58 protein-coding genes, 1 tRNA gene and 1 pseudogene (1 of these 60 cut by a window edge) are annotated in these 54637 nt (G+C 64.4%); 30 read left to right on the top strand and 30 right to left on the bottom strand.

The genetic code is table 11. From position 1 onward, the window contains the following. Together PMN64_RS05225 and PMN64_RS05220 are read right to left on the bottom strand one after the other, a co-directional pair. Positions 1–476, bottom strand: partial view of a lytic transglycosylase domain-containing protein gene (locus PMN64_RS05225; protein WP_411779939.1) — the 5' portion only. It extends 340 nt beyond the left edge of the window; the window shows 476 of its 816 coding nt (coding positions 1–476); it begins with the start codon at positions 474–476; its stop codon lies beyond the left edge, outside the window. A gap of 231 nt (positions 477–707) precedes the next feature. After that, a complete protein-coding gene (locus tag PMN64_RS05220) occupies positions 708–1619 on the bottom strand; it encodes a DUF2189 domain-containing protein (protein WP_304495306.1) in 912 nt (303 codons plus the stop codon). Between the two features lie 288 nt (positions 1620–1907). On the opposite strand from PMN64_RS05220, the gene PMN64_RS05215 reads away from it, so the two are divergent. Together PMN64_RS05215 and PMN64_RS05210 are read left to right on the top strand one after the other, a co-directional pair. Next, positions 1908–2321, top strand: coding sequence for a DUF3597 domain-containing protein (locus PMN64_RS05215; RefSeq protein WP_411779938.1), 414 nt, complete (start codon positions 1908–1910; stop codon positions 2319–2321). A gap of 104 nt (positions 2322–2425) precedes the next feature. Then, positions 2426–3217, top strand: coding sequence for a fumarylacetoacetate hydrolase family protein (locus PMN64_RS05210; RefSeq protein ID WP_411779937.1), 792 nt, complete (start codon positions 2426–2428; stop codon positions 3215–3217). A gap of 116 nt (positions 3218–3333) precedes the next feature. On the opposite strand, the gene PMN64_RS05205 is transcribed toward PMN64_RS05210, so the two are convergent. Next, positions 3334–3606: a GNAT family N-acetyltransferase gene (locus PMN64_RS05205; RefSeq protein ID WP_411779936.1), complete on the bottom strand. Its 273-nt coding sequence runs from the start codon at positions 3604–3606 to the stop codon at positions 3334–3336. Between the two features lie 100 nt (positions 3607–3706). Here PMN64_RS05205 and PMN64_RS05200 point away from each other — a divergent pair, with 100 nt between their 5' ends. The 4 genes from PMN64_RS05200 (at position 3707) to PMN64_RS05185 (ending at position 7962) form a co-directional block, all read left to right on the top strand. After that, a complete protein-coding gene (locus tag PMN64_RS05200; RefSeq protein ID WP_411779935.1) occupies positions 3707–4753 on the top strand; it encodes a tetratricopeptide repeat protein in 1047 nt (348 codons plus the stop codon). Positions 4754–4829: 76 nt separating this feature from the next. Further along, positions 4830–5231 (top strand): SPW repeat protein, encoded by a 402-nt coding sequence (locus tag PMN64_RS05195; protein ID WP_304495310.1) that lies wholly within the window; start codon positions 4830–4832, stop codon positions 5229–5231. 210 nt (positions 5232–5441) lie between these two features. After that, on the top strand, positions 5442–7082 hold the full coding sequence (locus PMN64_RS05190) for an acyl-CoA synthetase (RefSeq protein ID WP_051447864.1): 1641 nt from the start codon (positions 5442–5444) through the stop codon (positions 7080–7082). A gap of 4 nt (positions 7083–7086) precedes the next feature. Further along, a complete protein-coding gene (locus PMN64_RS05185; RefSeq protein WP_411779934.1) occupies positions 7087–7962 on the top strand; it encodes a DUF296 domain-containing protein in 876 nt (291 codons plus the stop codon). A 282-nt stretch (positions 7963–8244) separates the two neighbouring features. Here PMN64_RS05185 and PMN64_RS05180 read toward each other — a convergent pair whose 3' ends face one another. Then, positions 8245–8568, bottom strand: a complete 324-nt coding sequence (locus tag PMN64_RS05180) for a hypothetical protein (RefSeq protein WP_028340759.1) — start codon at positions 8566–8568, stop codon at positions 8245–8247. Between the two features lie 282 nt (positions 8569–8850). Here PMN64_RS05180 and PMN64_RS05175 point away from each other — a divergent pair. The 5 genes and pseudogenes from PMN64_RS05175 to PMN64_RS05155 form a co-directional block, all read left to right on the top strand. Continuing rightward, positions 8851–8955, top strand: a pseudogene (locus tag PMN64_RS05175) (AAA family ATPase); the annotation flags it as partial. Next, complete coding sequence (locus PMN64_RS05170; protein WP_411779962.1) at positions 8953–9495, top strand: AAA family ATPase; 543 nt, start codon at positions 8953–8955, stop codon at positions 9493–9495. The pseudogene PMN64_RS05175 and the gene PMN64_RS05170, both read left to right, overlap by 3 nt. Positions 9496–9651: 156 nt before the next feature. Then, positions 9652–10191: an SRPBCC family protein gene (locus PMN64_RS05165; protein ID WP_411779933.1), complete on the top strand. Its 540-nt coding sequence runs from the start codon at positions 9652–9654 to the stop codon at positions 10189–10191. A gap of 2 nt (positions 10192–10193) precedes the next feature. Further along, complete coding sequence (locus PMN64_RS05160) at positions 10194–11132, top strand: cytochrome D1 domain-containing protein (protein WP_411779932.1); 939 nt, start codon at positions 10194–10196, stop codon at positions 11130–11132. A 450-nt stretch (positions 11133–11582) separates the two neighbouring features. Continuing rightward, complete coding sequence (locus tag PMN64_RS05155; protein WP_411779931.1) at positions 11583–11915, top strand: PRC-barrel domain-containing protein; 333 nt, start codon at positions 11583–11585, stop codon at positions 11913–11915. A 164-nt stretch (positions 11916–12079) separates the two neighbouring features. On the opposite strand, the gene PMN64_RS05150 is transcribed toward PMN64_RS05155, so the two are convergent. From PMN64_RS05150 to PMN64_RS05135, 4 genes are all read right to left on the bottom strand, one after another. Beyond that, on the bottom strand, positions 12080–13324 hold the full coding sequence (locus PMN64_RS05150) for a TIR domain-containing protein (protein ID WP_411779930.1): 1245 nt from the start codon (positions 13322–13324) through the stop codon (positions 12080–12082). A gap of 26 nt (positions 13325–13350) precedes the next feature. Further along, complete coding sequence (uvrA, locus tag PMN64_RS05145; RefSeq protein WP_411779929.1) at positions 13351–16338, bottom strand: excinuclease ABC subunit UvrA; 2988 nt, start codon at positions 16336–16338, stop codon at positions 13351–13353. 368 nt (positions 16339–16706) lie between these two features. Next, on the bottom strand, positions 16707–17366 hold the full coding sequence (locus PMN64_RS05140; protein ID WP_304500299.1) for an outer membrane protein: 660 nt from the start codon (positions 17364–17366) through the stop codon (positions 16707–16709). Between the two features lie 257 nt (positions 17367–17623). Continuing rightward, the gene (locus tag PMN64_RS05135; RefSeq protein WP_076828596.1) at positions 17624–18370 is read right to left on the bottom strand and encodes an outer membrane protein; all 747 of its coding nucleotides are present in this window, start codon (positions 18368–18370) and stop codon (positions 17624–17626) included. Positions 18371–18819: 449 nt separating this feature from the next. On the opposite strand from PMN64_RS05135, the gene PMN64_RS05130 reads away from it, so the two are divergent. From PMN64_RS05130 to gyrA, 3 genes are all read left to right on the top strand, one after another. Further along, complete coding sequence (locus PMN64_RS05130; protein WP_028340751.1) at positions 18820–19311, top strand: single-stranded DNA-binding protein; 492 nt, start codon at positions 18820–18822, stop codon at positions 19309–19311. A 257-nt stretch (positions 19312–19568) separates the two neighbouring features. Beyond that, the gene (locus tag PMN64_RS05125) at positions 19569–19967 is read left to right on the top strand and encodes a DUF2306 domain-containing protein (RefSeq protein ID WP_028340750.1); all 399 of its coding nucleotides are present in this window, start codon (positions 19569–19571) and stop codon (positions 19965–19967) included. A 224-nt stretch (positions 19968–20191) separates the two neighbouring features. Then, positions 20192–22918, top strand: a complete 2727-nt coding sequence (gyrA, locus tag PMN64_RS05120) for a DNA gyrase subunit A (protein ID WP_411779928.1) — start codon at positions 20192–20194, stop codon at positions 22916–22918. A gap of 105 nt (positions 22919–23023) precedes the next feature. Here gyrA and PMN64_RS05115 read toward each other — a convergent pair whose 3' ends face one another. The 3 genes from PMN64_RS05115 to PMN64_RS05105 all read right to left on the bottom strand — a co-directional run bounded on the left by PMN64_RS05115 (position 23024) and on the right by PMN64_RS05105 (position 26436). Continuing rightward, a complete protein-coding gene (locus tag PMN64_RS05115; RefSeq protein WP_411779927.1) occupies positions 23024–23995 on the bottom strand; it encodes a phosphotransferase family protein in 972 nt (323 codons plus the stop codon). Positions 23996–24113: 118 nt separating this feature from the next. Further along, positions 24114–26012, bottom strand: coding sequence for a potassium transporter Kup (locus PMN64_RS05110; protein ID WP_411779961.1), 1899 nt, complete (start codon positions 26010–26012; stop codon positions 24114–24116). 166 nt (positions 26013–26178) lie between these two features. Next, positions 26179–26436 (bottom strand): hypothetical protein, encoded by a 258-nt coding sequence (locus PMN64_RS05105; protein WP_038387125.1) that lies wholly within the window; start codon positions 26434–26436, stop codon positions 26179–26181. A 265-nt stretch (positions 26437–26701) separates the two neighbouring features. Between PMN64_RS05105 and coaD the strand changes: the two genes are divergently transcribed. The 5 genes from coaD to queA all read left to right on the top strand — a co-directional run bounded on the left by coaD (position 26702) and on the right by queA (position 29908). Next, entirely contained in the window at positions 26702–27199 is a 498-nt protein-coding gene (coaD, locus tag PMN64_RS05100; RefSeq protein ID WP_028340745.1) for a pantetheine-phosphate adenylyltransferase, read from the top strand. A 46-nt stretch (positions 27200–27245) separates the two neighbouring features. Continuing rightward, positions 27246–27809, top strand: a complete 564-nt coding sequence (locus PMN64_RS05095) for a peptidylprolyl isomerase (RefSeq protein ID WP_028340744.1) — start codon at positions 27246–27248, stop codon at positions 27807–27809. 6 nt (positions 27810–27815) lie between these two features. Next, positions 27816–28256 carry a hypothetical protein gene (locus PMN64_RS05090; RefSeq protein WP_411779926.1) on the top strand — a complete coding sequence of 147 codons (441 nt, stop codon included), beginning with the start codon at positions 27816–27818 and terminating at the stop codon, positions 28254–28256. Further along, the gene (locus tag PMN64_RS05085) at positions 28232–28696 is read left to right on the top strand and encodes a peptidylprolyl isomerase (protein ID WP_028340742.1); all 465 of its coding nucleotides are present in this window, start codon (positions 28232–28234) and stop codon (positions 28694–28696) included. Before PMN64_RS05090 ends, PMN64_RS05085 begins: the two co-directional genes overlap by 25 nt. A gap of 135 nt (positions 28697–28831) precedes the next feature. Beyond that, entirely contained in the window at positions 28832–29908 is a 1077-nt protein-coding gene (gene queA / locus PMN64_RS05080; RefSeq protein WP_411779925.1) for a tRNA preQ1(34) S-adenosylmethionine ribosyltransferase-isomerase QueA, read from the top strand. Between the two features lie 193 nt (positions 29909–30101). On the opposite strand, the gene PMN64_RS05075 is transcribed toward queA, so the two are convergent. From PMN64_RS05075 to PMN64_RS05060, 4 genes are all read right to left on the bottom strand, one after another. Next, positions 30102–31139: an aspartate-semialdehyde dehydrogenase gene (locus PMN64_RS05075; protein WP_304495325.1), complete on the bottom strand. Its 1038-nt coding sequence runs from the start codon at positions 31137–31139 to the stop codon at positions 30102–30104. A gap of 316 nt (positions 31140–31455) precedes the next feature. Next, complete coding sequence (locus PMN64_RS05070) at positions 31456–32073, bottom strand: PepSY domain-containing protein (RefSeq protein WP_304495326.1); 618 nt, start codon at positions 32071–32073, stop codon at positions 31456–31458. A 262-nt stretch (positions 32074–32335) separates the two neighbouring features. Beyond that, positions 32336–33085 carry a TetR/AcrR family transcriptional regulator gene (locus tag PMN64_RS05065; protein ID WP_411779924.1) on the bottom strand — a complete coding sequence of 250 codons (750 nt, stop codon included), beginning with the start codon at positions 33083–33085 and terminating at the stop codon, positions 32336–32338. A gap of 96 nt (positions 33086–33181) precedes the next feature. Continuing rightward, a complete protein-coding gene (locus PMN64_RS05060) occupies positions 33182–34315 on the bottom strand; it encodes a patatin-like phospholipase family protein (protein ID WP_411779923.1) in 1134 nt (377 codons plus the stop codon). A 248-nt stretch (positions 34316–34563) separates the two neighbouring features. Here PMN64_RS05060 and tgt point away from each other — a divergent pair, with 248 nt between their 5' ends. Then, positions 34564–35697, top strand: coding sequence for a tRNA guanosine(34) transglycosylase Tgt (gene tgt / locus PMN64_RS05055; protein WP_028340736.1), 1134 nt, complete (start codon positions 34564–34566; stop codon positions 35695–35697). Positions 35698–35706: 9 nt separating this feature from the next. On the opposite strand, the gene PMN64_RS05050 is transcribed toward tgt, so the two are convergent. Further along, the gene (locus tag PMN64_RS05050) at positions 35707–35922 is read right to left on the bottom strand and encodes a hypothetical protein (protein WP_028332087.1); all 216 of its coding nucleotides are present in this window, start codon (positions 35920–35922) and stop codon (positions 35707–35709) included. A 226-nt stretch (positions 35923–36148) separates the two neighbouring features. Between PMN64_RS05050 and cysK the strand changes: the two genes are divergently transcribed. Together cysK and PMN64_RS05040 are read left to right on the top strand one after the other, a co-directional pair. Continuing rightward, a complete protein-coding gene (cysK, locus tag PMN64_RS05045) occupies positions 36149–37123 on the top strand; it encodes a cysteine synthase A (protein ID WP_028340735.1) in 975 nt (324 codons plus the stop codon). Between the two features lie 18 nt (positions 37124–37141). After that, positions 37142–37381 carry a BrnA antitoxin family protein gene (locus PMN64_RS05040; RefSeq protein WP_018271567.1) on the top strand — a complete coding sequence of 80 codons (240 nt, stop codon included), beginning with the start codon at positions 37142–37144 and terminating at the stop codon, positions 37379–37381. Positions 37382–37467: 86 nt separating this feature from the next. Here PMN64_RS05040 and PMN64_RS05035 read toward each other — a convergent pair whose 3' ends face one another. Then, positions 37468–38343 carry a DMT family transporter gene (locus tag PMN64_RS05035; protein ID WP_411779922.1) on the bottom strand — a complete coding sequence of 292 codons (876 nt, stop codon included), beginning with the start codon at positions 38341–38343 and terminating at the stop codon, positions 37468–37470. A 232-nt stretch (positions 38344–38575) separates the two neighbouring features. Here PMN64_RS05035 and PMN64_RS05030 point away from each other — a divergent pair, with 232 nt between their 5' ends. After that, on the top strand, positions 38576–38974 hold the full coding sequence (locus tag PMN64_RS05030; protein ID WP_038387136.1) for a RidA family protein: 399 nt from the start codon (positions 38576–38578) through the stop codon (positions 38972–38974). Between the two features lie 70 nt (positions 38975–39044). On the opposite strand, the gene PMN64_RS05025 is transcribed toward PMN64_RS05030, so the two are convergent. From PMN64_RS05025 to PMN64_RS05000, 6 genes are all read right to left on the bottom strand, one after another. Further along, positions 39045–39422: a hypothetical protein gene (locus tag PMN64_RS05025; protein WP_411779960.1), complete on the bottom strand. Its 378-nt coding sequence runs from the start codon at positions 39420–39422 to the stop codon at positions 39045–39047. Between the two features lie 121 nt (positions 39423–39543). Then, the gene (locus PMN64_RS05020; protein WP_245288714.1) at positions 39544–39903 is read right to left on the bottom strand and encodes a hypothetical protein; all 360 of its coding nucleotides are present in this window, start codon (positions 39901–39903) and stop codon (positions 39544–39546) included. A 194-nt stretch (positions 39904–40097) separates the two neighbouring features. Next, positions 40098–40697: a formyltransferase family protein gene (locus PMN64_RS05015; protein WP_028332082.1), complete on the bottom strand. Its 600-nt coding sequence runs from the start codon at positions 40695–40697 to the stop codon at positions 40098–40100. Between the two features lie 121 nt (positions 40698–40818). Next, positions 40819–42108 (bottom strand): hemolysin family protein, encoded by a 1290-nt coding sequence (locus tag PMN64_RS05010; RefSeq protein WP_028340729.1) that lies wholly within the window; start codon positions 42106–42108, stop codon positions 40819–40821. Positions 42109–42412: 304 nt separating this feature from the next. Continuing rightward, the gene (locus PMN64_RS05005; RefSeq protein ID WP_028340728.1) at positions 42413–42670 is read right to left on the bottom strand and encodes a hypothetical protein; all 258 of its coding nucleotides are present in this window, start codon (positions 42668–42670) and stop codon (positions 42413–42415) included. 128 nt (positions 42671–42798) lie between these two features. Further along, complete coding sequence (locus tag PMN64_RS05000; RefSeq protein ID WP_411779921.1) at positions 42799–43014, bottom strand: hypothetical protein; 216 nt, start codon at positions 43012–43014, stop codon at positions 42799–42801. 931 nt (positions 43015–43945) lie between these two features. Here PMN64_RS05000 and PMN64_RS04995 point away from each other — a divergent pair. Then, positions 43946–44797 (top strand): 3-hydroxybutyryl-CoA dehydrogenase, encoded by an 852-nt coding sequence (locus tag PMN64_RS04995; protein ID WP_018271573.1) that lies wholly within the window; start codon positions 43946–43948, stop codon positions 44795–44797. Between the two features lie 156 nt (positions 44798–44953). Here the strand turns inward: PMN64_RS04995 and PMN64_RS04990 are convergent, their stop codons facing one another. Next, on the bottom strand, positions 44954–45745 hold the full coding sequence (locus PMN64_RS04990; RefSeq protein WP_411779920.1) for an anthrax toxin lethal factor-related metalloendopeptidase: 792 nt from the start codon (positions 45743–45745) through the stop codon (positions 44954–44956). Between the two features lie 340 nt (positions 45746–46085). On the opposite strand from PMN64_RS04990, the gene PMN64_RS04985 reads away from it, so the two are divergent. The 3 genes from PMN64_RS04985 to PMN64_RS04975 all read left to right on the top strand — a co-directional run bounded on the left by PMN64_RS04985 (position 46086) and on the right by PMN64_RS04975 (position 47090). Next, positions 46086–46346 (top strand): DUF3551 domain-containing protein, encoded by a 261-nt coding sequence (locus PMN64_RS04985; protein WP_028340725.1) that lies wholly within the window; start codon positions 46086–46088, stop codon positions 46344–46346. An 88-nt stretch (positions 46347–46434) separates the two neighbouring features. Then, entirely contained in the window at positions 46435–46596 is a 162-nt protein-coding gene (locus PMN64_RS04980) for a hypothetical protein (RefSeq protein ID WP_162832439.1), read from the top strand. 35 nt (positions 46597–46631) lie between these two features. Then, on the top strand, positions 46632–47090 hold the full coding sequence (locus PMN64_RS04975; RefSeq protein WP_411779919.1) for a hypothetical protein: 459 nt from the start codon (positions 46632–46634) through the stop codon (positions 47088–47090). Positions 47091–47129: 39 nt separating this feature from the next. Here PMN64_RS04975 and PMN64_RS04970 read toward each other — a convergent pair whose 3' ends face one another. Continuing rightward, a complete protein-coding gene (locus tag PMN64_RS04970; protein WP_411779918.1) occupies positions 47130–47357 on the bottom strand; it encodes a hypothetical protein in 228 nt (75 codons plus the stop codon). Between the two features lie 261 nt (positions 47358–47618). On the opposite strand from PMN64_RS04970, the gene PMN64_RS04965 reads away from it, so the two are divergent. From PMN64_RS04965 to PMN64_RS04955, 3 genes are all read left to right on the top strand, one after another. Continuing rightward, the gene (locus PMN64_RS04965; RefSeq protein WP_016846119.1) at positions 47619–47813 is read left to right on the top strand and encodes a hypothetical protein; all 195 of its coding nucleotides are present in this window, start codon (positions 47619–47621) and stop codon (positions 47811–47813) included. Positions 47814–48018: 205 nt separating this feature from the next. Beyond that, positions 48019–48897, top strand: a complete 879-nt coding sequence (locus tag PMN64_RS04960) for an MBL fold metallo-hydrolase (protein WP_411779917.1) — start codon at positions 48019–48021, stop codon at positions 48895–48897. Between the two features lie 145 nt (positions 48898–49042). Then, entirely contained in the window at positions 49043–49279 is a 237-nt protein-coding gene (locus tag PMN64_RS04955; protein WP_411779916.1) for a hypothetical protein, read from the top strand. Between the two features lie 366 nt (positions 49280–49645). Here PMN64_RS04955 and PMN64_RS04950 read toward each other — a convergent pair whose 3' ends face one another. From PMN64_RS04950 to PMN64_RS04930, 5 genes are all read right to left on the bottom strand, one after another. Then, on the bottom strand, positions 49646–49777 hold the full coding sequence (locus tag PMN64_RS04950) for a hypothetical protein (protein ID WP_259243485.1): 132 nt from the start codon (positions 49775–49777) through the stop codon (positions 49646–49648). A 424-nt stretch (positions 49778–50201) separates the two neighbouring features. Further along, on the bottom strand, positions 50202–50465 hold the full coding sequence (locus tag PMN64_RS04945; RefSeq protein ID WP_411779915.1) for a hypothetical protein: 264 nt from the start codon (positions 50463–50465) through the stop codon (positions 50202–50204). A gap of 90 nt (positions 50466–50555) precedes the next feature. After that, positions 50556–50631, bottom strand: a tRNA-Lys gene (locus PMN64_RS04940). A 194-nt stretch (positions 50632–50825) separates the two neighbouring features. Then, positions 50826–53675: a glycosyltransferase gene (locus PMN64_RS04935; RefSeq protein WP_411779914.1), complete on the bottom strand. Its 2850-nt coding sequence runs from the start codon at positions 53673–53675 to the stop codon at positions 50826–50828. A gap of 193 nt (positions 53676–53868) precedes the next feature. Beyond that, the gene (locus PMN64_RS04930; protein ID WP_411779913.1) at positions 53869–54486 is read right to left on the bottom strand and encodes a beta-1-3, beta-1-6-glucan biosynthesis protein; all 618 of its coding nucleotides are present in this window, start codon (positions 54484–54486) and stop codon (positions 53869–53871) included. Between the last annotated feature and the right edge of the window lie 151 nt (positions 54487–54637).

The raw sequence follows: 54637 nt of genomic DNA, 5'->3' as shown, positions 1-54637 counted from the left end.
GCCTTGAACATGTCGGAGCGGCGGCAGTCATAGGCGAGCGTCGCCAGCGAACGTATGGTCGGAAACTTGCCGGTGTTGACGCCGAAATCGGTCTCCAGTCCCCAGATCGCAACCAGGATCTCGCCCGGTACGCCGTAGGCCTCCTCGATCCGCGACAGCACGGAGCCGTAGCGCTTCATCATGTCGGAGCCGCGATTGAGCCGCGGCGGCACCATGCGGCCCGAGAACTGCTCGAACGTCTGGCTGAACACCTGCTGCGAATGGTCGCGGGCAAGGATCGCCTTGTCCTGCGTGACGCCGGTCAACCCGGCCTGGATCGCGTTCTGCGAAATGCCCTTCGTCGCAGCCTCTTTCTTGAAATCGTCGAGCCAGGATTCGAACGTGCCCGTGCCGCATTGGGCGGCCAGCGCCGACGCCGTCGAGGTCAAGAGCCACGCGCCGATGGCGAGCGTACGAAAGCAAAAGCGAGAGGTCATAGGCAATTCACTCCGGAGTCTGCGCTGTCATCGATTGGTCGCGAAGGGCGGCGGGTATGTTCGCGGCAACAGCGGCCAAAACAAGGCTCGTGACCGAGCCGCTTTTTCTCAGGCCGCGCTGCAAGTGCCACGCCAATTTCACATCCTCTTGACAGTCCGGGACGACAAACCGCCGGCCGAACATATCGGCCGGCGGTTGCTTTGACGTTTACGGATCCGGGTTAGCGGCGCTTAGCCGCGATCGCTGCGCCGCCACGGAAACAGATTGGCCGGGAAGTCCGCGGCGGGCTTGCGCTCGCGCGGTTCGGGGGTTACCGGCCGCGCATTCGGATCCTTGACGATGACCTCGCGATAGAGATGCCAGGTGGCGTGACCGAGGAGCGGGATCACCACGGCAAGCCCGAGGAAGAACGGGATCGTGCCCAGCACCAGCAGCACCGCAACGATCAGGCCCCAGGCCGCCATCGGCACCGGGTTCTGTGCGACGGCGCGCATCGACGTCACCATGGCTTCGCCGGCGGTTGCCTGGCGGTCGAGCATCATGGGGAAGGCGATCACGCTGATGCAAAGCGCGACGAGCGCGAACAGGAAGCCGACGCTGCAGCCGACCACGATGAGCCACCAGCCTTGCGGAGTGGTCAGCACGCGCGCGGCGAAATCGGGAATGTTGGCTGCGGTCTCATAGCCGAACACCGCCGTGTAGATCGCCTGGGCGGTCGCGATCCAGGTCACGAACAGCGCGAACAGCAGCGTTCCGACCCCAAGCATCGCGCCGAATGACGGCGAGCGGAATACCTCCATGGCATCCCATGCAGATGCTTCCCCGCCATCTTCGCGGCGGCGGCTCATCTCGTAGAGGCCGATGGCGGCAAACGGGCCGAGCAGGGCAAAGCCCGCGGCCAGCGGAAACAGCAGGGGCAGCACGGAATAGCCGTGCACGGTGCGCGCGAGCACGAGGCCGAGCACCGGATAGATCAGGCAGAGGATGATGGCGTGACTTGGCACCGCCTTGAAGTCTTCCCAGCCGAGACGCAGCGCATGATGCAAGTCGGACAGGCCGATGGTGCGGATAACAGGCGCAGACGCGGTGCCTTGTCCGCTCTGCGTCATCGATGTGACATTGCCTTGGTATGACGTGGCCATGGTCGTTGTCTCCCTCTGGGCGGTCGCATTCAGCGCCCGGCACGCGGGCACAAACGTACCGCCTCTCGAAACGATCACGATCAAGCCAGACGCGAAAGACAGAGCAGGGAACTGGCCGTGTCGCGAACTGTGCAATGAGGCTACTCCCAAACTGTGCCAAAAGCACTCACGCTTAAGTGAATGTCGCATTGGCAAGCTATGGAGGGGGCGATAGACTTGAACTGCGACCTCGGTCAGGCGCGCCATGGCCGTCTGGCCTTCACATCTCAACTCTCTTGGGAGCGAACGATGAGCATTTTCGGAAAAATCATGGGCGCGATCTTCGGCAGCAGCGGCAGCGCCGCGCCCGCCGGCGGAACGGCCACAAGTGCAGCTCCCGCCGGTGGATCCGGCAGCGCATCGTCGTCTCCTGCCGCGGTGCCCGCCGGCGCGGCGCCGGCGCAGTCGGTCGACGTCGCCCCGATTCTCGACAAGGCGGTTGCCGCGAAGGGCGAGAAGCTCGAGTGGCGGACCTCGATCGTCGACCTGATGAAGGCGCTCGACATCGACTCCAGCCTGTCGGCCCGCAAGGAGCTCGCCAAGGAGCTGGGCTACACCGGCGACACCAGCGATTCCGCCAGCATGAACATCTGGCTGCACAAGCAGGTGATGACCAAGCTCGCGGCCAATGGCGGCAAGCTGCCCCCCGACATCAAGCACTGACGGGATCATCCTCCCGCGCATAGCAAGGGCCCGCGCCAGCGCGGGCCTTTTTTATCGACCGGCGAACATCTATAGATCGCCCAACAACAACAAGGAGAACGCCCATGACTGATCTCGATCGCCGGACGATGCTTGCGACCGGCGTCCTCGCGCTGGCCGGTGCCGCCGCGCAATCCGCGCCGGCCCATGCCGAGGCCGCGCCGAAGGCGATGTTTCCGGTCCCAGCCGTGACGATCCCGATCGTCGGCGCCAGCGAGGTGTTTCAGGTTCGCCGCATCTACTGCATCGGCCGCAACTACGCAGCGCACGCGATCGAGCGCGGCTCGGACCCGACGCGCGAGCCTCCGTTCTTCTTCCAGAAGCCGACGGATGCGATCCAGAATGTCGCGATCGGCACCGTCGCCGATCATCCCTATCCGTCGCTGACCAAGAACTATCACCACGAGGTCGAGCTGGTTGCCGCGCTGAAGTCCGGCGGCACCAATATTCCGGCCGACAAGGCGCTCGATCACGTCTATGGCTACGCGCTCGGCCTCGACATGACGCGGCGCGATCTGCAGAACGGCATGGCCGCGGAGAAGAAGCCCTGGGAGATCGGCAAGAGCTTTGACCATGCCGCGGTGCTCGGGCCGATCCATCCGGCCGATAAGACCGGCCACTTCACGCAAGGCGCGATCTCGCTCGCGATCAACGGCACGGTGCGACAGAGCTCGGATCTGAAGAACATGATCTGGAGCGTCGCCGAGCAGATCGCAAAGCTGTCCGAGGCATTCGAGCTGAAGGCCGGCGACATCATCTATTCCGGTACGCCGGAGAACGTCGGCCCGGTCGTCAAGGGCGACGTGCTGCTGTGCAAGCTCGAGGGCTTGCCCGACATGTCGATCAAGATCGTCTGACGCCGGGTGAGGCGCAATAGCGTTTTCGAACGAAGTGGGTACCGGTTCGCGTAAGGAAAACGCGTCAAAAGAAGCAGCTGGAGCCCCGTTCCGATTCCATCGGAACGGAAAGGGCTCTAGCCGGCAAGGTCCGCGTATTCCGGATGCTTGTCGAGGTAATCCACCATGAAACCGCAGCCGGCGATCACCTTGCGGCCGTCGGCGCGGATCAGCTCCAGCGCACCCTTGACCAACTGCGATGCGATGCCGCGGCCGCGCAGGGCGCGCGGTGTCTCGGTATGGGTGATGATGACGGCCGCGGGCGTCCGCCGGTAGTTCGCAAAGGCGAGGCCGCCCTCGGTGTCGAGCTCGAAGCGGTTTTGGTCCCTGTTGTCGCGCACGGCGGCCATCGCAAAATCCCGGTTGATTCACAGGCCCTGATGTAAGCGTGTGAACCGGCCGGTGCAAAGCGGCGACCAACCCGCAAATTGGCATTTGTGGATTGACGATATGCGCATTTTGACCTGCCTGACCGCCGTATTGCTCGGCGCCGCCTTGACGCTTCCAGACCCGCCGAAAGCCGCCGCCGGCGACGATCCGAGCTGGCAGAGCTGCGTCGGCCCGACGACAGCGCCCGGCGACCGCGTGGCCGCCTGCACCACGGTGATCGACGGCAGGACCGAGAGCGGCAAGCGGCTGGCCGGGGCCTATTGCAAGCGCGGCCATGGGCTGACCGAGAAGCGCGAGCTCGACGCTGCGCTCGCCGACCTCAGCGAGGCCATCAAGCTCGATCCCGCCTATGCCTGCGCCTACACCAATCGCGGCCGCGTCTACGCCTTCAAGCGCGATCTCGATCATGCGATCGCCGATTACGATGAGGCGATCCGCATCGATCCGGCGTTCGCGCTGGCCTACAACAACCGCGGCGATGCCTGGCTCAACAAGGGCGATCTCGACCGTGCGCTGGCCGATCTCAGCCTCGCCATCAAATTCAATCCGCAGCTCGCCACCGCCTACGGCAATCGCGGCTTCCTCTACTACCGCAAGCGCGACGCGGCACATGCGATCGCCGACTTCACCACCGAGATCAGGCTCGAGCCCAACGTGCTCGCCTATATCAACCGCGGCAATGTCTATCGCGATACCGAACAGCTCGATCGCGCGGCCGCCGACTACGGCGAGGCGGCGAGGATCGCGCCGACCGATGCGCGCGGCTGGCGCAACCGCGGCATGATCCGTCTCTATCAGGGTGACAACAAGGGCGGGCTCGCCGATTACGACAAGGCGCTGCAATACGATCCGAACGATGTCTATTCCTGGAATAATCGCGGCCAGGCCAAGCTGCGGCTCGGCGACAAGAAGGGCGCGGCGGCCGACTTCCGCAAGGCGCTTGAGCTGCAGCCCGATCTGCAGAGCGCCAGGGGGCACTGGCGCGGCTCGGCGGGGCGCGGTGACACCCTGCCGGCCACGGTCGCCGCTGCCGCGTCGCACACCCGCGGACGGGCCTTGCGGATGGATGCAGTTCGATTACGTTTGATGTCAGACATACGCCCCTGATGCGGCCGGATGGTCGTCTGGTACGGAGTGGCGGAGCCGGCCGCCGACGTATGCCTCTTGTCGGAGGAGGTTCGTCATGTCTGACAATCGTTTCTTCAACACACACCGTCCCTGGGAGGACTGGTTCGGCATGCTGCTCGGCGTGCTGATCATGGTCTCGCCCTGGTTTCCGATGCAGGTGAGCGGCGCCGTCGATATCGAGCGCAGCCACCTCGTCCTCAACAGCTTCATGGTCGGCATGCTGGTGCTCGGCATCGCCCAGCTCGAATATGTCGCGCTGCACCGCTGGGAGGAGGTGGCCAGCATCCTGCTCGGCCTCTGGCTGATGGCATCGCCCCTGGTCTTTGGTTACGCCGAAGACCACTGGCTGCAGTTCTGGCACATCCTGCTCGGCGCGGTGGTCGCCTTTATAGGCGCGTTGCAGCTGTGGCAGGACTGGAACCTGAGCGAGCAGGAACTCGCCAAGCACCCGCAGTAGCGGCCTGGGCAGAAAACAACGGGCTGGCCGCCGCCGGCGCGCGGTATCATCGCGCTGCGTCCGGCGGGCCTTGCCGAAGGCGGCGGCTTGGCGATAAACCGGGTGGTACCGACCCCTTGCGGCGCTTGAAGACGCCCGGTTCTGACCGAGGAAATACCCGATGACCGTCCTGACCTTGCCCTGTCTGTTGTGCGTATCGGCGGGGCGGCAATGAGCGGGACGGCTGCTGCCGCGCCGCGCGGCGGGATCGCGCGGGTGTCGCGCCGGGTGATGAACCTCGCCTACATCCTGACCCAGAACGCCCGCCGCCATGGCGATCGCCCCGGCTTCATCTGGAACGAGAAGGCCTGGTCCTGGCGTCATATCGACCAGAACGTCTCGGCGTTGGCCGCGGCACTGGCCGCGCGCGGCATCGTCAAGGGCGACCGCATCCTGGTGCATTCCAAGAACTGCGACGAGATGTTCTGGTCGATGTTCGCGGCCTTCCGGCTCGGCGCGGTCTGGGTGCCGACCAATTTTCGCCTGATGCCGGACGAGGTCGCCTATCTCGCGGCGGCCTCCGGCGCCAAGGCGTTTCTCTGCCACGCCGACTTCCCCGAGCATGCCAAGGCGGCCGCCAACCCCGCGCTCGAATTCGTCTGGCGGATCGGGGAGGAGGGCACGTTCGGCGAGGCGATCGTCGGTGACGTCATCGCCAAACACGCAAGCGCTGTGGTCGAGAACGTTGCCGTCGACTACGACGATCCCTGCTGGTTCTTCTTCACCTCCGGCACAACCGGCCGTTCCAAGGCAGCTGTCTTGACCCATGGCCAGATGGCCTTCGTCATCACCAACCATCTCGCCGACTTGATGCCCGGCACGACGGAACAGGACGCCTCGCTGGTGGTGGCGCCGCTGTCGCATGGCGCCGGTGTGCATCAATTGGTGCAGACCGCGCGCGGCGTGCCGACCATCCTGCTGCCGTCGGAGAAGTTCGACATCGGCGAAGCCTTCCGGCTGATCGCCAAGCATCGCGTCAGCAACATGTTCACGGTGCCGACCATCCTGAAGATGATGGTCGAGCATCCCGCCGCCGACCAGCACGACCATTCCTCGCTGCGCTACATCATCTACGCCGGTGCGCCGATGTATCGAGAGGATCAGAAGGCGGCGCTGAGCAAGCTCGGCGGCGTGCTGGTGCAGTATTTCGGTCTCGGCGAGGTCACCGGCAACATCACCGTGCTGCCGCCCGGTCTGCACGATCCCGAGGACGGCCCGCATGCGCGGATCGGCACCTGCGGCTTCGAGCGCACCGGGATGCAGGTCTCGATCCAGGGCGACGATGGAAGCGAGCTGAAGGCGCACGAGACCGGCGAGATCTGCGTGATCGGTCCCGGCGTGTTCGCCGGCTACTACGACAATCCCGACGCCAATGCGAAGGCGTTTCGCGACGGCTGGTTCCGCACCGGCGACCTCGGCCACATGGACGATGAGGGCTTCGTCTACATCACCGGCCGCGCCTCCGACATGTACATCTCGGGCGGCTCCAACATCTATCCGCGCGAGATCGAGGAGAAGCTCTTGACGCATCCCGCGGTCGGCGAGGTCGCGGTGCTCGGCGTGCCCGATCCGTTCTGGGGCGAGGTCGGCGTCGCCGTCTGCGTCGCGCGCGAGGGCACCGAGGCGGTCGCGGAGGCGGAGCTTGCCGCCTATCTCGCGCCAAAAGTGCCGCGCTACAAGATGCCGAAGCGCTTCTTCTTCTGGAAGGCGTTGCCGAAGTCCGGCTACGGCAAGGTGCCGAAGCGACTGATCCGCGACGAGCTCGAGGCGCGCGGGCTGCTCGAGGTGATCGCCAAATCGACGGGCGCGTGAGGCGATGCGCAGCATCGCCCAGCCCGGCGCTCCGCATCCAGAGCGCATCCAATGGGTCAGCGCGCGCGGCCGCGCCTTTTCATTCGTGCTCGAGGCCGACATTCCGTTGCTCGAAGCCGTGCGCCGCGGCTTTGCGGCGCAGGGGTTTTCCGGCGGCGTGCTCAGTGCGAAAAGCGGGGCGCTCGGGCCGTTCGCCTATGTGATGCCGGCGCTGTCGAAGGACGGCGTCAACGCCGCATTCTACAGCGACACGTTCCGTCCCGACGGCGTGACGCGACTCAAGCTGGCGGCGCTGACCTTCGGCGAACGCGACGGCGCGCCGTTCTTTCATTGCCACGGCTTGTGGACCGAGGCCGACGGCCGCTTCAACGGCGGCCACATGCTGCCGGATGAAACCATTGTCGCCGTGCCGTTCGAGGTCAACGCGTTCGGGATCGACGGCGCGACGTTCAAGGCCGAAGCGGACAGCGAGACCAATTTCAAGCTGTTCGGTCCTGTCGCCAGCGCGCCGCGCGGGGCCAGGACCACGAGCCATGCCTACGCGCTGCGGCTGCGGCCGAACCAGGATTTTGCCTGCGCGCTGGAAGGCTTCTGCCACCAGCACGGCATCCTGCGCGCGCGGCTGCATGGCGGCGTCGGCTCGACCATCGGCGCCGTCTTCACCGACGGCCACAGCGTCGTGCCGTTCGCGACCGAACTCGCGGTGACCGCAGGCGAGATCGCACCGGACGCCGATGGCCGGCTGCATGCCGAACTCGACATCGCGCTGGTCGACTATCTCGGCGGCATCGCCGAGGGACGCCTGGTGCGCGGCGACAACCCGGTGCTGATGACGATGGAGCTGGCGCTGGAGGTGCTGGCGGAGGCGGAGCAGCCGTAGGGGCATGGCATACCCCATCCCCGCGTCGTCCCGGCGAAGGCCGGGACCCATACTCCGCAGCAGTTGTTGTGAGAGGGACTCGTCGCTCCAGCGTCGAGCAACAATAGTCATTCGTGGTTATGGGTCCCGGCCTTCGCCGGGACGACAGGGAGTGTGTAATGCCACATCCGCATTCTCGCGACATGTTTGCCCGAGCTTTGCATTTCGCTCCGCCCTCGCTTGAGCGGAGGGCGCAGGGAAAGCGGTGCTTGCGCCGTCAGGCAACTCAGATGTATGGGCCGCTCACCGCCGCTTGCGGACATCGATGTTGATGTCGAGGTCGATCTCGCTGACGCAGGTCTGCTCGGTGCGGTGCGATCCGCCCTCGTGCCAACGGCCCTTGCGCAGGCTGATGTCGCTGACATTGGCGAGCCGCAGGCAGCGCCACTGCGGCAGCTTGCCCGAGCTCTCGCCGGCGAACTGCCAGGCCAGCACGACCTCTTTACCGCTCTTGTTGTGGCCGATGATGTGCGGGCAGAGCTCGCGCGGCCGTCCGTCATAGATGCAGACGACCTGCTGCTCGGTGAGGATCGCCTTGCGGAAGAGGTCATAGCTGCGGCTGGGCATCGCGGCGCGGGTCTCGGTTGAAGGCTGGTGGCGGCAGCGGGCGCTTGCGCATCAGTTAGCATGATGCATCGACAACGCTTCTGGCCTGGGTTTGTTGTTCTTGTTACGTTCTTGACGGGTCCATATCGATCTGGGATTGTACCTTCCGAGGCGCGAGCCCCAAAGGTTGGACCGATGGCCAGACGAAACCGCCCGATCAACATGCCCGCGCCGTACCTGCGGCGGGTCTGGCTCGAGCCTGCGCGGATCCCGGACCGCGAGGCTTACCCGTTCGTGCTGCCGCTGCTGCGCGACGATTTCGAGCTGAGCTTCGACAAGGCAATCACCATCATTGTCGGCGAGAACGGCACCGGCAAGTCGACGCTGCTCGAGGGGATCGCCGTGATGGCCGGCTATGATGACGCCGGCGGCGGCAAGGGCTACATGCCGGTCGATCACAGCAATGCGGTCGAGGAAATGGGCGGCTCGCTTGCGACCGCGCTCCGCGCGAGCTGGCTGCCGAAAATCACCAATGGCTGGTTCTTCCGCGCCGAGAGCTTCTTCTCGGTCGCCAGATATCTCGACTCCGTCGCCAGCCCCTATGCTGATTTCCTGTCGCATTCGCATGGCGAGGGCTTTTTGCGCTTCTTCGAGGAGCGCTGCCAGCGGCAAGGCATCTTCATCTTCGACGAGCCGGAATCCGCGCTGTCGCCGTCGCGCCAGATTGAATTCCTCAAGCTGCTGCACCGGATGAACGGCACCGGCCACTGCCAGGTGATCATGGCCACGCATTCACCGGTGCTGATGGCCTATCCGAATGCGACGCTGCTGCGGCTGACGAAATACGGGCTGGAGCCGGTGAACCTGAGGGACACCGATCATTACAAGGTCATGCGCGAGTTCTGCGACGATCCCAAAGGGTTCGTCGAGGCGGCGATCGAGGAGTGAGACCGCCGCCCGGCGGGCTTGCCTCCCGGGGAAGCCGCCGGCCGCGACTTCGCTCTGGTGCAAGAAGCCGGTCCCCGATCTAGTCTAGAACCCGGACCATAAACTGCGGCATGCGCCAGGCGGCGGATGGCCGACACACATCGGGAGAGAACAAGGATGAGGCGAACGATCGCGCGAGCTTGCGTCGTGGTGGCGGCATTGGCTGTGTTGGGGGCCGCGTGGGCTCACGGGCCGACCCGCCAGAAGGTGCGGGAATCGATCGAGATCGACGCGCCGCAGGCGAAGGTGTGGGCGGTGATCGGCAATTTCCAGGACATGAGCTGGCTCGCCGGCGTCACCAAGACCGAGGGCGAGAAGGGCAACGAGATCGGCGCCACGCGGCGGCTGACGTTGGGGCCCGGCGCCACCGTCGACGAGGAACTCTACAAATACGAACCGGAGATGATGAGCTATTCGTACCGGATCACGGCGGTCGACGTGAAGGTGCTGCCGGTCACCAATTATTCCTCGACGCTGACGGTGTCGCCGGCGCCGGACGGCAAGTCGAAGCTGGAATGGGCCGGCGCGTTCTACCGCGGTTTTCCCAACAATGATCCGCCGCCGGAGCTGACCGACGAGGCCGCGGTGAAGGCGGTGAGCGGGCTCTACAAGGCCGGGCTCGAAGCGCTGAAGAAGAAGATCGAGAGCGGGACCTGAGCGTGCGCGCGATTGCGCTCCTCGCGCTGCTTGCCAGCCTCGGCGCCGCGCGCGCCGAGGAGGCGTTCGTCACCAACCAGCTCAGCGACGACCTCACGGTGGTCGATCTCGCGACCTCGAAGCCGGTCGCGACCATCGCGATCGGCGGCAAGCCTGCCGGCGTTGCCGTCAGCAATGACGGCCGCTTCGCCTATGTGACCAGCCCGGATGCCAAGGCGGTCACGGTGGTCGACGCGTCGACGCGAAAGGTCGTCGGCCGGGTCGATGTCGGCGGCGGGCCGCTCGGCATTGCGGTCGCGCCCGACGGCGCCACGGTCTATGTCGCCGACTGGTATGCCGCCGCGGTGCGGGTGATCGACAGCAGAGAGCGCCGTGTCGCCGCGAGTATTGCGGTCGGTGCATCGCCGTCCGGGCTGGCGGTGACGCCGGATGGACTGCTGCTGCTGTCGGCGGATCGCGACGATGACAGCGTCTCCATCATCGACACCGCCTCGCGCGAGCGGAGGGGGATCGTGAAGGTCGGGACGCGGCCGTTCGGCGTCACGATCGATGCCGATGGCAAGCGCGCCTACACCGCCAATGTCGGCACCAACGACGTCTCGGTGATCGACATCGCGACCGCCCGCGAGATCGGCCGCGTGCCGGTCGGCCTGCGCCCCTATGCGGTGGCGCTGGCGCAGGGCCGCGGTTTCGTCACCGACCAGTATGACGGCAAGGTCAGCGTGTTCGACCTCGCGACGTTGCAGCCCGTGAAGCGGATCACGGTCGGCGATTACCCCGAAGGCATCGAGGCGACCGCCGACGGCAAGCGCATCCTGGTCGCGAACTGGGAGAGCAACACGCTGAGCGTGATCGATGCCGCCGAGATGAAGGTGATTGGCGAGGTCAAGGTCGGCGACGGCCCGCGCGCTTTCGGGGCGTTTCTGAGAAGGACGGAGTAGGGGCAGTGCGTAGGTGGGTTAGCCTCACTGTGTCAGATACTCTCTTGGTCGTCATTGCGAAAGCTCGCGACAAAATTGCATAGCAATTTTCGAGCAGAAGCGATGAAGCAAAGGTGCACGTCCCAAAATATCGAAAACAACCCCATGCAAAGTAGCAGGTTGCTGCCGGCACCCGGAAAAGCGACTTGACGCGTCGGGCAAATCAGTGATATGTTTCTATTATTCAGAAATAGAATAGATGCCCGCCGACGCGCGATAGGATTTGTCGGGTGCTCCCTTTCGTCGTCATTGCATGGAGCTTGTCACCGGCGTTCGTGCAACTCGTTGACTTGGGATGACGCAGTAGGGCCAACCCGCCCTACGGCCTGTCGCCGAGTTGCGACCCATTGGCTCACCAGCGCGGCAGGCATATATTATCGAGTAAATGCGAGGAAACACAGGGAGGATGCCATGCATCATACCTTGGTGCCCAGTGACCGGGTCGAGCACGTCTGCGTCTTCGGGCGCGACGGGACGAAACTTGGGTCGATCGAGCGGTTGATGCTCGACAAGGTGAGCGGAACGGTGGCCTATGCCATCATCAAGACCGGCGGCGTGCTGAGCACCCACCACCACTATCCCGTCAGATGGACCGCGCTGCGATTTGATCCTGTGCGCCAGGCCTTCGAGGTCGAGGTGACGCTGGATGACCTGCGGTCAGGACCATCAGAGTTCGACGGCGACGAGTTCGACTGGGGCGACCGCTCGCAGTCGTATACGCACCCGAATTACTGGGCGGTGTAGTGCGAAGGTGAGAGAGCGGTTTTTGTAGCCCGCATGAGCGAAGCGACATGCGGGAGCTATCAACTTTGTTCTGTCAACCCCCGTATGTCGCTTCGTTCATCCGGGCCACTTGCTGATCCTCCCGAGCCGAATGCACCAGCCAAGGTTCAAAAACCTTAGGTACTTTACGTCTTATTTCTGATGTGAACGTCAATATCGAGGTCGATGTTGCTCACGCAGAGCTGTCCGGAGTGAGGCTGAACGGCTTTAGGTGAGTGGTGTTCCTCAGTGCGGGCGCCAGTTAGATTTGCCAGCCTTAGACAGCGCCATTGCGGATTCGCCTCATTGCCTTCGTACGGAAGTTCCCACGCAAGAATAACCTCCTCGCCAACTTTATTCTTGCCGATTATGTGAGGTACAAAGCGACGTTCGCGTCCTTGGAAGGTACAAACAACTGTTCTTTCAAACAGAATAGCGTTCCGAAACAAGACGTACATAGCGCTAGGCATAGTGGATGTGCGAGAGCGAACTGCTCGCACACGGGCCAAGCTCCCTCCGCCGTCGAAGAGATGCCCATTGCGAACGTTCATAATGAAATTTGACCGGCGAGTGGGTACTAATGTTCCTGAGTGCAAATATCCAAAGCGCTGAGAATTAAATGGTTCGCGCAGAACTGGTGGTGTTCGCTGTTCGGGACTCTTCGCGATCTCGGTTTCAGATACTAGCGACAGAAGCTCGTCCTTTGAGGGGAGGCGCCAACCTTGGATACCATCGATGTTCAGTTCACCTACGTACCTGATGGCCTCATCATAAGTAAGCTCTGATGGGCTGACCAAGCTTGACCATACTAGATCAAATCTTGGGTCAACAATTATGCCCTGCGAGATATTTGGGGCATCGATCTTCTGACGTCGCATATCATCGGTGCTGGTTAAAACGTCTAGGATCGATTCTGCTAATCGTCTGAGTTGCTCCGGACGTATCGGCGTGCCGGGAAGTTGGGACGAAACGTCCAGCCATTGCCGCTTTTTGACCTTGCTGAGGAAGGCTTCTTGTTCGGCGTTGAACCTCCCGCGATCAAATGGATACAAGAGTAGCGGAAAGACGAGGCCTTGATCTTCGGAAAGTAAGCCGACTTTTCTCGCCTGGCCTTCGCGCGCTTCAAATATTTGCCATTCGGTCAGACACCAGTTCGACCGTATGTACGAAGGCGATAGGACCGCTATCATTACGCCGCTGGCATCTAGAGCGGCTTTGATCTTTTCTTCCCAAATCTGAGCAGTGATCATCGCTTCGCGGTCGAGGAATACGGTGACACGTTCTCCAGCGAGCTTCGAGCACAGAGAAGAAAGTTCCTGCACAAACTTCTCGATCCAGCCGTCATCATTGTCGGCGTGCGCATAGCTGCAGAAAATCTCAAACGTCTTCATGCCGAAATGCGTGCCGCTGTACTCGCTTACTCCGCCGCCTCGCTCGCTGAGCTCTTCCGCGGCTTGCTGTTCGCCTTCTTCAGCACCGGCGCCAGGAATTTGCCGGTGTAGCTGCGCGGCGCCTTGACGATGTCCTCCGGGGGGCCCCAGGCGACGATCTCGCCGCCGCCGTCGCCGCCTTCGGGGCCGATGTCGATCACCCAGTCGGCGGTCTTGATGACTTCGAGATTGTGCTCGATCACCACCACCGTATTGCCCTGGGCGACCAGCTCGTGCAGCACCTCTAAGAGCTTTGCGACGTCGTGGAAGTGCAGGCCGGTGGTCGGCTCGTCCAAGATGTAGAGCGTGCGGCCGGTGGCGCGCTTTGACAGCTCCTTGGCGAGCTTGACGCGCTGGGCTTCGCCGCCCGAAAGCGTCGTCGCCTGCTGGCCGACATGGATGTAGTCGAGGCCGACGCGGTGCAGGGTCTGGAAGGTTTCGCGCACGCGCGGCACCGCCTTGAAGAATTCGGCGGCTTCCTCGACGGTCATGTCGAGCACGTCGGCGATGCTCTTGCCCTTGAACAGCACCTCCAGCGTCTCGCGGTTGTAGCGCTTGCCCTTGCAGGTGTCGCAGGTGACGTAGACGTCGGGCAGGAAGTGCATCTCGATCTTGATGACGCCGTCGCCCTGGCAGGCCTCGCAGCGGCCGCCCTTGACGTTGAAGGAGAAGCGCCCGGGCTCGTAGCCGCGCGCTTTCGCTTCGGGCAGACCGGCGAACCATTCGCGGATCGGCGTGAAGGCGCCGGTATAGGTCGCGGGGTTGGAGCGCGGCGTGCGGCCGATCGGCGACTGGTCGATGTCGATGATCTTGTCGATGTGCTCGAGGCCCTCGATGCGGTCGTGCGGCGCCGCGCCTTCGCTGGCATTGTTCAGCTTGCGGGCGATGGCGCGGTACAGCGTGTCGATCAGCAGCGTCGACTTGCCGCCGCCGGACACGCCGGTGACGCAGGTGAACAGGCCGAGCGGGATCTCGGCCGAGACGTTCTTGAGGTTGTTGCCGCGGGCGTTGACGACCTTGATGGTGCGCCGGTGGTTCGGCGGCCGCCGGTCGGGGATCGCAACCGACAGCTCGCCGGTGAGATACTTGCCGGTCAGCGATTTCGGGTTGCGCATGATCTGGTCGGGCGTGCCCTCGGCGACGATGTGGCCGCCATGCATGCCGGCGCCGGGCCCGATATCGAGCACGTAATCGGCGAGGCGGATGGCGTCCTCGTCATGCTCGACCACGACCACGGTGTTGCCGAGGTCGCGCAGCCGCTTCAGGGTGTCGAGCAGGCGGGCATTGTCGCGCTGGTGCAGGCCGATCGACGGCTCGTCCAGCACGTAGAGCACGCCGGTGAGGCCCGAGCCGATCTGCGAGGCGAGGCGGATGCGCTGGCTCTCGCCGCCGGACAGCGTGCCGGACGAGCGCGACAGCGTCAGGTAGTTCAGGCCGACGTCGAGCAGGAAGGTCAGGCGCTCGCGGATCTCTTTCAGGATCCGCGTCGCGATCTCGTTCTGCTGTGCGTTCAGCGCCTCCGGCACCGTCTCGAACCATTCGCCGGCGCGCTTGACCGAGAGCTCGGAGATCTCGCCGATGTGCTTGCCGCCGATCTTGACGCACAGCGCTTCCGGCTTCAGCCGGTGGCCGTTGCAGCCGGCGCAGGGCACGTCGGAGAAATACTTGCCGAGCTCCTCGCGCGCCCACTCGCTCTCGGTCTCGCGGTAGCGGCGGTTGATGTTGGTGATGACGCCCTCGAACGGCTTCTTGGTGTCGTAGGAGCGGACGCCGTCCTCATAGGAGAACTTGATCTCGTCGTCACCGGAGCCGTGCAGCAGCGCGTTCTGGACCTTCTTGGTGAGGTCCTTCCACTTGGTGTCGAGCGTGAACTTGTAGTGCTTGCCGAGCGCGGTCAGGGTCTGGATGTAATAGGGCGAGGACGATTTCGCCCAGGGCGCGATCGCGCCCTTGCGCAAGGTCAGGTCCTTGTCGGGGATGACCAGATCCTCGTCGATATGCTGCTCGACGCCGAGGCCGCCGCAGGCCGGGCAGGCGCCATAGGGGTTGTTGAACGAGAACAGGCGCGGCTCGATCTCGGGGATCGTGAAGCCGGAGACCGGACAGGCGAATTTCTCCGAGAACAGGATGCGCTCGGGCCCGCTCTTGTCGTGGATCTTCGCGGTCTTCTTCTTGTCCTCTTTCTTGTCGTCCTGCGCGGCCGCCGCCGGCGCATCGGCGTATTCGATCACGGCGAGGCCCTCGGCGAGCTTCAGCGCGGTCTCAAAGCTTTCCGCGAGGCGCTGGGCGAGGTCGGGACGCACCACGATGCGGTCGACCACGACGTCGATGTCGTGCGGGAATTTCTTGTCGAGCGCGGGCGCCTCGGACAGTTCGTAGAAGGTGCCGTCGATCTTGACGCGCTGAAAGCCCTTCTTGAGATACTCGGCGAGCTCCTTCTTGTACTCGCCCTTGCGGCCGCGCACGACCGGCGCCAGCAGATAGAGGCGGGTGCCTTCCGGCAGCGCGAGCACGCGGTCGACCATCTGCGAGACGATCTGGCTCTCGATCGGCAGGCCGGTGGCCGGCGAATAGGGCACGCCGACGCGCGCCCAGAGCAGGCGCATGTAGTCGTAGATCTCGGTGACGGTGCCGACGGTGGAGCGCGGGTTCTTCGACGTGGTCTTCTGCTCGATCGAGATCGCCGGCGACAGGCCGTCGATCTGGTCGACATCCGGCTTCTGCATCATCTCGAGGAACTGGCGCGCATAGGCCGACAGCGATTCGACGTAGCGGCGCTGGCCCTCGGCATAGATGGTGTCGAACGCGAGCGACGACTTGCCGGAGCCGGACAGGCCGGTGAACACCACGAGCTTGTCGCGGGGAATCTCGACGTCGATGTTCTTCAGATTGTGTTCGCGCGCGCCACGGATCGTGATGGCACGCGATGAGGAGCCGGCGTTCTGTTGGCGCTTCGCCTTGAGCACTTCATCCATAGCGACAGTTCCGGGCGCATGCTTGGGCGCCTTTTGGGCGCGCATCGCCGGTGATGCCGGGACCTTGCGCCGATGGGGTGTGAAGACTGGAACGTAGGAAGAACGGTCGACAATTTCCAGTGCTGAGTCGCGTCCATCAACGGATAGTTTGCCTGATGGCAGCAGCCGTCAGCAGCGCCGGTTCCGCTAGAGCCTTTTCCCGTTCCGATGGCATCGAAACGGGGGCTCTGAATTTCTGCTTTGACGCGTTTTCTTGACGCGAACCGGAATCCACTTCGCTCGAAAACGCTCTTACGCAAAAAGGCCGGCGCGAGGCCGGCCTTTCGGTGCGATCGGACCGCGAATGGCGGTCAGCAATTCGCTCTGGCTCAGTACTTGGCGACGATCGGGCCGCCGAAGTGATAGTTGACGCCGAACTGGGCGCTGTGCAGCTCGAGCGTACCGGACGGCACGCCGAAATAGTTCTCGCTGTCGAGGCTGCGATACAGGTATTCGCCCTTGATCGACCACTGCGGGGCGATGAACGCCTCGACGCCGGCGCCGACGGTCCAGCCGGAGTGGAAGTTGCTCTGCGAGGCGGTCACGCCGAGTGCGGTGACGCTGACCTCGTTGTTGGCCCAGGCGTAGCCGCCGGTGCCGTAGAACAGCACCTTGTCGACGGCGAAGCCGAGGCGGCCGCGCACGGTGCCGAGCGAGTCGATCTTGCTGCGGGCCGTGACGCCAAGGGCGGAGACCGACGCGTCGATGTCAGCGCCTGCAGCGTCGACCTCGAGGCCGTACACGATGTTGCCGGCCTGCCAGTTGTAGCCGATGGTGCCGCCGCCGAAGCCGCCTTCCATGCTCGGGGTGCCGGAGTTCTCGCTGGCGTAGCCGCCGAAGCCACCGACGTAGAAGCCGGTCCAGTTGTAGATCGCGGCCGGCGGCGGAGCCTTAACGTAGGGGGCGCGTGCCGCCATGTCGGCGGCCATCGCCGGTGCAAAAGCGCTCAGTGCAAACAAGCCGGCCGATGCCAGCAAAACATTCCTGATTTTCAAAGTCCGAGTCCCGTTTTTCTTGCCCATTTTCTTGTTGTCCCTTCAAAGATTTTGAAGAGAGCGTCACAGCAGTGTCGCGTGACGTGCCGGTGCTTCTACAGAGAAATGCCGGAAGTTGTGTATCCGCGAAACCACAATGCACCGAAAACGGCCGCGGTGAGGCGCACGCGCACACGCAATGAAGCCGGCGCACAAACAAAAAGGGCCGGCGCGAGGCCGGCCTTTCGTCTGGATCAATCGGCTTCGCGCGTTCAGTAGCGCGCAACGACCGGGCCACCCCACTTGTAGTTCACGCGGACGGTAACGAGGTCGACGTCCTGACGATCACGGATGGTGCTGTTCAGCGTGCCGTTGGGGGCGATCAGGTTGTAGGTCTTGTCCTGCATGAATAGGTGGTCGTATTCGATGCCTGCGGTCCAGTTCGGCGCGAAGCCAACTTCGATGCCGGCGCCGACGGTGCCGCCCCAACGGGTGTCGCTTGCGCTGCCGACCAGCACGCCGGTCGGGGTGAAGTAGGTGTTGAAGCGGTTGTCGGTCAGCGCCGCGCCGCCCTTGGCGTAGAGCAGCACGTTGTTGACGGCGTAACCGATCTGGCCGGTGAACAGCCCGAACGCGTCGATCTTGGACTGGTTGGTGAACAGGCCCGGGAAGATCGCGCTGTTGTTGCTGCCCTTCAGGTCAGCCCAGTCGCCCTGCGCTTCAAGGCCGAACACCCAGGCGCCGGCCTGCCAGCGATAACCGATCTGGCCACCGGCGACGCCGCCCGTTGCATCATGGCAACCGTCCGAGGCGAGGAAGATGCCGGCCGGGAGCTGGTCCCAGCAATTGTGGCTCGAGCCCCAGCCGCCGTTGGCGCCGATGTAGAAACCGGTCCAGTCATAGATCGGGGCAACCACGGGCGGCGGCGCCTTGGTGTAGGGGCGCGCAGCGAGATCGGCGGCCGCTGCAGGTGCAGCAAACGCAATCAGAGCAACCGTACCGAGCAAAAACTTCTTCATTATCAGTCCCCCAACTCCCCGATCGGCTTCCAAACGGTCCCGAAGCACGATCCCAGACGCGAGCGCCCGCGCCATGGTTGGTAGCTATACGCTGATTCAACCGGAAACGCCGTCTCCCAAATGCAACACTCGCGGAAGAAGTAACGATAAGGCAAGCTACTGATTTGTTTGTTGTTTTTCTAGATCCCGCTGCTAGGCGTCCGCCTGTGCCGAGATCGACTGCCGCTCCGTCCGCACTGGCCACTTCTACGGCTGGTTGTGGCGAACAAAACTGGAACAATTCCGGATGCGATGCTATATCTCGAATATCGTGGATAACCGGCGCGACGGCAAAGGCGGCGAGCCGGCACCGGCGTATAGGGTCATCCACGACGCCTGCGACGTAAGTGGCGAAGGTTGAGAGTGGCGACCGATGTCCGGACGCCCGGTTTTTGAGTGGAGATGATGCGATGGCAGGAAGCGTGAACAAGGTGATCCTGGTGGGAAACCTCGGCAAGGATCCGGAAATCCGGCGGACGCAGGACGGCCGTCCGATCGCAAACCTTTCCATCGCCACCTCGGAAACCTGGCGCGACAAGGGCACCGGCGAGCGCAAGGAAAAGACCGAGTGGCACCGCGTCGTGATCTTCAACGAGGGCCTCTGCAAGGTCGCCGAGCAGTATCTGAAGAAGGGCGCCAAGGTGTACATCGAGGGTCAGCTGCAGACCCGCAAATGGACCGACCAGAGCGGCGTCGAGAAGTACTCGACCGAAGTCGTGCTGCAGGGCTTCAACTCCAACCTCACCATGCTCGACGGGCGCGGCGGCGGAGGCAGCAGCTTCTCCGATGATGGCGGTAGCGATTTCGGCTCGTCCGGACCGGTCAGCTCGGCGCCGCGCCGCGCCGTCGCCGCGGGCGGCGGCAGCCGCAACAGCGACATGGACGACGACATCCCGTTCTGAGGGGACGTCGCGCCTTTATCCATTCCGTCAGGCGCCGTTCCGTGAAGATCATTTCCCGGAACGGTCGTTGCGATCCGGGGCGGCAATCTCCTCGTGTGGATTATGAGGATAACCCCGTAACCATCTGCTAGAACGGCGGTGGTACACGTGCGGTGATGCGGGTTCCCTGAACTTTGACACAGGCTGATGTAAATGATATTTACATTGACCTGCGGCATTTGATGTCTGGCCGCGAGCTTCACTCGAGGGCCGCCATCATGAGCCTCGCGCCATTGCTCGACGCCGCGCCTGCGATCCCGCTTCATGCCTTTGCCGCGATGGCCGCCTTCGTGCTCGGCTCCATCCAGCTCGCCGCCCCCAAGGGCACGCTGCCGCACCGGACCCTGGGTTGGATCTGGGTGATCCTGATGCTGGTGGTCGCCGGAAGCTCGTTCTGGATCCATCAGATCCAGCTGGTCGGTCCCTGGAGCCCGATCCACCTGCTGTCGATCTTCTCGCTCGCCATGCTGGTGCTCGGCGTGACGGCGGCGCGGAGCCACGATGTCCGCCGCCACAGGTTCACGATGATCGGCATCTTCTTCGGCGCACTGCTCATCGCAGGACTGTTCACCTTCATGCCCGGGCGGATCATGCATGCGGTGGTTTTCGGTCATTGACGGGAGAGGCGAGTAGCGAATGGCGAGTGGCGAACAGGGATTTTTCCATTCGCTATTCGCCATTCGCTACGCGCTTCCCGACCAAGCAGCCGGAACCTCGGCGCTCCACCCGTAAGTGCATGAAAAAACGAAGGGAAAAACGGCTTGCCGGAGCCGCGCAAGGGTGGTTATCAGGCCTTCGATGGTCTATATGATTCCCCAGTAGAACTGACCGGATTTCCCCTTTGTCCGATAACGACGACCACAAGCCCGGCGAGCCGCCGGGACCCTCAGATATTCGTCCCGTTTCCATTCTCGACGAGATGAAGAAGTCCTACCTCGATTACGCGATGAGCGTGATCGTGTCGCGTGCGCTGCCCGATGCGCGCGACGGGCTCAAGCCGGTGCACCGGCGCATCCTCTATTCGATGCATGAGCAGGGACATACGCCGGACAAGAAATACGTGAAATCCGCCCGCGTCGTCGGCGACGTGATCGGTAAATATCACCCGCATGGCGACCAGTCGATTTACGACGCGATGGTCCGCATGGCGCAGGATTTCTCGCTGCGCGTGCCGCTGATCGACGGTCAGGGCAATTTCGGTTCGGTCGACGGCGATCCGCCGGCGGCCTATCGATATACCGAAGCGCGGCTGACCAAGGCGGCGCTGGCCGTGCTGGCCGACATCGACATGGAGACCGTCGATTTCCAGCCGAACTACGACAACTCCGAGAAAGAGCCGTCGGTTCTGCCGGCCCGGTTCCCGAACCTTCTGGTCAATGGCGCCGGCGGCATCGCCGTCGGCATGGCGACCAACATTCCGCCGCACAATCTCGGCGAGGTCGTCGACGCCTGCGTGGCGCTGATCGATAATCCGGCGCTCACGATCGACGAGCTGATCGACATCATTCCCGGACCGGACTTCCCGACCGGCGGCGTGATCCTCGGCCGTCAGGGCATCCGCAGCGCCTACCACCTCGGCCGCGGCTCGATCGTGATGCGCGGCAAGGTGACGATCGACACCATCCGCAAGGACCGTGAAGCGATCATCATCACCGAGATTCCCTATCAGGTGAACAAAGCGACGATGGTCGAGCGCATCGCCGATCTCGTGAAAGAGAAGAAGATCGAAGGCATCGGCGACCTGCGCGACGAGTCCGACCGTGACGGCTATCGCGTCGTCATCGAGCTGAAGCGCGAAGCGGTGCCCGACGTGGTGCTCAATCAGCTCTACCGGTTCACGCCGCTGCAGACCAATTTCCCGGCCAACATGCTGGCGCTGGATTCCGGCCGTCCGCAGACCATGAATCTGAAGGACCTGCTCACCATCTTCGTCGCGTTCCGCGAGCAGGTGGTGACCCGGCGGACCAAGTTCCTGCTCGGCAAGGCGCGCGATCGCGCCCACATCCTGGTCGGCCTCGCGATCGCGGTCGCCAACATCGATGAGATCATCCGTGTCATCCGAACCTCGCCCGATCCGAACACCGCGCGCGAGGCCCTAATGTCGCGCGACTGGCCGGCGCGCGACGTCGAGGCGATGATCACGCTGATCGACGATCCCCGGCATCGCATCAACGAGGATGGCACGCTGCGGCTGTCGATGGAGCAGGCCAGGGCCATCCTCGATCTCCGGTTGCAGCGCCTGACCGCGCTGGGGCGCGACGAGATTTCCGAAGAGCTCGACAAGCTGGCGGCCGAGATCGCCGACTATCTCGACATCCTGCGCTCGCGTGCCCGCGTGCAGGGCATCGTCAAGACCGAGCTGGCGGAGGTGAAGCAGCAGTTCGCGACGGCGCGCAAGACCGTGATCATCGAGCAGGAAGGCGAGGTCGAGGACGAGGACCTGATCCAGCGCGAGGACATGGTCGTCACCGTGTCGCATGCGGGCTACGTCAAGCGCGTGCCGCTGTCGACCTACCGGGCGCAGCGCCGCGGCGGCAAGGGCCGCGCCGGCATGCAGACCCGCGACGAGGATTTCGTCTCGCGCCTGTTCGTGGCCTCCACGCACACGCCGGTGCTGTTCTTCTCGTCGCGCGGCCAGGTCTACAAGGAGAAGGTCTGGCGGCTGCCGATGGCGGCGCCGAACGCGCGCGGCAAGGCGCTGATCAATATCCTGCCGCTGGAGCAGGGAGAGCGTATCACCACGATCATGCCGCTGCCGGAGGATGAATCCTCCTGGGCCAATCTCGACGTGATGTTCGCAACGACCGGCGGCACCGTTCGCCGCAACAAGCTGTCCGACTTCGTCGACGTGCGCCGTTCCGGCATCATTGCCATGAAGCTTGGGGAAGGCGAGGCGATCGTCGACGTCCAGATCTGCACCGAGCATGACGACGTGCTGCTGACCGCCGCAGGCGGCCAGTGCATCCGTTTCCCCGTCACCGATGTGCGCGTCTTCACCGGCCGCACCTCGATGGGCGTGCGCGGCATCGCGCTGGCCGAGGCCGACAAGCTGATCTCGCTGGCGATCCTGCGCCATGTCGAGACCACCTCGGACGAGCGCTCGGCCTACCTGAAGATGCGCCGCGCCGTAGCCGGCGAGGCCGCGGCCGAGGAGCCGGTCGAGGCCGAGGGCGAGGAGACCGCGAATGCGATCCAGCTGTCGCAGGAGCGCTATGCCGAACTGTCGGCGGCCGAACAGGTGGTGCTGACCGTCTCGGTCAACGGCTATGGCAAGCGGACCTCGTCCTACGAGTACCGCACCACCGGCCGCGGCGGCAAAGGCATCGTCGCGATGAGCGTCAACAACCGCAACGGCAACCTGGTGGCGTCGTTCCCGGTCGAGGACGCCGACCAGATCATGCTGGTCACCGACAAGGGCCAGCTGATCCGCTGCCCGGTCGCCGACATCCGCGTCGCCGGCCGCTCGACCCAGGGCGTGATCGTGTTCGACACCGCCGAGGACGAGCACGTGGTCTCGGTCGAGCACATTCCGGAAGAGGAAAACGGCGAGAACGGCAACGGCGGCTAGCGCCGCCGGGCCGTTGAATTTCCTGTAGCCCGGATGAAGCGAAGCGAAATCCGGGGCTGTTGACGCGGCGTCCGTCGTCCCGGATTGCGCTTCGCTCCGTCCGGGCTACGCCAGGGTATTCGCGGCGCGTTCCAGCTCCGTGGTGATCTTCGGAAGCGCATCCGCGTTGCCGATCTGCGCGAACCAGCACCAGAGCTCCAGCGTGCAGGCGAGCCGGTAGAGCGCGATCGTGGCCTCCCAGTCCGGCCGCTCGCTTGTGCCGTGGCCCGCGAGCAATCCGTCGCGCTTCGGCGCGTCCTTCGGCGTGAAGTAATAGAGCGCCTTGGCGACGTCCATCAGCGGATCGCCGGCGGTGGCATTCTCGAAATCGACGATGCCGGTGAGACGCGGCTGCCCCGCCGGTGTCACCAGCACGTTGCCCGCGTGGAAGTCATAGTGGCAGAGGCGGGGCGTGTCGGCTGCGTCGAGCAGGACGCTGCGCGCCAGGATGCCGGCCCGCAGCCGCGCGGCCAGCGCTTCGTCCCCGCCGCGCGTGCAAAACTCGGTCAGCTTCCGCTCGAACTGCGCGGACATGTAGGCGCGGTTGGTCGGGTGCGACGTCCAGACGCCGTGCGGGCCGATATAGCCGAAGCTGTCGAGCGTGATGCCGTTGATATGGCGGAGCGCCGCGCCCATGGCGGCGTAGATCGAAAACAGCTCCTGATCCGTCAGCGCCGCCTCTCGGTTGCCGAGCACGACGCCGTCGAGCTTGCTCATCAGCACAAAATTGAAGTCGATCAGCGCGCGGCTGTCGTCGGCTATGAGGATGCGCGGAATGGCAATGCCGGCGTCGCGCAGAAGTCCAAGGACATGGACCTCCTTCGCCATCTTCCATTGCAGCTGGGCGGGGTAGACCTTGAGGATGCAGCTTGGCGCGTCCGCCCGCGTGATCTCGAGGATCGTGCTGATCTCGCCGCCGCGCAGCTCGGTGATAGCCGCCACGCGCGAGCTCGGCGCAACCCGATCGACGATCGCCTGCGCCTGGTCGATCGAAATCGCCAGGCGCGGCTTCAGCTGAAGAGGCGGATCGTCGGACATTTGCAAATGCCGTAGCCCGGATGGAGCGAAGCGAAATCCGGGAGCTTGCGGTGCGGTTTCGATTGTCCCGGATTGCGCTTCGCTCTATCCGGGCTACGCAGGTACGCAGGCGGCGAGATCAAATCTCGATCTCCGTCCCGAACTCCACGACCTGTCCGGTCGGCACGCCGAAGAACGCTGCCGACCTTTCGGCGTTGCGCTGGAGGAAGGCGAACAGCGATTCCCGCCATACCCACATGCCCGGAATGTCCTCGCGGGGGATGATGGTCTCGCGGCCGATGTAGTAGGTCACATCGGTCAGACGGAGACCGGGCAGTTTGCCTTGGCGGCAGGCGAGCTTCAGCCCTTCGTAAACGGTCGGATATTGCATGAAGCCGTAACGCAGGATGACCCGGATGATGCCCGGGGTGACGTCGTGAACCACAACGCGATCCTCATCCGAGATGCGCGGGGATTCCTCGATCTGTACGGTGACCAGCAGCACGCGCTGGTGCATCACGTGGTTGTGCTTGACGAACTGGGTCAAGGCGAGCGGCACGCCGTTAGGGGCGGAGGCGAGGAATATGGCGGTGCCCGGCAGCCGGCTGTGGCACTTGTTGACCGCGGTCTCGATCAGATCTTCTTCCGGCTGACGCAGCTTGCTGCGCGCCGTCTCGACCAGTTTCACGCCGCCGCGCCAGGTCAGCATCAGGAAGGCCACCGCAGCGGCGAGCAGCAGCGGGAACCAGCCGCCTTCGAACAGCTTGGTCGAGTTCGCCGCAAAGAAGATCGCGTCGATCACGAAGAAGAACCCGTTCACCGCGATCACGATGATCGGCGAATAGCCCCACTGGATCGCGACCAGCGCTGCAAGCAGCGTGGTGATCGCCATCAACAGCGACACTGCGATGCCGTAGGCGCCGGCGAGTGCGTCGGAGGTGCCGAAGGCCAGCACCGCGCCGAGTGTCCCGGCGGCGAGCAGCCAGTTCACCAGCGGCACGTAGATCTGCCCGATCGCATCGCTCGTGGTGTGCTCGATATGCATGCGCGGCAGGAAGCCGAGCTGGATCGATTGCTGGGTCAGCGAGAACACACCCGAAATGATGGCCTGTGAGGCGATCACCGTGGCAATGGTCGCGAGCAGCACCAGCGGATAATGCGACCAGTCCGGCGAGAGCTGGAAGAACGGGTTGTCGATCGCGGTCGGGTCGGTGATCAACAGCGCGGCCTGGCCGAAATAGTTCAGCACCAGGGCGGGCAGGCAGACGGCGAACCAGGCGAGCCGGATCGGAAAGCGGCCGAAATGTCCCATGTCGGCGTACATCGCCTCACCGCCGGTCACCGCGAGGAAGGCGGCGCCGAGGATGGCGAAGCTGACGTGAAAATCTTGATGGATCAGGAAATCGAATGCATAGAGCGGGCTCAGCGCAACCAGCACACCGGGCGCCTTGACGATGCCGTGAATGCCGAGCGCTGCCAGCACCGCGAACCAGAACAGCATCACCGGGCCGAAGATCCTCCCGATGAAGCCGGTGCCCTGCTTCTGCATCATGAACAGGCCGATCAGGATGACGACGGTGATCGGCACCACCGCAGGGGTCAGCGAGGGCGCGTCGACCTTGAGGCCCTCGATCGCCGACAGCACCGAGATGGCCGGCGTGATGGCGCCGTCACCATAGAGCAAGGCGGCGCCGATCAGGCCGACCACCAGAAGATGGGCGCGCCAGGTGCCGGGCGCCGCGTTGCGCGCCGAGAGCAGCGCCAAGAGCGCGACGATGCCGCCTTCGCCGCGGTTGTCCGCGCGCAGGATCAGCATCGCGTATTTGATCGAGATGATGAGGATCAGCGCCCACAGGATCAGCGAGACCACGCCGAGCACCGCGCTCTCGGTGAGCGGGCCGCCATGGGTGGCGGCCTTGGCGGCTTCCTTCAGGGCGTAGAGGGGGCTGGTGCCGATGTCACCATAGACGACCCCGAGGGCACCGAGCGTGACGGCAACCGGGATCGGACTGGACGGAGGGTGGCCAGAAGAAACGATGGCGGGCGTACTCGTCACGGCAATCCCCCGATGGCTGCGCCCGACGGATCATCCGGCCGGGCGCCTTAGACGATAGTCTGCGACGGGACGTCGCAAATTACCATTGGGTTTTGTGTGACGGCCTGGCCTTACGCCGGGCTGACGATCGACTTCGCTTGAATGCGCGCTACGGGGTACGGTCGGCGGTAACCAGGCGGGCTTCGCGAACCACCGTCTTGTTGCCGGCGGTGCGCAGGCACGACGCCTCGAAATTCGGCCAGGCCTGCTGCGAGCAGTCCTTGCCGACCGGGTGGACGTCCAGACGGTCGCTCTTGGCCAGCGGCTGCGGGGTGGAGGCTTCGACCTGCGGCGCAAAGCCTGGCAGCACGGTGAGCGCGGCGGCAATGAACGCGGCAACAGCGATGGCGGAAAGTGCCTTGATCATGACGGTCCCCAGTTGATCGGGCCGCCCGGGCCCGTCGTTTCGTTGTCCAATGTCTACCGGCCGCAAGTTTCCTGGTGTCTTCGCCACCGCGGGAAATGGTTTCGTTGCGGCCGGTTTTGTTTCGTCTGCCAACGGCCGACGAAACATTCACCCCCGTAGACGCTGGCATCCCAGGACTCGTTCACTGGACGAGGGGAGATTTATTTCGCGCGACGGGCGGAACCCGGCGGCTTGCCGGGGAGAGCCGGGCGGGTTAGGAGGGACCATGTCCCGTATCGCGATCTATCCCGGCTCCTTCGATCCTGTCACCAACGGCCATCTGGACGTGGTGAAACAGGCCGTCTTCCTCTGCGACCGCCTGATCGTCGCCATTGGCGTCCATCCCGGCAAGAAGCCGCTGTTTTCCACCGAGGAGCGGCTGGCCATGGTCCATGAGGTGTTCGGCCCCATCGCCCAGCAGGCGGGCTGCGCCTTCGAGAGCGCGACCTATGACAATCTCACGGTCGCGGCGGCGCGTGCGTCCAAGGCCACGCTGATGATTCGCGGCCTGCGCGACGGCACCGATCTCGATTACGAGATGCAGCTGGCCGGCATGAACGAGGCCATGGCGCCCGAGGTGCATACCGTGTTCGTTCCGGCGTCGGTTGCGGTCCGCCCGATCACCGCCACACTGGTGCGCCAAATCGCCCAGATGGGCGGCGACTTCTCTTCATTCGTGCCGTCATCGGTCGCCGCTAGCCTGAAGGCCAAGTTCGCCGGCTGACCCCGGCGGCCTGCCACACCCCGAACGTTAAAGCTCCGGAGTTGCCATGATCCGCATTCTCGCATTCGTTGCCGCGCTGCTCTGCGTCGTGCCCGCGGTCGCGCAGCCGCTGCCGGCCAATCTCGACAAGGCCGATGCGATCGTGATCGACACCACCAAGGGCCGCATCGTCATCAAGCTGCGCACCGACATCGCGCCCAAGCATGCCGAGCGCATCAAGCAGCTGGCGCGCGAGGGCTTCTACAACAACGTGCCGTTCCATCGCGTGATGGACGGCTTCATGGCGCAGACCGGCGACGGCCAGAACTTCAACGGCACCGGCGGCTCGAAATATCCGAACCTGAAGCAGGAATTCTCCCAGGTCCCGTTCAAGCGCGGCATCGTCGGCATGGCCCGGCGCGGCGACAGCGTCGACAGCGCCAATTCGCAGTTCTTCATCATGTTCGCCGACGGATCGAGCCTGAATGGCCAGTACACCGTGATCGGCGAGGTGGTGCAGGGCATGGACGTGGTCGACAAGCTGAAGAAGGCATCTGCGGGCTCGCCTGGCGGAGCCGTCACCGATCCCGACAAGATGGTGAAGGTGCAGGTCGCATCCGACATCAAGTGATCCGCGATGGCGGCGCGCAGCAAACCACGTGCCTGGTTCGCCGCGCCGCTGCTGGTGTGGCTCGCGCTAGGTGGACCTGCGGCGGCCGAGCCGGAGCAACTCAATACGATCAAGGACGTTGTTCTGGCCATCCACCGCTGCTGGCGGCCGCCGCCGGCCGACAAGGCCGGCCCGATCGACATCACCGTCATTGTCAGCTTCAACCGCGAGGGCGCGATCCTCGGACATCCCAGGATCAGCTATGAATCGCAGGAGGCGACCGACAACGACCGGATTGCATACCGGGTCGCGGTGATGGAGACGTTGCAACGCTGTACGCCGTTGCCATTTACCGAGAGCCTGGGCGGCGCGGTCGCCGGCCGTCCATTCGCAATCCCGTTCAGGAATAAGAAGTATCCACCCCGAAGCCAGGAGAAGCGAGCATGGCTGCTACCGAAAATACTCTGATCCTCGAAACCACCCAGGGCCCGGTCACGATCGAGATGCGCCCGGATCTCGCGCCCGGCCACGTCGCGCGGATCAAGGAACTGGTGCGCGAGGGCTTTTACGACGGCATCGTGTTCCATCGCGTGATCGACGGCTTCATGGCGCAGACCGGCTGTCCGCAGGGCACCGGCATGGGCGGCTCCGGCAAGAAGCTGAAGGCCGAATTCAACAAGGAGCCGCATGTCCGCGGCACCGCCTCGATGGCCCGCGCCGCCAATCCGGATTCCGGCGACAGCCAGTTCTTCATCTGCTTCGACGACGCCTCGTTCCTCAACGGCCAGTACACCGTCTGGGGCAAGGTCACCGAGGGCATGGAGAACGTCGACAAGATCAAGCGCGGCGAGCCGGTGAAGGATCCGGACAAGATCGTCAAGGCGCGGATGGCCGTCGACGCGGCGTAAGTCAAACACTCCGTCATTCCGCGGCGATGCGCAGCATCGAACCCCAATGCGCAATTGCGCATTGTGGAATCTCGAGATTCCGGGTTCACGCTTCGCGTGCCCCGGAATGACGGCGCTGAGGTATTAGTCACCGCCATGCGCACCGATCTCTTCGACTTCGAACTCCCCCCGGAAAGCATCGCGCTTCGCCCCGCGAGCCCGCGCGATGCCGCGCGGATGCTGGTGGTGCATCCGGACGGCGTGCTGCGCGACGCCGCGATCGCCGACCTGCCGCGGTGGCTGGAGCCGGGCGATCAGGTCGTCGTCAACGACACCAAGGTGATCGCGGCGCAACTCAAGGGCCGCCGGATCGGGCGCGACACCGAACCGAAGATCGAGGCGACCTTGATCAAGCGGCTCGACGGCTCGCGCTGGCAGGCGCTGGTGAAGCCGGCGAAGAAGCTCAGCCCCGGCGATACCATCCGCTTCGGCAATGAGGGCAGGGTCTGCCTGCTCGGCAATCTCGATGCAGAGGTCGAAGCCAAGGGGCAGGAGGGCGAGGTGACGCTGTCATTCTCGTTCCATGGTCCGGTGCTCGACCAGGCGATCGCTGATGTCGGCGCCACGCCGCTGCCGCCCTACATCGCTTCCAAGCGCACGCCTGACGACCAGGACGTCAGCGACTACCAGACCATGTTCGCCGCCAATGAGGGCGCGGTCGCAGCGCCCACGGCGGGGCTGCATTTCACGCCGGCGCTGGAGGCCGCGCTGAAGAGCCGCGGCGTCGAGCTGCACCGCCTGACGCTGCATGTCGGGGCAGGAACGTTCCTGCCGGTGAAGACCGAGGAGACCTCGGAGCACAAGATGCATGCCGAATGGGGCTGCATCACTGCCGAGACCGCGTCGGCCTTGAACGCCGCGCGCGCAAAAGGCGGCCGGATCGTCGCGATCGGCACCACGTCGCTGCGGCTGCTGGAAAGCGCCGCCAATGCCGACGGCACCATCGAGCCGTTTGCGGCGGAAACCTCGATCTTCATCACGCCGGGCTACCGCTTCCGCGCGGTCGATATTTTGCTGACCAACTTCCATCTGCCGCGCTCGACGCTGTTCATGCTGGTCTCGGCGTTCTCCCGCCTCGAGACGATGCAACGCGCCTACGCCCACGCGATCAGGGATGGCTACCGGTTCTACTCCTACGGTGACGCGTGCCTGCTGTTTCGCGCGCGAGGCTAGCTCCGCAAGCACGGCTGCTTCACCGTCACCCCCGCGCAAAGGCTTCGCCTTTGTCGCTGAGGCGGCCGCTTCTTCAGCGGCCCTCGAAGGGCGACGGCCCGACTGGGGCCGATGCATCCTTCGAGACGCCCGCCGCGCGGGCTCCTCCAGCGACAATGGCTGCGCCATTGCGCGGGGATGACGGTTCTTGCATTCACGCCATCGCGCGTTCGGGCAGCAGCTCGGCGATCTGCACCGCGTTGAGGGCGGCGCCCTTGAGCAGCTGATCGGCCGCGACGAACATCGAGATCGAGTGGCCGCTGGGATCGCTGAGATCCTTGCGGATGCGGCCGACCAGCACGTCGTCCTGGCCGGAGGCGTCGATCGGCATCGGGAAGTAGTTCTTGGTGCGATCGTCGACGACCTTGACGCCCGGCGCCCGCGCCATGATCGCGCGCACCTGGTCCTCGGTGATCGGCTTCTCGCATTCGAAGGTGATCGCCTCGCAATGCGCGCGCAGCACCGGCACCCGCACGCAGGTGACGCCGACCGCGATCTTCTCGTCCTCGAAGATCTTGTGGGTCTCCTTGATGACCTTGGTCTCCTCGTCGTTGTAGCCGGTCTGCGGATCAATAGCGGTGTTGTGGCTGAACAGGTTGAAGGCGTAGGGGTGCGGCATCACCTTCGGGGTATAGACCTGTCCGTTGAGATTGGCGCGGGTCGATTCGACGAGCTCCTCCATCGCGGCTGCGCCGGCGCCGCTCGCGGCCTGGTAGGTCGAGATGATCACGCGCTTGATGCGGTTCTTCTGGTGGATCGGCCACAGCGGCACCAGCGCGGTGATGGCGGCGCAGTTCGGGTTGGCGATGATGCCCTTGTGGTCGCGGATGCGGTTGGCGTTGATCTCGGGGATCACCAGCGGCACGTTCGGATCCATCCGGAACGCCGAGGAGTTGTCGACCACGACGGCGCCGGACTTCACGGCAAGTGGCGCGAACTTCCTGGAGATGCCGCTGCCGGCCGAGAACAGCGCGATGTCGACGCCCTCGAAGGCGCGCTCGGTCAGTTCCTCGATCACGACCGGCTTGCCGCGGAAGCTGACGGTCTTGCCGGCCGAGCGGGCGCTCGCCAGCGCCTTCAGCTTGCCGACGCGGAAGCCGCGCTTGTCCATGGTGGCGATGAATTCGGCGCCGACGGCGCCGGTGACGCCGACAATCGCGACGACGGGATCGTTACTCACTTTGTCCTCCATTTCAGTCTCGGTTGAGCATGATCTGATCGGAAAACCGGTTCCCACTTTTCCGGATCATGCTGTTGGGCTGCAGGCAATAAAAAAGCCCCGGACCTTCATCAGGCGGGGCTTCGGGTAGAGATGATGCGGTTCGACCGACTACGCGCGCACGCCTCCCGAGGCCCCGGAGGGCTTGGTGGTTTTGCTGGCGCATTTGGTCGCGTTGATCATGGTTCGGACTTATGCGGGACAGATCGGCGTCCGTCAACGGCTTTTGGGCGAAAACTTGGCGAGGGAAAACTTGGCAAGGGAAAGCTTGGCGAGTCCCGCGCCGGCCTCAGCGCCTGCGCGCGCCGGGCGGTTCGAGGATCACCTCTTTCAGATCGCTGCCGGCGAGCACGACGATGACGAAATTGAGCTTGCCGCGTTCGCGCATCAGGCCACCGCTGATCGCCTTTCCCGAGGTCGTGCGCTCGGCCACCCGCACGGCGTCGGCGAGGCGATGCCGGAGCGCCCTGAGCACGGCGAGGTTGTCACGGTCTTCGGTGCCGAGCGACTTCAGCGGCGCGGCGGCCTCGCCACCCACCACTTCGCCGGTCGCCGCGTCAATGGCGTGGCGCCAGATGCGGTCCTGCTGCATGGTCTTGACCCGGTAGACCGCGGGCTCCGACGCGCCGTCGAAGCTGATGTCGGCGGTGATCGAGCCGGAGTGCAGCGCCTCCGCAATCGCCATCGCCTTGCGCAGCGAGATCTGGGCCGCCTGGAAGCTGTCGAGCTCGCGGCGAACCGCGTGCACGTCGAGCGCGGTGTCGTTGTCCTGCGGGGTGAGCGCCGCGGCCGTTGAGCTCGTGATCGCGTAGGCCGGCGTCGCGAAGGGCAGGGCAATGAGCGCGGTTGCCAGCAGCCGCGTGCCGAATGCCCAATGCCGCAGTGCGTGTAATCGTCCCGTCGTCATGGTCGCATCCGTCGCGTCGAACCGCCACCCGGGCAGAGAAAGTGCGGCCGACCCTTGTTAGTCAGAGGTCGGCCGCCGAACGTTCAGACGGAGCGATGGCGGCAGCACCGTCGTGACGATCGAAGTTACAAGGCGACACGAAACCGTTGGGGGGCTGAACTTGGGTTCCGCGTCTCATTGCAACTAAACAATACGGTTTCGTTCTGTTTTCTTCAAGGCTCATCACGACAACGTGTGAGGCGATGCAACGATCCTAAAACTGTCAGCGGGCCGGGCGGCGGCGCGCCTTCGTCGCTTCCTTGGCCGTATCGCGAAGCCGGTCCTGCGGCCCGACGGCGCCGGCGAGAAACAGCCGGATCGAGACTTCCATCCGGGTCTCGGCGGTCTTCATGTCGATCGGAATTCCGAATGTCGCCATCCGGTGGGTGTGGCCGACCACCATGTTGAGGAATGTCTCGGCCGCGATCGTGGTGTCCTCGAGATCGAGGACACCCATGTCGACCAGATGGTCGAAGAAATCCGCCGTGGTGGAAACCGCCTTCGACCAGCCCTCGTCGACGGCAAGCTTGGCGACCTCGGGGAAATTGATCGCCTGCGCGGTCAGGATCCGGCTGAAGGCGATGGAGTCGGCGCTGCAATTCAGCACCAGTAGCTGGCGGCCGAGCTCGGTCAGCCGTTCCTCGACCGAACCGTCGCAGTTGCTGCCGGTCTGCGCTTCGGCCGCCGCGGCGGCGAGCGGGGCAAGCCAGCGGGCGATCTCGCGGCGGAGCACCGCGGCGAACAGGCCGCGCTTGTCGCCATACTGACCGTAGACGGTGGGCTTGCTGACGCGGGCGGCCTCGGCCACCGCGTCGATCGACGTCGCATCGAAGCCGCGCTCGAGGAACAGGCGGGTGGCGACCTCGATCAGCCGCTGGTCGCGCTCGATCGCGGCATCCCGCGTCGGCCGGCCGCCGCGTGACTTGATCACGCTGCGCTTGGCCGCTTTGGCCTTGGTTGCCGTCAATCCCATTTGCCCATTCATCTCGTTGTGCGTCGGACGGGTCTGTCCGGTCTATAACCCGCGCAGTGCGGATTCGTCCATTCGGCGGTACCGGTAGCAGGCCGCTTACGGGGGCGTCGCGGTCCAGGCCTGCCCGGCGGCGGCCTTGTCGTATCCGTACTGGTAAAGCGCGCGCATATAGGCGGTGTCGAAGCCCTGCGTTTCCGGCGCCGGATAGTCGCGCTCGATGTAGGACAGATGGAAACCCAGCCGGTTGCGCCGGGCGAAATCATAGGTCGAGAGGATGACGGAGCGCGTCTGCGCCTGCGTGATCGCCGAAATGCTGCGCGAGGCGACGTCGATCGTCGAGTTCGACACCAGCTCGAAGTTGCCCTCGAGCTTCTTGTTGACGAGGATGTAGATGTTCATGCGGCCGTTGGCGGGCCAGCTACGCTCGCGGAACAGCAGCGCGTCTGGCAGCGTCAGCACCGGCGCGGTCACGCCGCCGTCGACATGCATCTCCTGGAAGCGCCGGCCCTGGCCCTCGGCGTCGATCATGATCGGCGGAAACACCAGCGGGATGCTGGCGGAGGCGGCCATCACGTCGCGAAACAGCTGCAGCGCCTCGGGCGTTCCGACCGCGGCGATCCGTCCCATGTCCCAGATCACCGTGCGCTGGGTGTCGAGATCGGTGGTGACGATCAGGAGCTTTCGGCCCTTGGCGTTTTCGCGCGCCACCTCGCTCAGGATCTCCGGCCCGACGTAGCGCGCCACCAGTTCGCGCAGCCGCTTGTTGCCGAACAGGCCGGAGCCGAACAGCACCCGCATCAGGCTCGGATCCTGCAGCAGGCTTTCCGCGACGCCCGAGGTGTAGACCTCTTTCAGCGTGTCGTCGTAGCGCGGGCCAAGGAAGGCAAAGGGCGCAATCAGCCCGCCGGTGCTGACGCCGGAAACAACCGAAAAGGCCGGGCGGTTGCCGGCCGCAGTCCATCCGTTGAGGACGCCCACGCCATAGGCCCCGTCGGCGCCGCCGCCGGAGAGGGCGAGATAGGTCTTGATCGGGGCGAGGTCGCTCTTCTCGAGCTTGAATTTTGACGCCGGCTCGTCGGCATAGCGGCGCAGCCCGTCGAGGTCGAGCACCCGCGCATTGGCGGCATCGGCGGCCGTGTAGGGCATCCGCGGCAGCGAGCTGCAGGCCGCCAGCGCCAAGGCGAGGCCGCACAGCAGGACCGCTTGCCGGATCGTGCGGGCGGCCGTCATCCGAGGGCCGGCGCCGGCGGGCCGGGCGCTAGGGGGTGAGACCATCTCTGCCAGTCACGTTCGCGGATTGACGTCGCTGCGGAAGCCGGTTGCCATATTGTCGTCATAAAACGACACTGTTTCGTTTTGTTTAGCGGGGCGGACGATGCAAGGCAAGCGTCCGGCCGGTTGCCCGTGTTCACGAAGTCGCGCGAGGGCCGTTATCCGACGGGTTGATCGGGCACCGGCGACACGCAATAAGCAGCCGCATGAATCTTCCCAATCATTTCGAACTGCTGGCAACCGACGGCGCCGCCCGCACCGGGCGCCTGACCACGCCGCACGGCCTCGTGCGGACGCCGGCCTTCATGCCGGTCGGCACCGCGGGCGCGATGAAGGGCATGCATTGGCGCGAGGTGCGCGATGCCGGCGCCGATATCGTGCTCGGCAACACCTATCACCTGATGCTGCGGCCCGGCGCCGAGCGCATTGCCGGGCTTGGCGGCCTGCAGCGCTTCACCGGCTGGGGCGGCCCGATGTTGACGGATTCCGGCGGCTTCCAGGTGATGTCGCTGTCGGAGCTGCGCAAGGTGACCGAGAAGGCCGTGACCTTCCGCTCGCATATCGACGGCACCAAGGTCGAGCTGTCGCCGGAGCGCTCGATCGAGGTGCAGCGGCTGCTCGGCTCCGATATCGCCATGCAGATGGACGAGTGCGTCCGGCTGCCGGCCGAGCGCGCCGACATCGAGCGCGCGATGCAGCTGTCGCTGCGCTGGGCCGAGCGCTCCAAGCGCGCCTTCGAGGCGGCACCGGACGGCTACATGCTGTTCGGCATCGTACAGGGCGGCGACGTCCCGGATCTGCGGCACGCCAGCGCGCGCGGGCTGACCGACATCGGCTTTCACGGTTACGCGATCGGAGGGCTCGCGGTCGGCGAGCCGCAGGCGGTGATGCTGGCGATGATCGAGGAGACCGCGCCGGCGCTCCCGGTCGATCGGCCGCGTTATCTGATGGGCGTCGGCACGCCGGAGGACATCCTCGAGGCGGTGGCGCGCGGCGTCGACATGTTCGACTGTGTGATGCCGACACGGAACGGACGCCACGGCATGGCGTTCACCCGCTTCGGGCAGATCAACCTGCGCAACGCCCGGCACGTCGACGATCCGCGTCCGCTCGACGACGAGAGTCCGTGGCCGGCGGCGAACGGCTATTCGCGCGCCTATCTGCATCATCTGGTGCGATCGGGCGAAACACTTGGGGCAATGCTGCTGTCCGAAATCAACGTCGCCTATTACCAGCAGCTGATGCGGGGCATCCGCGATGCGGTGGCGAACGGCACGTTCGAGGACTTCAGAACGAAAACGCGCGCCGGTTGGGCGCGCGGTGACATCGCTCCAAGATGAGCTGTGTGATCAGTTGCACACGATCGGTTTCACCGCGTGCTTGGTCACGAACCCGTAACCGCAGTTGTCGCAGGTCCAGAGATAGCTGATCAGATTGTCGAACAGGTACGCGGAGGCTTCCGCCGCTACCATGGAGTCAGCACACACCGGACAGGTCGGCAAATCGCAGCCGCGCGGATCGGGCCTGGACGCTGTGGTCGACAGAACTTCAGCGAGAGCTGGCATGTGACCTCCTTTGCGTTCTGAGCTGCACCTGACGAAAGTATATAGACGCATTTGTTTGACCTTGTCGCAACACAAATGCGTAGGTTTTACGTAATTTGCGTAGGTTCTTATTTTGCGATGCAACGAATCCGCGCCACGGCGGTTTCTCACTTGCGCGTCATGATGCGCTGCTTCTAATGAGACAAGACCGCATATTTTCAGCACATCCCGCTACAGGAGCCGCTTGATGGACGCGCCGTCGACAACGAGTGCAGTGCAACCCGGACGCGGCCGCGTCTTTGACTCCATCGTCGATGCGATCGGCTCTACGCCGATCGTGCGGCTGCGCAGATTGCCGCAGGCGGCTAGCATCAACGCGACGATCCTCGCCAAGCTGGAATACTTCAATCCAGCGGCCAGCGTGAAAGACCGCATCGGCGCGGCGATGATCGTGGCGATGGAGAAGGCCGGCATCATCAACGCCGACACGGTGCTGATCGAGCCGACCTCGGGCAACACCGGGATCGCGCTCGCCTATGTCGCGGCCTCGCGCGGCTATCGGCTCAAGCTCGTCATGCCGGAATCGATGTCGATCGAGCGGCGGCGGATGCTCGCCTTTCTCGGCGCGGAGATTGTGCTGACGCCGGCCGCGCAGGGCATGAAGGGTTCGATCGCGACCGCGGAAGAACTGGTGCGCACGACGCCCAACGCTGTCATGCCGCAGCAGTTCAAGAACCTCGCCAATCCCGAGATCCATCGCCGCACCACCGCCGAGGAGATCTGGAACGACACCGGCGGCAACATCGATTACTTCGTCGCCGGCGTCGGCACCGGCGGCACCATCACCGGCGTTGGTCAGGTGCTGAAGCCGCGCAAGCCGTCATTGCGCGTCGTCGCGGTGGAGCCGGAAGAGAGCCCGGTGCTGTCGGGCGGCCAGCACACGCCGCACAAGATCCAGGGCATCGGCGCAGGCTTCATCCCTGACATCCTCGACCGCTCCGTGATCGACGAGATCGTCAAGGTCAACAGCGCGACCGCGATCGAGACCGCGCGCGAGCTGGCGCGCAACGAAGGCATCCCCGGCGGTATCTCGTCGGGCGCCGCGATCGCAGCCGCCTTGCAGATCGGCAAGCGGCCGGAAGCGGCCGGCAAAACCATTCTGGCGATTGTGCCGTCATTCTCGGAGCGCTATCTGTCGACGGTACTGTTTGAAGGAATCTGAGACACAGGAATCCAGCATATGGCCGACCAGCCGAGGCGACCGCGAACCCTGAACGATGCCCGCAGCGAAGCCGAGGCGGCGTTCAAGCGCGCCACCACCAAGGTCGCGGACGCGGTGCCAAAGACCGTTGCTGTCCCCGGCGTCCGCGAGCAGGTTACGCTGCGGATCGATCAGGACGTGCTGGAGTATTTCCAGGCGGGCGGCCCCGGCTGGCAGGACCGCATCAACGCGGCGCTGCGCAAGGCCGCCGGAAAGTAACACGCTTTCGGAACCAGGGGGCCCGGACGATCCCCGGGCCTTTGGCTGGCAGGGCGCGGCGGCGCTACGCGCGCACGGCGCGGGCGTCACCTTGCGCGCGCCGGCTTCCTTGCGGTCGGTTTCAGGTTCATGAGGTTGCCCGCCAGGATCATGGCCGCGCCGAGCACCGTGTAGACATCGAGCCTTTCGGCATAGATCAGCCAGCCGGCGATCGCTGTCAGCGGCACGCGGACGAAATCCATCGGGATCACGACAGTCGCGTCAGCGTGGAGCAGGGCGCGTGCCATGCAATAGTGCGAGAAGGTGCCGCAGAACGCGATCACGACAAGCCAGCCCCAGGTCGAGAGCGGCGGCCAGGTCCAGACGTAGAGCGCAGGCCCGATGCTCGCGAGCGATTGCACCACCAGCATCCAGAACATGATCGTCAGCGTCTGCTCGGTCCGCGTCAGCGACTTGACCACGGCGACCGAGATGCCGAAGCCGACTGCCGCGGCAAGCGCGATCAGCTGGCCCGGATTGATCGCGCCGGCCGCCGGCCGCACGATCACGAACACGCCGACCAGGCCAAGCACGATCGCGACGATCTTCCACGCCGTCATCCGCTCGCCGAGAAAGCTCGCCGCAAGGATCGCGGTCCAGATCGGCATCGTGAACTCGATCGCAACCACCTGGCCGATCGAGATCAATGTCAGCGCAAAGAACCAGCCGAGCTGCGCGCAGAAATGGATCAGGTTGCGCGCGATATGGACGTGCAGCCGTGCCGTCTTCACGATCGCAAACCCGCCATTCATGTGGATCAGCGGATAGAGCATCGCGAAGCCGAGCACGCCGCGAACGGCCATCAGCTGGAAGACGTTGACCTCGCGCGTCGCCTCGCGGCCGGCCACCGCCACGATCAGCATCAGCGCGAGCCAGCCGGACATCCACAATGCTGCGCGGGTCTTTGAGGGCGTGCGATCCATGACGGGGAACGAGCGGAGGAGGGGGGCCCGGTATCGGCGAGCTGCCATGAATTTGCAACGCGCAATTCTGCCTGCGCGGTGATGCGTCACCCACGTGATCTCTGCTAAGCAGCATCGACTACGCTGTCATCCCGGGGCGCACGTGAAACGGGCGAACCCGGGATCTCGAGATTCCGGGTCTGGCTCTGCGAGCCATCCCGGAATGACGAACGCCATAAAGGAGGATCTGCTCATGCGTGTCTTGCAACCGGCCGAATGGTCGAAACCCCGCGGCTTCTCCCACGGTGTGGCGTTCGATGCGCCCGGCAAGTGGATCGTGCTGGCGGGGCAGACCGGCGGCGACGAGAAGGGCGATTACGCCCCCGACATGGCCGCCCAGGTCGGCACCGCGCTGAAGCGCATCATCAAGCTGTTGAACGAAGCCGGTGCCGGCCCCGAGCACATCGTCCGCCTGACCTGGTACCTGACCAGTCGCAGCGAATATGAGGCCGCGGGCGCCGGTATCGGCGCGGCGTGGAAGGAGACGCTCGGGCGTAATTTCCCGCCGTCGACGCTGCTCTATATCGGCGGGCTGGTCGATCAGCGGGCCAAGGTCGAGATCGAGGTCACGGCATTCGTGCCTGCGGCATAGCACCGCTGGGCCGTAAACAAAAAGCCCTCGGGGATGACCCGAGGGCTTTGCACGTTGGAGCGCGGATCGATTACTTCGACAGCACGATGCTGGCGCCGCGGAACTGGCTGTCGGCCCTGATGGTAACGGCCTGCTTGTTGCCGGTGGTGCGCATCGAGATGTCGGCATTGAAGCCGGGAGCGCTGGCAATGACCTGGAAGTTGCCGCCGCCGCCGCGACCCTGCAACGAGCCGCTGACATTGCGGCTGGACTCGCTCCAATTGCCGCTGACCGCGCTGCCTTCGGCCTGCACATCGGCCGCCAGGTTGAACTTGTAGGCGTCGCTGGCGCAGGTGAGGCTCATGGTCATGCGGGGCCCACCGACGTGATAGGTGGCGCGGCAGCGGATGCGCTCGCTGGAGCCGTCATCCAGCATGACCGAGCCGGCGCCCGACCAGGTGCCTGCCATGCCGGCGAACGGGCCGGACTGGGCATGGCCCGTGGTGCTTGCGAGTGCGGTCACGAAAAACGCGGCGGCTGCAAATGCGGGCCGCCGCGCGATGGCGAAGAAACTTGATAGGCTGGTGATCTTACTGACGGGACGCTTCCCATCGGCCGCTGCACGGTACGCCAGCTGATGCCCCATTCCACTTCCCCGATCCGGAGTTGCCACTGAGTTGTCCGTTCGCATATGCACCATTGATCGAGACTCGCACAAGTCCCCCGCTGCCGACGGTGCCGGAGATCGCCGCGCCCTGGGCCGAGATCTTTCCTTCAGCGACGGTCACGGTCGAGCTCTGCGACGGTTCGCAGCTGCCGGTCTTGGTGACGACGGTGACGTTCCATAGGCCGTCATAAGGCTGCTGGGCGGACACGGGAGCAGCGGTGAGGGCGGCGGCCGAAGCGACCGTAGTGACCAAAATCAGGTCGCGAATGCGGATCGAACGCATGAATCAAATCCCTGTAATTTCGTGTGATGACGCGGCTTATCCTGTCACAATGTGTTCAAAATTTGCTGCGTCGCGAGAGTCCCCAAATGTTCCTGCGAACTCAAACACATCGTGGTGAATTCGGTTCCGGATCAGGAACGGAAAATCCGAGCATGGCTTTTCCGAACGAGGTATTCATATACTTCTAGCTCGGGTTAGTGTTTGCCAAGGCTCAGATTCGGCGCCTTGGTCGCAAACTGCTCATCCTGGACCTTGGCCGGCAGCGAGCCGTTGACCTTACCATAGTCGATGACCTGGGCGAGCAGACGCAAGCCGAGCGGCGCCAGCGCGCGCTCCCACAGCTCGCGGGCGGTCTCGCCTTTCTTGACGAACACCCAGTCCTGCGCCGCGATCGCGCCGGCGTCCATGCGGTCGGCGAGGTGATAGATGCTGCCGCCGGCGATCGGATCGCCTTCCTTGATAGTCCATTCCACCGCCGCGATGCCGCGGTGGCGCGGCAGCAGCGACGGGTGGTAGCCGATGCCGCCGAGCCTGGACGCGGCAAGCGCCTCCCTGCTGACCCGGGCGTGGCTGTGGGCGGTCACGATCAGGTCGGTATCCGGCGCAATCTCGGCGGCCGTCACCAGCTTGGGATCGGCCTGGACAACGACCTCGATGCCGGCCGCCCTGGCCGCTGCCGCCAGCCGGTCCTCGCCGTCATGCACGACCACCCTGACCAGCGTGACGTGGTGTTCGCGCAGCATGTTCAGGGTCGTCACGCCGAAATGGCGGGAACCGACAAGGGTAATGCGCATGGGGATCTATTCCGTGGGGTTTACTCGGGGATTGCTCGGGCCGCCGCTATGCCGATAGCACACCGCGGCCGCCTGTTTCGCTGTCTTGCCGCTTATCAACAGGACGGCCCGGTGGCAAATGTCAGGCCGCCGGCTGCTTGCTGGCCAAAACCTTGTCGATGCGCCGGCCGTCGAGGTCGACGATCTCAAATTCCCAGCCCTGCGCTGTGGTTTTCGCGCCGACATCGGGGATCGCGCCGAATTCATGCAGCAGGAAGCCGGCCGCGGTCTGGTACGGCCGCGGCGATGGCAGCGTGATGCCGAGCAGTTCGCTGAATTCCAGCGCCGGCATCCAGCCCGAGATCAGATAGGAGCCGTCGGCGCGCCGGACATAGGCGGGCTCGGCCGGGCCTTCCTCGGTGTGGAAGGCGCCGACGATGGCCTCGAGGATGTCGGCGCTGGTCACGACGCCCTGAAAGGTGCCGTACTCGTCGTGGACGAGGCCGATATGCACTCTGGAGTCGCGCAGGATCGCGACCACGTCGCGGGCGTCGACGGTCTCCGGAATGATCGGCGCATCGCGCGTCAGCGCGCGGATGTCGGGCGTCTGGCCCGCGAGGTAGACGTCGAGCACGTCCTTGGCCTGCACGATGCCGAGCGCATGATCGCGGTTGCCGTCGAACACCACGCAGCGCGAGTGACTGCTCTTTTGTAGCGTCGCCAGGATCTCGGCCGCGGGGGCGGCGAGGTCGATCAGGCTGACCTCGTGACGCGGCGTCATCACCGCGCCGACCGGCAGATCGCCGAGGCGCATCACGCCGGCGATCATCTCCTTTTCGCCGGGCTCGAGCACACCGGCGTTCTCGGCCTCCACCACCAGCGTCTTGATCTCGTCCTCGCTGATGCGGTCCTGCGCATCCTCGCGATGGCCGAGCACCCACAGCAGCAGCTTGCCGGAACGGTCGAGCAGCCACACCAGCGGCAGCGACAGCCGCGCCATCATGGTCATGGCCGGAGCGACCTTGACCGCGATCGACTCGGGATCGCGCAATGCGATCTGCTTCGGCACCAGCTCGCCGACGATCAGCGAGGCATAGGTGATCACGCCGACGACGAGGCCGACGCCGGCCGCGTCGGCGATGCCTGCGGACACCCCGAGCTCAAGCAGCCATTGGGTCAGACGCTGACCAAGCGTTGCGCCCGAGAAGGCGCCCGACAGCACGCCGATCAGCGTGATGCCGATCTGCACCGTGGAGAGGAACTTGCCGGGATCGGAGGCCAGTGCAAGTGCGCGGCGCGAACCGCTGACGCCTCGTTCGACCAGCGCCGCAAGGCGCGCCGGACGGGAGGAGACGATCGCGAGCTCCGACATCGACAACAGACCGTTGACGACGATCAAGACCGCCACGATCGCAAGTTCCAGATATAACACGGGAGTCCCTAAACATTGGCGGCATTGGCCGCTACACGACGCCCAATATAGGCATACCGGAGCGGTTTTGCTGTGCCTTGTCGGGCGTCCCTGCACAAGCAGAGGGTGCGTATGGCCAGCATGCAGCAGGAGATCGCGGCATTTTGGCGCGCTGGCATGTGTGACAGCCAGACAAACGCTGAGGCGCGATGAGATTGGGTTGAATCGTCATCGCGCTTCAGCCCATTGTTTGAGCATGATCTCCGCGCAAACGCCCTGCGTTTGTCGCGAGGGAAAGCCGCTTCGCACGTTTCCGGATCGTGCTCTAGGCGAGGATCCGCAGCGCCGGCTTGGCGAACGTCCTGCCCGATGAGGCGGGCTGCACCAGCATTCGTTTGGAGGCGGCTTGCAGTTGCACGCGCAAATCGGCGTTGCATTGCTTCATCTGGTTGCGCAATTCGCGGCGGGAGAAGGCGGTGAGCGAGGGGTCCGCGAGTTGCTGCCAGGCCCTGCGCAGCCATTCCTGCAGTTCGCGAATGTTCTGATCCAGAACCTTCTGATCAAACACGTCGGGCTGGGTCATGCCGCCAAATCCCACGAAGCGATCAGTTGCAAAGTAACGCTGATTCGCGTCGCTTCGCCTAGCGCTATGTTGCGCAGGCGTGTTTGCGCCAGGGGAGATCGGCGGCGGCGGGCGCGTTCGTGTCCGCGTCAGCGAGCGTCGCCGGGTCCGGTGCGCAGCAAATCCAGCGCGACCGGCAGCGCGAGGAACAGCGCTGCTAGCATCGAGAGATGGCGTGTCTGCGCGGCGGTCAGGCCGAGATCGTATTGGGCGAGATAGGCCAGCATGATCGCGATATAGGCGGCGACGCAGATTGCGACGGCGATGCTTGCGAAATCGGTCTTGCTGTCGGTCTGATCGTCCACGGCGGCACCACGTCGTTGCCGGAGCGGTGTAGCGTGGCTCGGCTTCACCACCTATGAGCTGGATCACGGGCGAGGGCCCGCGCCAAATGACTTCGTGCGTCACGACAGGACAACTGGCGGAGGCAAACGTCGCGATCAGCATTCCGCAGCGACGTGGCTGCGACGCCCTTGAGAATCTCGCGGCGACCTAACCTGCCGGCAGCAGGGGCCTAGCGAGGCAGACTGCCTTGCGGTTGGCTTCCACCGGGAAGCTTCACCGGAATGTGGGGCGAGGTGCTCACCACGCGGGGACTTCCGTCGGAATGGGTCTGGCCGTTAAGCAATGTCTCGAGCAACAGAATGAATTTCTCGGCAAGCATGGGCGTAGCCCTCGTCGTCTAATGTCCTTATGTCGCGGCGCTCGGCGGAAAATTCGATCAACAAAATGCGAGTCGGACCGGCACCGCGATGTTGCAGCGCGGGGACTTCCCGGTGCAATCCGGGAGACTACCGGCACCCGCGTACAGCCTGCGCGTGGATGGTTGCCAGGTTGCTAACGATTGCCGGCGCTGCACGTGATGGCACTCACCGTTCCTTCAAGGATGCACGTTAATGATAGGGGTATGGATCGTGATCAGGACATCGACGAGGGATTCGGATCGGCGCTGCGCCGCAGCTACGGACAGCTGGCCTGGTGGATTGTACGACTTAACCGCGTGCTCGAACCGTCGCGCGCGGCCGAACCACCGCGCACCCAATTGCCGCCGCGGCCAGCCGTTCCGCCACGGCGGCCTGTCCCGCCGCGCCCCGAATAGACCCCACCGGAATACCGGCTTCGGCTGTATCGGCCGCGCGGCCGGACTGCTATTCATGCGCCATCCGCGGACCCCTCCGGTCCGCCGTTTTTGACGATGCGGCCGCGCGGCCGCGCAAGCGACGAGGGACGAACGCGATGATTGAGACGGTTGGCATTATCGGCGCCGGGACCATGGGCAACGGCATCGCGCAGATCTGCGCGGCGGCAGGCCTCGGCGTGACCATGGTGGATATCTCCGACGCGGCGGTCCAGCGCGGCCTGAAGACGGTCGGGAGCAGTCTCGATCGGCTTGTCGCCAAGGAGAAGATGACCGCGGCCGACCGCGACGCGACGCTCGGGCGCATCAACGCGACCACCGACAAGGCCAAGCTCGCCGCCTGCGATCTCGTGATCGAAGCCGCGACCGAGAACGAGGAGCTGAAGATCAAGATCCTGAAGGATCTCTGTGCAGGGCTGAAGCCGAGCGCGCTGGTCGCAACCAACACCTCGTCGATCTCGATCACTCGCCTTGCGGCCTCGACCGATCGTCCCGACCGCTTCATCGGGATGCATTTCTTCAATCCGGTGCCGGTGATGGCGCTGCTCGAATTGATCCGGGGCTTGCAGACCTCGGACGACACCGTCGCCAAGGCCGAAGCCTTCGCCAAGCGGGTCGGCAAGGTCGCGATCACGGCGAAGAACAGCCCCGGCTTTGCGGTGAACCGCATCCTCTGCCCGATGATCAACGAGGCGATCTTCGCGCTGCAGGAAGGTATTGCCACCGCCGAGGAGATCGATGCCGGCATGAAGCTCGGCTGCAATCATCCGATCGGCCCGCTCGCGCTTGCCGATCTGATCGGGCTCGACACGATGCTGTCGGTGATGGAGGTGTTCTACACCGGCTTCAACGACCCCAAATACCGGCCGGCGCCGCTGCTGAAGGAGATGGTCGATGCCGGCCATCTCGGCCGCAAGACCGGGCAGGGGTTCTACAGCTACAGCAAGTGAGGCCGGCGCGCGCCTGCCCCCGTAATCATCCGGGATGGATCGCGCGGACAAGGTCGCGTATCGACAACACCTGATCCGCCACGAGGCGGGGGACATCAGAAACGAGGCCCGGTCTCCTAGGCACACCGGGCCTCGTTTTTTTGTGGGATGCCGGGCTCAGTCGGCCGATGCGACCGGCGTGATGCTGGTTTCCTCGGGATCGGCGCCGAACAGGCCGACGAGATACTTGTAGTAGTCCGGCATCTTCTCCTTCAGCGTGGCGCGCGTATAGGGTTCGTGCTCGGAATCCTTGCCGGCCAGGAAGATGCTCGCTGTCACTGCGAAGAACTCCTGCTGGTTCTTCAACGCGTAGGCCTCCTTGGCGAACAGTTCCTTCGACTTCGCCTGGCTGAGGAAGGCCTTGATGCCCTTGTTCTCATAGCCGTTCGGCATCAGCCGGGCGTGATAGGCATGAAGGAATTCGTGCAGCAGCACCGGCTCCTTCGCGTAGCGCATCATGTTCGGACGCATCCTGATGATGCCGATGCCGGAATCGAGCGCAAGCGCGAGCGGATCCGAATTGGTCCATTGCTGCTTGTCATGATCCCAGATGGTGACGTCGCGCGTCGTGCCGCGGTCCCATTCCGGTGGCGTCAAGCCATAGCAGGCCGCCGCCGCGCCTTCGTCGAGACACGCCATCTCGCTGGCAACGATCGGCACGCGATGGAAGAACTGCAACACCTTCGGGCTGAAGCCTGCGGTTTCCACGACGTCGAGCTGGCGGCGGACCATGTCGGCGATGCTGGTGACGTCCTTGCGGTCGGTGTTCTCGGAAAGATCGAAGACGTAGCCGCGATATTTCTCGACGCTGGCCGGTGCCGCCTCGGACGACCCCGACGTTCGTGGTCCGGCAACGGCCGGCCCGACCGCAAGTGACAGGATCATTGAAGCAATGAGCGCGCTGCGCATGATTATCCCCCGTGCGACGAGCCTCTCCGGGTGTCGTCGTCCATTGAGCCGCGCGGGAGACTAGGGCAGCCGCCTTGCGGCGCGCTTAAGTCGTACATTTCAACCGCGTATCCCCGATTAGGCGTCGGTTAACTACATGCGCTGGGATGGGCCGGCGGGCAGCGGGCCAGCGGGGTGTGGAGGCCGCGAGGGCCGATGACCGGTCAGCCGGTGCTCACCGTGCCGCAAGCGGGCTTTGAACGATCGTCACAGCTTCTTGAGGCGGTCCCCGGAAACCTCGCAGATCGTGCCGGCGTACCTAGATCAGCAGCTGGGTGCGATTGAGCAAGGAAACACGATCATGCGCAGGACGAATTGGGCGATTCTGGCGTTCGCGGCGCTCGGAACGAGCTGGATTGTCGGTTCCGCGTCGCCTGCGGCGGCCGATCCCTATGAGTATCCCTGGTGCATCCAGGGCCGGCAGGAGGGATATCCCGGCTATTGCGGCTACCAGACCTATCAGCAGTGCCAGGCATCCGCGTCGGGCCGTGACGCCTATTGCGGCATCAATCCGCGCGTTGCCTTCAGCCAGCAGCGGATGGCGCCGCGGGCGTTCCGCTGAGCGGTGCGAGGAGGTCGGGCCAAGCGACCGTCGGGCACGATGGTTGCATAGCTGACGGTCGGATCATTTTTTTTGCCTTGGAGCGAACATGGGCGAGATCATCAGGTTCATCTCGAAGTCCGAACGCGAGCGCGCGCGTCTGATCCGCGAGGCGCGTGCGAATTATGAGCGCATCTTTCCATCGGCCGATCCGGCTGATGCGCAAGGCGCCGCAGACGAAGGCAGCAGCGAGGCGTCGTCGAAGCCGTAGCGCCGGTATTGCGGGCAAGGGGAGGCGGAGCGGCTATGTGGCAGCGTTTGTGGCAGACCTGGACGATCGACAAGCCGGCCGCGCTCGGCGATTGGCTGTGGCAAATCCTGGTCGTTGAGCTCGCTGCCTTGCTCGATCGGCTGACGTTACGGAAGCTGATCGCGCTGATCCCGGTTGCCATCGTGATCGGTGCCTATTGGCACCGGATTCCGCTTCCTCCCGAGCTGATGCTGGTTGGCGATGTGCTAGCCTATATCGACATCTTCTCGATGATCTTCCTGATCGGCTTCTTTACCCGCGTTGCGACGGTGGTGGCCGTCGTCAGGCAGGCCATCGATCTCGTCCGCGGCGTGATGCGGCATGTGCCGATGGCGCTGCACAGGTTTGGCGTTCGTCACCGTCGTGCCAAGGACAGTCCGCGCCGCAGGCGGCTCACGCATGCCAAGACAGATGACGATGGCGCCGCCGGCATGGCAGGCCTGGCTTGGGCCTAGTCGGACGCGATGTGGTGGTGACGGACGCGATCGCGGCGCCTATCGCGGCTGTCCGGCCTGCTGATCGCCGTCATCCGCCTGGAGCCGGGCCGGGCTGCGCGCGGACGCGCCGTCCTGGCTCCGCCGGTGCGAACTGGAGAGGTCGGTCGCGCCGTGCTGGGATCGATGAAACGCGATACCCATCTGGAAACTCCAGACGCCGAACAGCAGCGCGCCTGCCACACAGGCCGCCACGAAAGCCCAATCGCGTTTCCTCATCTGGTCCAACAAAGCCAATTCGATGCCGCATCAACGGCGCATGTTCCAAATCTCGCAAAGCGAGACCGCCGCATTGTGAGACGATTGCACGCGGTTGTCGATCCGCGCAGCTCATCCTCGCATCGGGTCACGGAGCGGTGACTATCAAATCATGCGTCCAGAAACACTCCGACCAGATTGCCCGACCCCCGCAACAAACTTGCCAAAACTTTCACTAGGTCGCCGGCGCACTGAGTTCGAAAATGCAGGAACCGATCGGACGATTCGCGAATGACCGAACTTGAGGAGCTCAGATATTTCGAGCATCAGTGCCTGGAGATGGCGGAGCAATCCACGCTGCCGGATGCTCGCCGCGCGCTTCAGATCCTGGCGCGCAATTATGCCGCTGCGGCCGAAATCGTCGAACGGCGCGCGCAATCCGCCAACACCGCGCTCGCGCAGCTGTTTCGATGTTTGAGGCTGTGACCGGTTGAGGGCGTGACAGGCGCCGCGTGCGCCGGTCACGACAACCGATCCCGATGGCGCGAATGGGGCTCGCCCTCAAAGCCGCCGGCTTCAGGACGCTTTGGTCCCACGTCGGCGGCATCGAGATGCTTGAACACATCGGGCGACGCTGCCATCAGATTGCACGATCTCGGCGGCACGGCGCCGTCGGCAGTCGGAAGGCGAGGTGCTGCGATGTTCTCGCTCCGAGCGCAATCACCCGGGCATCCTCGTCGAGGCAGCCGGCAGTCGTATTCTGGTCGATTGCGGCGAGGGAACGCAGCGCCAGCTGCTGCGGAGTGGCGCCGGCTTTCGACGGCTTGATAGCCTGTTGCTGACCCACGGGCATTTCGATCATGTGCTCGGCATCCCCGGGCTGTTTTCGACCCTCCGGTTGCGGCAAAGCTCGGATGCGATGACGATTCATGCCGGGCCCGGCACGCTCGATGTCGTCGTCCGCATGCTGGCCGGGCTTTGGGGCGAGGGCAGAGCGCCGATCCCGCTTGATCTGGTGCCGTTGACCGAGGGGCGAGTCCTCGACGCCGGCGAATTCACCATCGATTGCTTTCCGGTCCGCCACAGGGATACGGACAGCTTCGCTTTCTCCTTTCTGAGCGCGATGCGCCGCCATCTCCTCCCGGACCGGCTCCTCGCGCTGCGCGTGCCCGATGGGCCCGTTCGCCGGGAGCTGGCGAAGGGACGGCAGGTGAAGTTGGACGACGGTCGCACCATCGATCCGGAACAGGTGCTTGGCCCCGCCCAGGGGCGAAGGAAGCTCGTCATCGTCGGTGATGCCGAAACCACCGAGGGGCTCGCCGAACGCGTCGGGGACGCCGACCTGCTGGTGATCGAAGCGACGTTTCTCGAGCGTGATGCGGCCATCGCGCGCGACTACGGGCATTTGACCGCCAGCGAAGCCGCCGCGCTTGCGGCGCGGAGCGGGGTCAAGCAGCTCATCCTCACGCACATCTCCGGCCGCTACCCGGACGAGGACATTCTGGCGGAGGCGACGAGGATTTTCCCGAACAGCCGGATAGCCATCGACTTCGACCGCATCGCGATCTGAGTGCGCGCCGCCGCACGAACAACGTTTCATTAACCCGACTCACGCAACGTCGTCCCAGGCCGTCTGGATGGGCCGCTTGCAGAAGGCCGCCACGAGTGACTACGTGGCGGCTTTTTGCGTCCCACAGTGCCAAAGGAGACGACCGATGGACTACGGCGCCTTCACCGACGCCAGCCTGAAGATGATGTACGAAGCCGTCCGCGGCGCGCTCAAGGCCGACGACGAATTCGAGGCAGCCGGCGAAGATCCAAGATTTCGCGTCCGCGCAACGCCCGAATGGAAACGGCATGCCGGCAGTCTCGAGGCCGAGATGTTGAAGCGAGGACTCCAGGTCGACATCATCGACTGGACAGGCGGTCAAGGCGAATTGCCGTTGGCTTGATGGCTGAACTCTTGCAGCGCTCCGAATGTTCGCTCCGAATTGCCCGCTGAGCTTCGTGCGCTTTCGGCATCCTGCGTTTGCGCTCCCCTTGGTGCGCAGGTGGTCTTCACCGGCGCGGGCGGCTTGCGCTATGCCTTTGAGCTGTTCACTGATCGTTCCTCCGCGGCGACGCGCGGTGGCTCGACTAAATGGCCGGTAGTCAAAGCTGAATTCCGCAACGGCCTAATTTGCTCCACTGATGCGCCGCGGTTTTGCCGCGCCTCGTTCGCTTTGCCCAACTCTGTTCATATACCTTACGAGGTAACACAGATGTCATCTGTTCGTGGTTTGTGTCGCCACCGATCGGGGTATTCGAGCTAGCTCTGCCTATGGCTCGGGCTTCAGGGCGTCCGTCAATGCCTGCTTGATGTGTTCGGCCTGTTCCTTCGTCAGCTTCTCGGCGAAGCGGCCGTCTTTCTTCAACTGCGCTGGCCCCTTGAGCTCTCGATCATAGACCATCCAGTCGGTGCTTCCTCTCCGAACGATAAACCTTGACGGTAGGGGCGCTGCGTATCTCAACGATACCTCCCAATGAATCCAGCTGGTCGTCTCCAAAAGACACATCCGGCGACAGCTTGTTCCTGAACCGGGACACTGAAATTCCCTGCGCCACGTAAAGAGCAAGGCTTATGCCGCAATACACCCGCCGCCGACCGGTCCGGAGAACCGGAGGCGGGCTCGACGTGGGCGACGCCGAGCATGATGACCGCGACAGGGAGAGCAACGAGCCGTTGGCGTCCGAATGCGTCTGATCCGAGCATCGGGGTTGCGGTGACCATTCCGAAAAATTACGCCGCCGGGCCCGAAATGGTTTGTCCCGGCGGCGCCCTGTTCTTCCAGCCTCTGGGCCCTGAAATCCCCAGCGCCGAAAACCTACTAAAGATTACGCCGAACAACTGTGGCTTGGTTCACACAAAATTAAGAAGAGCCGGCGCCAGGGCCCGCGCGCCAGCTCCTCCTGAAACGGTGACCGTCTTCTGCATCCCCAATCGGTCCCGTCCCGTGAGAAGCGTCCGCGGGCTCGGTTGCCGATCTGCCAACCGGGCGGCTTGCCGAAGCTGTTGATCTTGGCGATCGCGGCCCCCGCGGCCATGAACAGCGCCGGCGCCTGCGCAGTTGCGCCGAGCACCATGAGGGCTATCGTCATTGCCGCACTACTGTGTGCAACGCATGTGCAAGACGAAACTTTGAAACCGGCTTGGAGGCTGTATTTCTGGCTTCAATATCTGAATTTGTTTGGTGAGCGCGGAGGGACTCGAACCCTCGACCCCATGATTAAAAGTCACGTGCTCTACCGCCTGAGCTACGCGCTCACTCACCTGAACAGCGGATCCGGACGTCAGCGGGTTAACCCGCACCTCGGGATCGTGCTCCAGCCCGCGCTGTGTAGGGGGCAGGGCCCATCGGGTCAATAGCCGAGGGGCGGTCAATTGTGCACCGCTGCGCCGGATTTGCCGTTCCGGCGCCTGCGGTTAGGGCCGTTTCTTGAAGTCGGCTAGATCCGCCGCTAGTTGTCGCGGCGGATTTCCGAGCCGACCGGCTGCGACGGGGCGGCGACCGAGGGCAGGCTGACCGGGCGCAGCCCGATCAGTTCCGCGGTGCGGATCGCGCTGTTGCGCCAGAATGCGAACTCGTTGATCCGCGAATTTTCCAGGATCGCGATGGAGACCGCCGCCAGGAATGGCAGGCTCTGCAGCACCAGGACGCCGGCGAAGATGTAGATCTCGCGCACCTGCTTGTAGCCATTGGTGACGACCAGAACGACGGCGCCGATCAGCAGCAACACGCCGATCACGGCTTCCCAGAACGCCTGAAACTCGATCGACATCCGCGACAGGCCGCCCTTGGAGGTGCGGGCGAACGCGAGATGCTCGGTGATCAGCCCCTGCGCCACCGCGCGCGACACCGTCCACTGCACGCTCATCGCCGCGATCATGGCCCCTAACATCTGGCCTGCCTTGATATTCACGCGCAGCCGGTAGAGCGCGACGAAATGCACCAGCGAGACGATGAAGGAGGCGATGATCGGCAGCGTCAAAATCTTGTCGGGGATCGCGATGTCGGCGAAGGCGACGATCGGCACCCAGATCAGATTGAGGATCGCAACCACGACGCCGAGGCTTTCGGCGCCGAGCCAGTTGAGCCAGCCCAGCGAAAATTCGCGGCGCTGATCGGGCGTCAGCCGGCTGGCGCCGGGCAGGAAGCGCCGCCAATGCTTCTTGACGATCTGGAAGCCGCCATAGGCCCAGCGGTGGCGCTGCTTCTTGAAGGCCTCATAGGTGTCGGGCAGCAGGCCTTCGCCGTAACGCACATTGGTGTAGTGCGTGAGCCAGCCCTGCTGCTGGATCGAGAGGCCGAGATCCGTGTCCTCGCAGATCGTGTCGCTGGACCAGCCGCCGGCCTTGTCCATCGCGGCGCGGCGGATCAGGCACATCGTGCCGTGCACAATGATGGCGTTGAACTCGTTGCGCTGGACCATGCCGATGTCGAAGAACCCGGCATATTCTCCGTTCATGATGTAGTGCATCAGCGAGCGATCGCCGTCGCGATGCTCCTGCGGCGCCTGTACGAGGCCGACGCGCGGATCGGCGAACGCCGGCACGAGATCCTTCAGCCAGTCCGGATGCACGACATAGTCGGCGTCGATGATGCCGATGATCTCGGCATCCGCCGCGGTGCGGTCCATCGCGATGCGCAGCGCGCCGGCCTTGAAGCCCTGCACCTTCTCGGCATTGATAAACTTGAAGCGCTCGCCGAGCAGCCGGCAGTGATCCTGGATCGGCCGCCAGAAGTCGGGATCGGGCGTGTTGTTGATGATGCAGACGCACTCGAAGTTCGGATAGTCGAGCCGCGACACCGCATCGAGCGTCTGCTTCAGCATCTCGACCGGCTCGAAATAGGCCGGGATGTGAATCGAGACCTTCGGAAACTTCACGTTCTCGCCGATCGTGGCGGGCGCAAGCGGCGCGCTCTTGCCGATCAGCCGGCGCGGGCCGCGGCCGAACGCCACCGCCGCGATCTCCTCGATTCGCGCCATCGCGATCAGCACCAGCGGAACCAGCAGCACCAGGCCGAGGCTGAGCGCGAAGGCCGAACCCCAGACGAAGTAGTGCGTGGTCCAGTACGAGAACACGGTTGCGACCCAGGCGCCCACACCGTTGGCCGCCGCCGACAGCAGCAGCGCCTGCATCACGGTCGGCTGGTCCAGCCGCAGGATCGGCAGCGACATGAACAGCCCGACCAGCACGGCGACCAGCGCGATCTTCCAGTAGTTCGGATCGGTGACCGGACCGGTCCAGGCGAACTTTGGCTCGCGGTCGGCATTGAGGATGCCCCAATAGGGTCCGACGCCGCCTTCGAAGAACTTCCAGGGCTGATCGATCGCCTCGACGATATTGTAGTCCATGCCGATGGCTTCGGCGCGGGTGACGAAGTTGCGCAGCACAGTGGCCTGCTGGAACGGGCCGGGAACGGCGCTGCGCAGATTGTAGCCCTGGCTCGGCCAGCCGAATTCGGCGATCAGGATGCGTTTGCCGGGGAAGGAGTCGCGCAACAAATTGTAGCGGTCGACCGCCTGGTCCACCGCCTGCTTGTCGGTGAAGTTTTCCCAGTAGGGCAGCACGTGCGCGGCGACGAAGTCGGACGAGTTGGCGAGCTGCGGATGGTCGCGCCAGATGTTCCAGATTTCACCGGTGGTGACGGGAACGTTGACCGACTTCTTGACCCGCTGGATCACCTTGATCAGCCGGTGTACGTTGTTTTCGGCGACTGCCCATTTGATCGCTTCAGCGCGCTTGCTCAAGCCGCTGCTGCCGCTTTCATCCGGCTGCATTTCGGCGTCGTGAAGGCGCTGCGCCTCCTCGCGAAGGATGCGCTCGGACTCCTCGGGCGGCACGCCGATCTCCGGAACCGAGCCAAGGTTTTCCAGCGGCACCTGTTCGCCGCGGAACACGGTTTCGTTGCCGACCACGATGCCGATGACATTGCTGTTGCGCTTGGCCAGGTTGATCGCGGCTTCGATCTCGCGGTTGTTGCGGTTGGCGTCCTTGTCGATCCACGCGCCAACCGTGACCTTCATGCCGAACTCGGCGGCGACCGGCGGCACCCGCTCGTTGCCTTCCGTCGACGAATAGAGGCGGACCGCTTTGGTGAGCGTGGAGAGCTTCTTCAGGTCGGTGCGCACCTTCTCGGTGTCGGCGGCAACGTCGGCGACCGTATGACCCGACTCGAACGGGGCGTAGGACAGGCTCGGCAGCGTGCCACGGAAATCGGGCGCCGACTGCTTCTCCTGGAAGAGACCCCACAGGGCGGCGTGGGCGGCGGTGACAAGCAACAGGACGGCGACGACGGCGCGCATCGCGGTTAAACCATACGGGGCCTGAGATTGAGGACTAAGCGAACCCGTCCCCTGGGTTCGACCAATGCGATGGCGGAGGGAAAGATATCTCCGCCATCCGATTTAACAACTGGTGTGCCGCGATGGCGTTTTAAGGGCGCAAGCCGTTCCAGCCGCGAAAAAAATCGCGGCCGGACCCGGTCGCGGGATATGGCTATTTCGACGCCGGCGCAGGTGACGCCGACGGGGTCGGTGCAGGCGAGGGCGACGCTGCCGGTGCCGGTGCAGCGGTGCCGGCCGTCGCCGGCGCCGGGGTCGGGGTCGGAGCCGCGGCGGCCGCCGCGGCCTGGGGCTGCGCGCCCGGGTTGATCCAGCAGGCGTGGATGCGGCCGTCGAGGCTGCCGCGGACCTTGTCGTCGATCTGGGCGCCGAACCGGGTCAGGCAGCGGAACGCCGCCTGGACGTGGCCGCCGGGGCAGCCGAACCGATCGTAGAGGTCGAGATGGCGGAACGCGGTGTCGAGGTCGTCGTTCCACATCAGGCGGACGACGCGGCGGCCGAGCCAGACGCATTCCGGGTTGCCGGCCGGGCCGTTGATCGCCTGCTGGGCCTCGACGAATTCCTCGACCTTGCGCTGGTTGGCCTCCCGCGCCGCATTGGCGTTCGCGTCGGCCTGTCCAGGCTGCTGCTTGGCCTGGTCGGGCGGATTGGGCGTGCCGCTCTGGGCGAAAGCGCCGCCGGCCCCGGTCAGGAGCGCAAGGCATGTGACAAGGCCGGTTACGGCAAGGTGGCGCAAAGCAGTGTTCTTCAACTCAAGCAGCCGTCGACGCATGTATTCCCCGATAATGTTCCTGCCCCCGCGGGATCATCCTAACGGCTCGCGTGATGCCGTCCAAATAGGTCTCCAGTGCGGCGGAGACTCTGGCGGAATCCCATGACTGGAATTTGGTATTTTGTCCAGCAAACTCACAACTTTATCGACC

It is taken from the genome of Bradyrhizobium sp. UFLA01-814 (assembly GCF_046718885.1).
Classification (GTDB): domain Bacteria; phylum Pseudomonadota; class Alphaproteobacteria; order Rhizobiales; family Xanthobacteraceae; genus Bradyrhizobium; species Bradyrhizobium elkanii.
Note: the sequence above shows the minus strand (reverse complement) of the source record. Positions and strands in the feature narration are given on the sequence as shown.

What these genes read in the sequence shown, in the direction of transcription:
- PMN64_RS05220 (WP_304495306.1), bottom strand. Translation starts at nt 1,619, where the DNA reads ATGGCCACGTCATACCAAGGCAATGTCACATCGATGACGCAGAGCGGA.
- PMN64_RS05215 (WP_411779938.1), top strand. Translation starts at nt 1,908, where the DNA reads ATGAGCATTTTCGGAAAAATCATGGGCGCGATCTTCGGCAGCAGCGGC.
- PMN64_RS05210 (WP_411779937.1), top strand. Translation starts at nt 2,426, where the DNA reads ATGACTGATCTCGATCGCCGGACGATGCTTGCGACCGGCGTCCTCGCG.
- PMN64_RS05205 (WP_411779936.1), bottom strand. Translation starts at nt 3,606, where the DNA reads ATGGCCGCCGTGCGCGACAACAGGGACCAAAACCGCTTCGAGCTCGAC.
- PMN64_RS05200 (WP_411779935.1), top strand. Translation starts at nt 3,707, where the DNA reads ATGCGCATTTTGACCTGCCTGACCGCCGTATTGCTCGGCGCCGCCTTG.
- PMN64_RS05195 (WP_304495310.1), top strand. Translation starts at nt 4,830, where the DNA reads ATGTCTGACAATCGTTTCTTCAACACACACCGTCCCTGGGAGGACTGG.
- PMN64_RS05190 (WP_051447864.1), top strand. Translation starts at nt 5,442, where the DNA reads ATGAGCGGGACGGCTGCTGCCGCGCCGCGCGGCGGGATCGCGCGGGTG.
- PMN64_RS05185 (WP_411779934.1), top strand. Translation starts at nt 7,087, where the DNA reads ATGCGCAGCATCGCCCAGCCCGGCGCTCCGCATCCAGAGCGCATCCAA.
- PMN64_RS05180 (WP_028340759.1), bottom strand. Translation starts at nt 8,568, where the DNA reads ATGCCCAGCCGCAGCTATGACCTCTTCCGCAAGGCGATCCTCACCGAG.
- PMN64_RS05170 (WP_411779962.1), top strand. Translation starts at nt 8,953, where the DNA reads ATGGCCGGCTATGATGACGCCGGCGGCGGCAAGGGCTACATGCCGGTC.
- PMN64_RS05165 (WP_411779933.1), top strand. Translation starts at nt 9,652, where the DNA reads ATGAGGCGAACGATCGCGCGAGCTTGCGTCGTGGTGGCGGCATTGGCT.
- PMN64_RS05155 (WP_411779931.1), top strand. Translation starts at nt 11,583, where the DNA reads ATGCATCATACCTTGGTGCCCAGTGACCGGGTCGAGCACGTCTGCGTC.
- PMN64_RS05150 (WP_411779930.1), bottom strand. Translation starts at nt 13,324, where the DNA reads ATGAAGACGTTTGAGATTTTCTGCAGCTATGCGCACGCCGACAATGAT.
- uvrA (WP_411779929.1), bottom strand. Translation starts at nt 16,338, where the DNA reads ATGGATGAAGTGCTCAAGGCGAAGCGCCAACAGAACGCCGGCTCCTCA.
- PMN64_RS05135 (WP_076828596.1), bottom strand. Translation starts at nt 18,370, where the DNA reads ATGAAGAAGTTTTTGCTCGGTACGGTTGCTCTGATTGCGTTTGCTGCA.
- PMN64_RS05130 (WP_028340751.1), top strand. Translation starts at nt 18,820, where the DNA reads ATGGCAGGAAGCGTGAACAAGGTGATCCTGGTGGGAAACCTCGGCAAG.
- PMN64_RS05125 (WP_028340750.1), top strand. Translation starts at nt 19,569, where the DNA reads ATGAGCCTCGCGCCATTGCTCGACGCCGCGCCTGCGATCCCGCTTCAT.
- PMN64_RS05115 (WP_411779927.1), bottom strand. Translation starts at nt 23,995, where the DNA reads ATGTCCGACGATCCGCCTCTTCAGCTGAAGCCGCGCCTGGCGATTTCG.
- PMN64_RS05105 (WP_038387125.1), bottom strand. Translation starts at nt 26,436, where the DNA reads ATGATCAAGGCACTTTCCGCCATCGCTGTTGCCGCGTTCATTGCCGCC.
- coaD (WP_028340745.1), top strand. Translation starts at nt 26,702, where the DNA reads ATGTCCCGTATCGCGATCTATCCCGGCTCCTTCGATCCTGTCACCAAC.
- PMN64_RS05095 (WP_028340744.1), top strand. Translation starts at nt 27,246, where the DNA reads ATGATCCGCATTCTCGCATTCGTTGCCGCGCTGCTCTGCGTCGTGCCC.
- PMN64_RS05090 (WP_411779926.1), top strand. Translation starts at nt 27,816, where the DNA reads ATGGCGGCGCGCAGCAAACCACGTGCCTGGTTCGCCGCGCCGCTGCTG.
- PMN64_RS05085 (WP_028340742.1), top strand. Translation starts at nt 28,232, where the DNA reads ATGGCTGCTACCGAAAATACTCTGATCCTCGAAACCACCCAGGGCCCG.
- queA (WP_411779925.1), top strand. Translation starts at nt 28,832, where the DNA reads ATGCGCACCGATCTCTTCGACTTCGAACTCCCCCCGGAAAGCATCGCG.
- PMN64_RS05075 (WP_304495325.1), bottom strand. Translation starts at nt 31,139, where the DNA reads ATGGAGGACAAAGTGAGTAACGATCCCGTCGTCGCGATTGTCGGCGTC.
- PMN64_RS05070 (WP_304495326.1), bottom strand. Translation starts at nt 32,073, where the DNA reads ATGACGACGGGACGATTACACGCACTGCGGCATTGGGCATTCGGCACG.
- PMN64_RS05065 (WP_411779924.1), bottom strand. Translation starts at nt 33,085, where the DNA reads ATGGGATTGACGGCAACCAAGGCCAAAGCGGCCAAGCGCAGCGTGATC.
- PMN64_RS05060 (WP_411779923.1), bottom strand. Translation starts at nt 34,315, where the DNA reads ATGACGGCCGCCCGCACGATCCGGCAAGCGGTCCTGCTGTGCGGCCTC.
- tgt (WP_028340736.1), top strand. Translation starts at nt 34,564, where the DNA reads ATGAATCTTCCCAATCATTTCGAACTGCTGGCAACCGACGGCGCCGCC.
- PMN64_RS05050 (WP_028332087.1), bottom strand. Translation starts at nt 35,922, where the DNA reads ATGCCAGCTCTCGCTGAAGTTCTGTCGACCACAGCGTCCAGGCCCGAT.
- cysK (WP_028340735.1), top strand. Translation starts at nt 36,149, where the DNA reads ATGGACGCGCCGTCGACAACGAGTGCAGTGCAACCCGGACGCGGCCGC.
- PMN64_RS05040 (WP_018271567.1), top strand. Translation starts at nt 37,142, where the DNA reads ATGGCCGACCAGCCGAGGCGACCGCGAACCCTGAACGATGCCCGCAGC.
- PMN64_RS05035 (WP_411779922.1), bottom strand. Translation starts at nt 38,343, where the DNA reads ATGGATCGCACGCCCTCAAAGACCCGCGCAGCATTGTGGATGTCCGGC.
- PMN64_RS05030 (WP_038387136.1), top strand. Translation starts at nt 38,576, where the DNA reads ATGCGTGTCTTGCAACCGGCCGAATGGTCGAAACCCCGCGGCTTCTCC.
- PMN64_RS05025 (WP_411779960.1), bottom strand. Translation starts at nt 39,422, where the DNA reads ATGGCAGGCACCTGGTCGGGCGCCGGCTCGGTCATGCTGGATGACGGC.
- PMN64_RS05020 (WP_245288714.1), bottom strand. Translation starts at nt 39,903, where the DNA reads ATGCGTTCGATCCGCATTCGCGACCTGATTTTGGTCACTACGGTCGCT.
- PMN64_RS05015 (WP_028332082.1), bottom strand. Translation starts at nt 40,697, where the DNA reads ATGCGCATTACCCTTGTCGGTTCCCGCCATTTCGGCGTGACGACCCTG.
- PMN64_RS05005 (WP_028340728.1), bottom strand. Translation starts at nt 42,670, where the DNA reads ATGACCCAGCCCGACGTGTTTGATCAGAAGGTTCTGGATCAGAACATT.
- PMN64_RS04995 (WP_018271573.1), top strand. Translation starts at nt 43,946, where the DNA reads ATGATTGAGACGGTTGGCATTATCGGCGCCGGGACCATGGGCAACGGC.
- PMN64_RS04990 (WP_411779920.1), bottom strand. Translation starts at nt 45,745, where the DNA reads ATGCGCAGCGCGCTCATTGCTTCAATGATCCTGTCACTTGCGGTCGGG.
- PMN64_RS04985 (WP_028340725.1), top strand. Translation starts at nt 46,086, where the DNA reads ATGCGCAGGACGAATTGGGCGATTCTGGCGTTCGCGGCGCTCGGAACG.
- PMN64_RS04980 (WP_162832439.1), top strand. Translation starts at nt 46,435, where the DNA reads ATGGGCGAGATCATCAGGTTCATCTCGAAGTCCGAACGCGAGCGCGCG.
- PMN64_RS04975 (WP_411779919.1), top strand. Translation starts at nt 46,632, where the DNA reads ATGTGGCAGCGTTTGTGGCAGACCTGGACGATCGACAAGCCGGCCGCG.
- PMN64_RS04965 (WP_016846119.1), top strand. Translation starts at nt 47,619, where the DNA reads ATGACCGAACTTGAGGAGCTCAGATATTTCGAGCATCAGTGCCTGGAG.
- PMN64_RS04955 (WP_411779916.1), top strand. Translation starts at nt 49,043, where the DNA reads ATGGACTACGGCGCCTTCACCGACGCCAGCCTGAAGATGATGTACGAA.
- PMN64_RS04950 (WP_259243485.1), bottom strand. Translation starts at nt 49,777, where the DNA reads ATGGTCTATGATCGAGAGCTCAAGGGGCCAGCGCAGTTGAAGAAAGAC.
- PMN64_RS04945 (WP_411779915.1), bottom strand. Translation starts at nt 50,465, where the DNA reads ATGACGATAGCCCTCATGGTGCTCGGCGCAACTGCGCAGGCGCCGGCG.
- PMN64_RS04935 (WP_411779914.1), bottom strand. Translation starts at nt 53,675, where the DNA reads ATGCGCGCCGTCGTCGCCGTCCTGTTGCTTGTCACCGCCGCCCACGCC.
- PMN64_RS04930 (WP_411779913.1), bottom strand. Translation starts at nt 54,486, where the DNA reads ATGCGTCGACGGCTGCTTGAGTTGAAGAACACTGCTTTGCGCCACCTT.